Origin of the sequence: Paenibacillus sp. BK033, from assembly GCF_004345425.1 — a bacterium.
Taxonomy (GTDB): Bacteria; Bacillota; Bacilli; order Paenibacillales; family Paenibacillaceae; genus Pristimantibacillus.
This window is the reverse complement of the sequence record NZ_SLVP01000001.1, coordinates 1,095,759-1,153,429: the sequence shown is the minus strand read 5'-3', so window position 1 is coordinate 1,153,429 and position 57,671 is coordinate 1,095,759. Positions and strand designations below refer to the sequence as shown.

Annotated in this window: 54 protein-coding genes and 1 other annotated feature (2 of these 55 cut by a window edge); of the genes, 6 read left to right on the top strand and 48 right to left on the bottom strand. The window is 52.8% G+C overall.

What is annotated here, in order from left to right:
* The 14 genes from EV294_RS05040 to addB all read right to left on the bottom strand — a co-directional run.
* On the bottom strand, positions 1–1,946 hold the 5' portion of the coding sequence (locus EV294_RS05040; protein WP_132304390.1) for an HD family phosphohydrolase. Its footprint begins 295 nt before the window's first position; the window shows 1,946 of its 2,241 coding nt (coding positions 1–1,946); the start codon lies at positions 1,944–1,946; the stop codon falls past the left edge of the window.
* Between the two features lie 17 nt (positions 1,947–1,963).
* Complete coding sequence (locus EV294_RS05035) at positions 1,964–2,944, bottom strand: PhoH family protein (protein ID WP_132304388.1); 981 nt, start codon at positions 2,942–2,944, stop codon at positions 1,964–1,966.
* Positions 2,941–4,134 carry a sporulation protein YqfD gene (gene yqfD, locus EV294_RS05030; RefSeq protein WP_132304386.1) on the bottom strand — a complete coding sequence of 398 codons (1,194 nt, stop codon included), beginning with the start codon at positions 4,132–4,134 and terminating at the stop codon, positions 2,941–2,943. The genes EV294_RS05035 and yqfD overlap by 4 nt, the downstream gene beginning before the upstream one ends.
* 2 nt (positions 4,135–4,136) lie before the next feature.
* On the bottom strand, positions 4,137–4,424 hold the full coding sequence (yqfC, locus tag EV294_RS05025) for a sporulation protein YqfC (protein WP_015843829.1): 288 nt from the start codon (positions 4,422–4,424) through the stop codon (positions 4,137–4,139).
* Positions 4,425–4,596: 172 nt separating this feature from the next.
* Positions 4,597–5,088 carry a hypothetical protein gene (locus EV294_RS05020; RefSeq protein WP_132304384.1) on the bottom strand — a complete coding sequence of 164 codons (492 nt, stop codon included), beginning with the start codon at positions 5,086–5,088 and terminating at the stop codon, positions 4,597–4,599.
* Positions 5,089–5,123: 35 nt separating this feature from the next.
* On the bottom strand, positions 5,124–6,107 hold the full coding sequence (gene floA / locus EV294_RS05015) for a flotillin-like protein FloA (protein ID WP_127496399.1): 984 nt from the start codon (positions 6,105–6,107) through the stop codon (positions 5,124–5,126).
* Positions 6,108–6,143: 36 nt separating this feature from the next.
* Complete coding sequence (locus tag EV294_RS05010) at positions 6,144–7,520, bottom strand: NfeD family protein (RefSeq protein ID WP_132304382.1); 1,377 nt, start codon at positions 7,518–7,520, stop codon at positions 6,144–6,146.
* Between the two features lie 122 nt (positions 7,521–7,642).
* Positions 7,643–8,086 (bottom strand): GatB/YqeY domain-containing protein, encoded by a 444-nt coding sequence (locus tag EV294_RS05005; RefSeq protein ID WP_132304380.1) that lies wholly within the window; start codon positions 8,084–8,086, stop codon positions 7,643–7,645.
* A gap of 15 nt (positions 8,087–8,101) precedes the next feature.
* Complete coding sequence (gene rpsU / locus EV294_RS05000; RefSeq protein ID WP_005547957.1) at positions 8,102–8,275, bottom strand: 30S ribosomal protein S21; 174 nt, start codon at positions 8,273–8,275, stop codon at positions 8,102–8,104.
* A 92-nt stretch (positions 8,276–8,367) separates the two neighbouring features.
* Positions 8,368–8,721, bottom strand: coding sequence for a histidine triad nucleotide-binding protein (locus tag EV294_RS04995; protein WP_132304378.1), 354 nt, complete (start codon positions 8,719–8,721; stop codon positions 8,368–8,370).
* Between the two features lie 123 nt (positions 8,722–8,844).
* Positions 8,845–9,252, bottom strand: coding sequence for a hypothetical protein (locus EV294_RS04990; protein WP_243711566.1), 408 nt, complete (start codon positions 9,250–9,252; stop codon positions 8,845–8,847).
* Positions 9,253–9,302: 50 nt separating this feature from the next.
* Positions 9,303–9,902: a hypothetical protein gene (locus tag EV294_RS04985; RefSeq protein WP_132304376.1), complete on the bottom strand. Its 600-nt coding sequence runs from the start codon at positions 9,900–9,902 to the stop codon at positions 9,303–9,305.
* Positions 9,903–9,999: 97 nt separating this feature from the next.
* On the bottom strand, positions 10,000–13,830 hold the full coding sequence (gene addA, locus EV294_RS04980) for a helicase-exonuclease AddAB subunit AddA (protein ID WP_132304374.1): 3,831 nt from the start codon (positions 13,828–13,830) through the stop codon (positions 10,000–10,002).
* Entirely contained in the window at positions 13,817–17,344 is a 3,528-nt protein-coding gene (addB, locus tag EV294_RS04975; RefSeq protein ID WP_132304372.1) for a helicase-exonuclease AddAB subunit AddB, read from the bottom strand. Before addB ends, addA begins: the two co-directional genes overlap by 14 nt.
* A 181-nt stretch (positions 17,345–17,525) precedes the next feature.
* Between addB and EV294_RS04970 the strand changes: the two genes are divergently transcribed.
* A complete protein-coding gene (locus tag EV294_RS04970; RefSeq protein ID WP_132304370.1) occupies positions 17,526–17,846 on the top strand; it encodes a hypothetical protein in 321 nt (106 codons plus the stop codon).
* 324 nt (positions 17,847–18,170) lie between these two features.
* On the opposite strand, the gene EV294_RS04965 is transcribed toward EV294_RS04970, so the two are convergent.
* Positions 18,171–19,538: a class I SAM-dependent rRNA methyltransferase gene (locus EV294_RS04965; protein ID WP_132304368.1), complete on the bottom strand. Its 1,368-nt coding sequence runs from the start codon at positions 19,536–19,538 to the stop codon at positions 18,171–18,173.
* A gap of 96 nt (positions 19,539–19,634) precedes the next feature.
* Here EV294_RS04965 and EV294_RS04960 point away from each other — a divergent pair, with 96 nt between their 5' ends.
* Positions 19,635–20,603 (top strand): Na/Pi cotransporter family protein, encoded by a 969-nt coding sequence (locus tag EV294_RS04960; protein WP_132304366.1) that lies wholly within the window; start codon positions 19,635–19,637, stop codon positions 20,601–20,603.
* On the opposite strand, the gene EV294_RS04955 is transcribed toward EV294_RS04960, so the two are convergent.
* From EV294_RS04955 to gpr, 18 genes are all read right to left on the bottom strand, one after another.
* Entirely contained in the window at positions 20,600–21,031 is a 432-nt protein-coding gene (locus tag EV294_RS04955; RefSeq protein ID WP_132304364.1) for an NUDIX hydrolase, read from the bottom strand. The genes EV294_RS04960 and EV294_RS04955 overlap by 4 nt on opposite strands.
* A 110-nt stretch (positions 21,032–21,141) precedes the next feature.
* Positions 21,142–22,488 carry a tRNA (N(6)-L-threonylcarbamoyladenosine(37)-C(2))-methylthiotransferase MtaB gene (mtaB, locus tag EV294_RS04950; RefSeq protein WP_132304362.1) on the bottom strand — a complete coding sequence of 449 codons (1,347 nt, stop codon included), beginning with the start codon at positions 22,486–22,488 and terminating at the stop codon, positions 21,142–21,144.
* Between the two features lie 7 nt (positions 22,489–22,495).
* Positions 22,496–23,272, bottom strand: coding sequence for an RsmE family RNA methyltransferase (locus EV294_RS04945; protein WP_132304360.1), 777 nt, complete (start codon positions 23,270–23,272; stop codon positions 22,496–22,498).
* Positions 23,273–23,335: 63 nt separating this feature from the next.
* On the bottom strand, positions 23,336–24,007 hold the full coding sequence (locus EV294_RS04940) for a site-2 protease family protein (protein WP_132304358.1): 672 nt from the start codon (positions 24,005–24,007) through the stop codon (positions 23,336–23,338).
* A complete protein-coding gene (gene prmA, locus EV294_RS04935) occupies positions 24,004–25,005 on the bottom strand; it encodes a 50S ribosomal protein L11 methyltransferase (RefSeq protein WP_132304356.1) in 1,002 nt (333 codons plus the stop codon). Before prmA ends, EV294_RS04940 begins: the two co-directional genes overlap by 4 nt.
* 102 nt (positions 25,006–25,107) lie before the next feature.
* Positions 25,108–25,320, bottom strand: a complete 213-nt coding sequence (locus EV294_RS04930; protein ID WP_015843811.1) for a hypothetical protein — start codon at positions 25,318–25,320, stop codon at positions 25,108–25,110.
* Positions 25,320–25,490: a YfhD family protein gene (locus EV294_RS04925; protein ID WP_132304354.1), complete on the bottom strand. Its 171-nt coding sequence runs from the start codon at positions 25,488–25,490 to the stop codon at positions 25,320–25,322. Before EV294_RS04925 ends, EV294_RS04930 begins: the two co-directional genes overlap by 1 nt.
* 100 nt (positions 25,491–25,590) lie before the next feature.
* The gene (gene dnaJ, locus EV294_RS04920) at positions 25,591–26,730 is read right to left on the bottom strand and encodes a molecular chaperone DnaJ (protein WP_132304352.1); all 1,140 of its coding nucleotides are present in this window, start codon (positions 26,728–26,730) and stop codon (positions 25,591–25,593) included.
* 105 nt (positions 26,731–26,835) lie between these two features.
* Positions 26,836–28,680: a molecular chaperone DnaK gene (gene dnaK / locus EV294_RS04915; protein ID WP_132304350.1), complete on the bottom strand. Its 1,845-nt coding sequence runs from the start codon at positions 28,678–28,680 to the stop codon at positions 26,836–26,838.
* 178 nt (positions 28,681–28,858) lie between these two features.
* Positions 28,859–29,398: a nucleotide exchange factor GrpE gene (gene grpE, locus EV294_RS04910; RefSeq protein WP_132304348.1), complete on the bottom strand. Its 540-nt coding sequence runs from the start codon at positions 29,396–29,398 to the stop codon at positions 28,859–28,861.
* Positions 29,399–29,718: 320 nt separating this feature from the next.
* Positions 29,719–30,744, bottom strand: a complete 1,026-nt coding sequence (hrcA, locus tag EV294_RS04905; protein WP_132304346.1) for a heat-inducible transcriptional repressor HrcA — start codon at positions 30,742–30,744, stop codon at positions 29,719–29,721.
* Positions 30,745–30,925: 181 nt separating this feature from the next.
* The gene (locus EV294_RS04900; protein WP_132304344.1) at positions 30,926–31,405 is read right to left on the bottom strand and encodes an N-acetyltransferase; all 480 of its coding nucleotides are present in this window, start codon (positions 31,403–31,405) and stop codon (positions 30,926–30,928) included.
* Between the two features lie 89 nt (positions 31,406–31,494).
* Positions 31,495–32,673, bottom strand: a complete 1,179-nt coding sequence (gene hemW / locus EV294_RS04895) for a radical SAM family heme chaperone HemW (RefSeq protein ID WP_132304342.1) — start codon at positions 32,671–32,673, stop codon at positions 31,495–31,497.
* Between the two features lie 101 nt (positions 32,674–32,774).
* Entirely contained in the window at positions 32,775–32,915 is a 141-nt protein-coding gene (locus EV294_RS30225) for a hypothetical protein (RefSeq protein WP_165930580.1), read from the bottom strand.
* Positions 32,916–32,982: 67 nt separating this feature from the next.
* Positions 32,983–34,800 carry a translation elongation factor 4 gene (lepA, locus tag EV294_RS04890; RefSeq protein ID WP_132304340.1) on the bottom strand — a complete coding sequence of 606 codons (1,818 nt, stop codon included), beginning with the start codon at positions 34,798–34,800 and terminating at the stop codon, positions 32,983–32,985.
* Between the two features lie 98 nt (positions 34,801–34,898).
* Positions 34,899–35,327 (bottom strand): hypothetical protein, encoded by a 429-nt coding sequence (locus tag EV294_RS04885; protein WP_132304338.1) that lies wholly within the window; start codon positions 35,325–35,327, stop codon positions 34,899–34,901.
* A gap of 60 nt (positions 35,328–35,387) precedes the next feature.
* Positions 35,388–36,644 (bottom strand): stage II sporulation protein P, encoded by a 1,257-nt coding sequence (locus EV294_RS04880; protein WP_132304336.1) that lies wholly within the window; start codon positions 36,642–36,644, stop codon positions 35,388–35,390.
* 205 nt (positions 36,645–36,849) lie between these two features.
* The gene (gene gpr, locus EV294_RS04875; RefSeq protein ID WP_132304334.1) at positions 36,850–37,857 is read right to left on the bottom strand and encodes a GPR endopeptidase; all 1,008 of its coding nucleotides are present in this window, start codon (positions 37,855–37,857) and stop codon (positions 36,850–36,852) included.
* 216 nt (positions 37,858–38,073) lie between these two features.
* Between gpr and rpsT the strand changes: the two genes are divergently transcribed.
* A complete protein-coding gene (rpsT, locus tag EV294_RS04870; protein ID WP_127496425.1) occupies positions 38,074–38,346 on the top strand; it encodes a 30S ribosomal protein S20 in 273 nt (90 codons plus the stop codon).
* 63 nt (positions 38,347–38,409) lie between these two features.
* On the opposite strand, the gene holA is transcribed toward rpsT, so the two are convergent.
* The 7 genes from holA to EV294_RS04835 all read right to left on the bottom strand — a co-directional run bounded on the left by holA (position 38,410) and on the right by EV294_RS04835 (position 46,851).
* Entirely contained in the window at positions 38,410–39,453 is a 1,044-nt protein-coding gene (holA, locus tag EV294_RS04865) for a DNA polymerase III subunit delta (protein WP_132304332.1), read from the bottom strand.
* A gap of 243 nt (positions 39,454–39,696) precedes the next feature.
* Entirely contained in the window at positions 39,697–40,776 is a 1,080-nt protein-coding gene (locus tag EV294_RS04860; protein WP_132304330.1) for an anti-sigma factor family protein, read from the bottom strand.
* Complete coding sequence (locus tag EV294_RS04855; protein ID WP_015843796.1) at positions 40,773–41,321, bottom strand: RNA polymerase sigma factor; 549 nt, start codon at positions 41,319–41,321, stop codon at positions 40,773–40,775. Before EV294_RS04855 ends, EV294_RS04860 begins: the two co-directional genes overlap by 4 nt.
* A gap of 228 nt (positions 41,322–41,549) precedes the next feature.
* Positions 41,550–44,144, bottom strand: coding sequence for a ComEC/Rec2 family competence protein (locus tag EV294_RS04850; RefSeq protein ID WP_165930579.1), 2,595 nt, complete (start codon positions 44,142–44,144; stop codon positions 41,550–41,552).
* An 87-nt stretch (positions 44,145–44,231) separates the two neighbouring features.
* Entirely contained in the window at positions 44,232–44,762 is a 531-nt protein-coding gene (locus EV294_RS04845; RefSeq protein WP_132304326.1) for a deoxycytidylate deaminase, read from the bottom strand.
* Positions 44,763–44,869: 107 nt separating this feature from the next.
* On the bottom strand, positions 44,870–46,171 hold the full coding sequence (locus EV294_RS04840; RefSeq protein ID WP_132304324.1) for a homocysteine synthase: 1,302 nt from the start codon (positions 46,169–46,171) through the stop codon (positions 44,870–44,872).
* A gap of 155 nt (positions 46,172–46,326) precedes the next feature.
* A complete protein-coding gene (locus EV294_RS04835; protein WP_243711565.1) occupies positions 46,327–46,851 on the bottom strand; it encodes a ComEA family DNA-binding protein in 525 nt (174 codons plus the stop codon).
* A 108-nt stretch (positions 46,852–46,959) separates the two neighbouring features.
* On the opposite strand from EV294_RS04835, the gene comER reads away from it, so the two are divergent.
* Positions 46,960–47,799 carry a late competence protein ComER gene (gene comER, locus EV294_RS04830; protein ID WP_132304320.1) on the top strand — a complete coding sequence of 280 codons (840 nt, stop codon included), beginning with the start codon at positions 46,960–46,962 and terminating at the stop codon, positions 47,797–47,799.
* Between the two features lie 47 nt (positions 47,800–47,846).
* Here the strand turns inward: comER and leuS are convergent, their stop codons facing one another.
* From leuS to EV294_RS04810, 4 genes are all read right to left on the bottom strand, one after another.
* Positions 47,847–50,282: a leucine--tRNA ligase gene (gene leuS, locus EV294_RS04825; RefSeq protein ID WP_207918099.1), complete on the bottom strand. Its 2,436-nt coding sequence runs from the start codon at positions 50,280–50,282 to the stop codon at positions 47,847–47,849.
* 75 nt (positions 50,283–50,357) lie between these two features.
* Positions 50,358–50,573, bottom strand: a binding site (T-box leader).
* 75 nt (positions 50,574–50,648) lie between these two features.
* Positions 50,649–51,092, bottom strand: coding sequence for a DUF350 domain-containing protein (locus EV294_RS04820; RefSeq protein ID WP_132304316.1), 444 nt, complete (start codon positions 51,090–51,092; stop codon positions 50,649–50,651).
* Positions 51,093–51,106: 14 nt separating this feature from the next.
* Positions 51,107–52,351: a glutathionylspermidine synthase family protein gene (locus EV294_RS04815; protein WP_132304314.1), complete on the bottom strand. Its 1,245-nt coding sequence runs from the start codon at positions 52,349–52,351 to the stop codon at positions 51,107–51,109.
* A gap of 3 nt (positions 52,352–52,354) precedes the next feature.
* Positions 52,355–52,681, bottom strand: coding sequence for an aminotransferase yhxA (locus tag EV294_RS04810; RefSeq protein WP_132304312.1), 327 nt, complete (start codon positions 52,679–52,681; stop codon positions 52,355–52,357).
* 133 nt (positions 52,682–52,814) lie between these two features.
* On the opposite strand from EV294_RS04810, the gene EV294_RS04805 reads away from it, so the two are divergent.
* Positions 52,815–53,270 (top strand): RNA helicase, encoded by a 456-nt coding sequence (locus EV294_RS04805; protein WP_132304310.1) that lies wholly within the window; start codon positions 52,815–52,817, stop codon positions 53,268–53,270.
* Between the two features lie 51 nt (positions 53,271–53,321).
* Here EV294_RS04805 and arsC read toward each other — a convergent pair whose 3' ends face one another.
* The 4 genes from arsC to EV294_RS04785 form a co-directional block, all read right to left on the bottom strand.
* On the bottom strand, positions 53,322–53,750 hold the full coding sequence (gene arsC / locus EV294_RS04800; protein WP_132304308.1) for an arsenate reductase (thioredoxin): 429 nt from the start codon (positions 53,748–53,750) through the stop codon (positions 53,322–53,324).
* Positions 53,751–53,769: 19 nt separating this feature from the next.
* The gene (locus EV294_RS04795; protein ID WP_132304306.1) at positions 53,770–55,182 is read right to left on the bottom strand and encodes an arsenic transporter; all 1,413 of its coding nucleotides are present in this window, start codon (positions 55,180–55,182) and stop codon (positions 53,770–53,772) included.
* Positions 55,183–55,259: 77 nt separating this feature from the next.
* Entirely contained in the window at positions 55,260–55,718 is a 459-nt protein-coding gene (locus tag EV294_RS04790) for a MarR family winged helix-turn-helix transcriptional regulator (RefSeq protein ID WP_132304304.1), read from the bottom strand.
* A gap of 60 nt (positions 55,719–55,778) precedes the next feature.
* Positions 55,779–56,510 (bottom strand): alpha/beta fold hydrolase, encoded by a 732-nt coding sequence (locus tag EV294_RS04785; RefSeq protein ID WP_132304302.1) that lies wholly within the window; start codon positions 56,508–56,510, stop codon positions 55,779–55,781.
* Positions 56,511–56,657: 147 nt separating this feature from the next.
* Here EV294_RS04785 and EV294_RS04780 point away from each other — a divergent pair, with 147 nt between their 5' ends.
* A protein-coding gene (locus tag EV294_RS04780) for a sensor histidine kinase (RefSeq protein ID WP_132304300.1) crosses the window boundary here: on the top strand, positions 56,658–57,671 show its 5' portion. Its footprint extends 927 nt past the window's final position; only the first 1,014 of its 1,941 coding nucleotides appear in the window; the start codon lies at positions 56,658–56,660; its stop codon lies beyond the right edge, outside the window.

Genomic DNA, 57,671 nt, shown 5'->3' with positions numbered 1-57,671 from the left:
GTGAAATTCACGGTTAACCCCTGCTCCTCCGCTTGTTTCAACGCTTTGAAGTAGAAGAACTTCAAGGAGGTTGTCCCATGATGCTGCTCCGCGATATCCCGGATCGGCTTCGGAATATTTTGCGCCTTCAGCATATCAACCCCGTCGCGGGCATGGGCGACGATAATCGATTTGCTCAGCTTTGGCTCGATGGTATCATGCGGATTTTCCATATTCGTCTGATTCTCGATAAAATAGCTTGGCCGCTTCGTCTTGCCGATATCGTGATAATACGAACCTACGCGGCAAAGAAGTCCGTCCGCTCCGATCGACTCGGCAGCCGCTTCGGCAAGATTGCCGACCATTACGCTGTGATGGTAGGTGCCAGGCGTCTCCGTAAGCAGCTTGCGAAGCAGCGGATGATTCGGATTCGACAGCTCTACGAGCTTCAGCGCCGACAATATGCCAAACGTAATTTCGAAGAACGGCATAAGCCCAATGACAAGAATCGCCGTTAATAGTCCGCTAGCAAACGCGAATGCAAGAGAATAAACGAGCGGCCCTTGCTCAAGCTGCTCCTTCAGGAACATAAGCGACAATACGGCCAGCGAACCAAACAAGCTGACCATAATTCCCGCCTTAAGGATGGTAGACCGCTGGCTTGCCCGGTGAATCGAGAATATCGCCGCCAGGGAAACCACGATAATAACAAACCCGTATTGATAGTCGAAAATTTGACCGGTTTGCGTATTTAGTATAATACTTCCGCAAAGCGCAAACAAAACCGAGCTGATAATCGCCAGATTCACATCCAGCAGCAGCGTAATCAGCATCGTTCCAAGCGCGGCCGGGGCTAAATAACCGGCATAAGGCGCGGAATCGGTCTGCGTAAGGGAAATAACTTGCATCGTGATAATATTGATCAGATAAATGAGCCAGAGCATCAGCAGATGAGTATTGCCGTAGCTTGGCTTGGTCGAGTCGCTGGTCCCGTATTGGTGTATATACGTATACAGGCCAACCACGATCATGATGGACATCAGCAGCAGTCCAAGCTGCGGCCAATAATTGCGCTTGTCCTGCAGAAGCTCGGATTCCTTCAGCAGCTCGTACATCTCGGGCGTAATAATCTCGCCTTTTTTCACGATGAGGTCGCCTTCTTTGATCACAACCTGAGGCGTATTCTGCTTCGCGAGAATTTTGGCTTCGTCCGTTGCCTGCTGATCGAGGAACCGGTTAGGCATAATCGTAAACCGTGCCAGCTCCTGCACAATTTCGCGGCTGGAGCGGTTGGTCAGCGAGCTTGCGTTAACCAGCTCCGCAACCTTCGTGCGCGCCGTTTCCGCATCGCGGAGCTGCTCGCTCATTAGCTTGCGGACGACATCCTGCCCGACGGAGCGCATTTCCTCCAGTTGATCCAGCGTCAGATTCGGAAGCTTGTAGAACGTCTCTTCCGGAATCGTGTACGCCTGCTCCTTGATGACCTTCGACATTTCTTCAAGCAGCGAATCGTTGTACTTGCCGGTGCCCATATTCATTTTTACGAAATTATCGACAAACGCATCATATTTGCCGGGAATCTCATTCCGGTAAATTTCAACCTTGTTTTGCACCGTCACCTGATCATCCAGATTAAGCTGCTCGATCCGGACGAAAATTTGATCGATCAGCTGTTCGTTGCGCAACGCGACATTCGAATAGATCGAATCGATTTTATTCGCTGCCTCTTCCTGCGCTTCCAGCGTTGCCTTGCTGTCGAATATCTGATGCGGAGCAGCGATATCCTTGTCGCTGGGCGCATCCACCTGGATATCGTAGGTTTCCGGTACAAGATGGGGAGCGAGACTGAAATAAAACAGCAGCGCAAACAAAAACAAGAGCAGGACTCGAACAGCCGTGCTCTGCTTCCAGCCAGCCGATTTTGTCTGTTGAAGGTTAATTTGTTTTCCGGCCTGAGTCTGATTCATCGAGCGGACATTCCTCTCTATGCTTTGTTTTCAGCGTCCCAGTTGTATGCCACGATTATTTTCTGAACCAAGGAATGGCGAACGACGTCCTGCTCGGAAAAATGAATAAAACCAATTTCCTCAATATCTCTCAAAATGCGCTGCGCTTCGATTAACCCGGAGTTTTTGCCCCGCGGCAAATCAATCTGCGTCACGTCGCCCGTAATCACCATTTTCGAGCCAAAACCAAGCCTTGTCAGGAACATTTTCATTTGCTCCGGGGTTGTGTTCTGCGCTTCGTCCAAAATAATAAACGAATCATCCAGCGTGCGTCCCCGCATATAAGCAAGAGGAGCGATCTCGATGGTTCCGCGCTCAAACGCCTTTGCCGTCTGGTCCGGACCTAATACGTCATGCAGCGCGTCATAGAGCGGGCGCAGATACGGATCCACCTTTTCTTGCAGGTCGCCAGGCAGGAAGCCCAGATTTTCGCCGGCTTCAACCGCAGGACGGGTCAACATTATTTTTTTAACAGAGCCTTCCTTAAGCGCCGCTACGGCAAGAACAACCGCAAGATAGGTTTTGCCGGTACCGGCGGGGCCAATGCCGAACACGATATCCTGCTTCTTGATTGTCTTCACGTAATGACGCTGACCGATCGTCTTCACGCGGATCGGCTTGCCTCTGTAAGTCGTCGTAATTTCAGCTTTAAGCAAATCGAGCAGTTCTTCCGCTTGCATGTTGCGCGCAAGATCAAGCGCATAAGTAATGTCTCTCTCGGACGGAGTATACCCGCCGCGGACCAGCTGAAGCAGCACGTTATAAAACTGCTCTAGCGACTCCACCTCTTGCGCCGGACCGGAAATAACAATTTCCGCTTCGCGGGAAGACAGAGTAGCCTCCATCTGTTGCTGCACAAGCTTTAGATACTTATCTTGGGGACCAAACACGGCCAAGCCCTCTACTGCATTTTGGAGCGGAATTTTGACTACTTTTGCTTCACTCTGCAACAACCTCATTCTCCTTGCATCTGGACTAGTGGCATCTCTTCTACGATTGATTGCTCCACTTCAAAAAGAACTTTCATATAAACTTTACCATTGTCCGTCTTTTCATGCAAAACAATTTCCTTTAATATAACCGCGTCCTTGCCTGCTTTGAGCATGATATCGGCCTTCGCCTGGAGCATTCCGTTGTTTTTCGCTTCCTCTTCCGTAAGCTCCCTTTCATCGGTGCGGACCTCCATAATCGTTTTCTTGAGCCGCCCGAACGGCAGCTTCAACCCGCGCCATGACGCCTGCTCCTCCACAACAACGTTCTCGGACGAATCAAACGGGTTTTTGCCATAACCGCTTACCTGAAGCGCACGGCTGCCTATTACAGCGTACCACTTTGTTTTCTTCTCTCCCGTATATACTTTAACCTCCTGCGTGAGAGGAGAAGCCACATTGAATTCATACCATACGAGGCCGCGCACCTTCCCCTTTGCCACAACCGACTGCGTGTACGCACCGCCTCCGATCGTTCCCGAGATTAACGTCTGGCCTTTTTTGACTTTCATGTTCTTCTTGACGACGGGGCGGCCCTTCTCGGTATAAATCTCCGTTATGACCGCATCGTTCGAAGCTACCAGATGCCGAGGATTTTGCAGCTCCGCCTTCTCCGCTTCCGTCGATTCAACGACTTGAATAACGATCCTTGTCCCTTTTTTCTCTACGCCAACCCAGGCCGTTCCGGGAAGATCGGTGACCAATTCCTTGGATAACAGATCTTTATCCTTAAGCTTGAACGACCATTGCATCGGAAAGATTCCTTCCTTCTTGGCCGCCGTTAATATCTGTTCCTCGGTAAGCTTTACATTCCCTTTCACCTCAACGGACCAGACAAGCGAAGACAGCAAATATATGCCGACAAAAAACAGGCCGATCCCGATCGCGAAAAATTTTCTTTTCTCGAAACGGACCAGCCAGAAGGGCATCCCTTCCCGTTTAACGACATGCGCCCTGCAGCCTGTCTCTTTCAAGAACGGGCGAAGACGGAAGAAATCGCCTACAGACAGCTCGAATTCCAGCTTCCCACCGCTTGTCCATCGAATGGAAGACAGCTCGAGCCCCCCTTCGAGAGCCCTGTTCACAAGCCGTTCAGGTTGTCCGCCCCTGATATGCACCGTGACGACACCGCGTACCCACTGCAGCCATTGACCCGCCATGCTTATCCCTCCTGATCCCTTACTTCGATACTTTTAATTTGACCCTCTATGAATACCTCTTCCGTCCAGATCGTGCGTATGACAAGCGAGGTTCCCGTCACTTCCAGCTCGCCTTTGCTTAAGGCCAGTCTCAGCTTATCGCTGGAGAAATGAAGCACGCCGCGGTGATTCTCGATATAGAGCTGTCGGTCGCCGATCATCGTCATGCGGGGCAGATCATAGACCACATCCTGGGGCAAATCCAATATATCGGCAGTCCATTTTCGAAATTTTCGGTTTATACGGCCCATAGCTGATCCATTGTCCCCCTCCGCCGCGCGAGTGCACATTATTGTACTGTACCAAAATATGCGACGTCGGAACGATTTATGAGATATATGGGGAAGCGCAGCCGAATAAAAAAATAACAGCCGGGCAACGATGCATGATCGCATCATTGCCCGGCTGTTATGGTTATAAGATCTATTTGCCGAAGGGGCGCTTGGAACGCGGCGGACCCAATATTTCGGCCCATACGACCGCTTTGCGCAGCTCGTCGGCTTTGGGATTCGCAATTTCGCTCTGACTTGCAACTGCAGGAGCCACTGCCGTCTGGGGCTTGGCGGTTGCTGCCAGCCGCGCACGAGGAGGCTCCGCAGGCCGGCTCGGTACCGCCTGAACCGCCCTCTCCAGCGTTTGCGACCTGCCGCCCTCCCCTGTGCCTCCCCCTTCTCCCTGAAGGGAGGAACCAGCCGATACGGGCTTCTGAGACTGATATTCTTCTTCGTCATCCTCTTCCCATACCGGATCTTGACGGTTGACCGGTCTATGCGGCTCACGCTCGTTGCTTCCTCCAAAACTCGGCATCCGGTTCGTGCGCTTCTTCGCGCCCGAACGCCCGAATATCGAGAACAGCACTCCGCCCACCACGATCACCCAATATATATTTTCGAGAAGGAAACTTATTATTTTCACGCCAGCACCTCCTTGCTTGACACGGCTTAAGCGCCTTAGTTGTCTTTATCGTTAGGAGTGTCCGGCTTGCCAATCGTATTTCTCATTTGGGTATCGGCTTCGATATTTTTAAGGTTCATGTAATCCATAACGCCGATTTTACCGGATTTCAGAGCATCCGCCATCGCAAGCGGCACCTGAGATTCGGATTCCACGACCTTCGCGCGCATCTCTACGACGCGGGCCTTCATCTCTTGCTCCTGTGCGACCGCCATCGCGCGGCGCTCTTCGGCCTTCGCCTGCGCAATCCGCTTGTCGGCTTCCGCCTGTTCGGTTTGCAGGTGTGCGCCGATGTTTTTGCCTACGTCTACGTCCGCGATATCGATGGACAGGATCTCAAAGGCCGTGCCTGCATCAAGGCCTTTGCCAAGGACGGTACGGGAGATCATGTCCGGGTTCTCGAGAACGTCTTTATGCGAGTTGGAGGAGCCTACCGTTGTAACGATCCCTTCGCCGACCCGGGCGATAATCGTCTCTTCGCCGGCACCGCCGACAAGGCGTTCGATATTAGCGCGTACCGTAACGCGGGCTTTAACCTTCACTTCAATGCCGTCCTTCGCAACCGCAGCTACGATAGGCGTCTCGATTACGCGGGGATTTACGCTCATTTGCACGGCTTGCAAAACATCGCGGCCAGCAAGGTCAATGGCTGCCGCACGCTCGAAGACGAGCGGAATGTTCGCGCGTTGCGCCGCAATCAAGGCGTTAACGACACGGTCAACATTACCGCCGGCGAGGAAGTGACTCTCAAGCTGATTAATCGTAAGCCCTAGCCCCGCTTTTGTTGCCTTAATCAACGGATTCACGATCCGGCTTGGCGTTACTCGGCGGAGACGCATTGCTACCAGCGTGATAATGCCGATCCGAACGCCGGATGCCAGCGCGGAAATCCACAGCATGATCGGGAAAAAGCTGAGGAATACCGATAGAGCAATAATCGCTACCACTACAATAATTAAAACTGATACCATTCCGTCCATTGGGTATAACCCTCCATGTCATTTTTTTCTATTATCCTACAGGACCTCTCTTACGACAACCCAAGTCCCTTCGGTTTTTATTACCTTTACCGTCTTGCCGGAAGCGATAAATTCGCCGGATGTCACAACGTCTATCCGGTTATCCCCAATTTGAATCGTGCCCGCCGGGCGGAGAGGCGTTATCGCAATCCCCTCCTGGCCAAGAAGCTCCTCTTTGGTTTCCGCGGACAAATATCCTTGCTCGGTTGTCAGCTTCTCGCGCAAAATGAATTTGTTCCAGATTCCTCTGTCCTTGTATTTACGGACAACAAAATACAGGATAACGGCAGCAGCCGCCAGCGCGATAACGAGCGAAATAAATGCCGTCATCGGATTCGAAGCCGCTGTCAACACGCCGGCGATCAGCGAGGCGCTGCCCAGAATGCCGAGAATTCCCCAGCTCGGCACAAATACCTCGATCAACAACAAGGCTATGCCGACAATAAAGAGCACAACGGACTCCATCCCCGCAAATCCCGCAATGTAATGACCGAAGAAATACAAGCCAAACGACAGAATACCTACAATGCCCGGAACGCCAAAGCCCGGGACAAACAGCTCAATCGCAATACCCGCGATGCCCAGGATAAACAACACGGTCATGACGATCGGATTTACGAGCCAGGAAGCAATCTTCTCCGCAATCGAAGGTTTAAGTTCGATCCGATCGCGATTTTCTAGCCCCAGCCATTTGATTGCGTCTTCCAGGGACTCCGCTTTGTATTCGGCATATCCAACCTTAATCGCTTCATCGGCCGTTAAGGTCAGAATCTGGCCGGATTGCTTCACCTGCTTGAGGTCCGGCAGCGGCAATGTCGCACCGGGATCCACCATTGCGGCAGCGATATCCGGGTCACGGCCGTTTAGCTCCGCGGCCTCCCTCATCGTCTTCACCCAGAAGGAAACAACCTTCGGGTTATCGATGAGATCGCCCGAGCCGTTAACGACTGCCGCAGCGCCAATGGTGCTTCCAGGTTCCATGACTATGTTTTGCGCATTAAGCGCAATATAAGTCCCCGCGGATACCGCTTTGCCTTCTACGTATGCCGTAGTAGGAACGCTGCTTTTGCGGATCAATTCGCCAATCTCCTCCGCGCTGGTTACTTCTCCGCCAAACGTATTGATCACCAGCACGACTCTCTCCGCTTTTGCTTCCGCTGCTTCTTGGTATGCCCGCTCCAAAAACGACTTCAATCCGGATTCCACCGTTTGCTTGACCGGCACAACGTAAACCGCGGGACCAAGTGCTGATCCTTCCGCTCCATGCGCGGTTTTACTGCCGGTTGCCAGTCCGCCTGCCGTAACCAGCAGCATAGAAACAAGCATTAGAAGAGGCCAGATGACAGCTGCAATGCGCCATCGTTTCGTTTGCAAAGTGTCGCTCCTCCTTTTCAATCAGTAACCGTTAATACGCACATATGAACATTATGTTTCAAAATTGTCATAAGTAAAGCAAAAACACCCCTCGAAAGGGGTGTTTTCGTCCGAACATATAGTTATTGCAGAAATTGTTGTACATATTGATTTACTAGTTTACCATCAGCGCGCCCTTTTGTTTTTGGCAAAAGCGCACCCATGACTTTTCCCATCTCGGCTTTGGAAGAAGCACCGAGTTCCTGGATGGTCTGCGTTACAATCGCTTTTATCTCTTCTTCGGTCAGCTGTGCGGGAAGGTATTGACTAATAATTTCAATTTCTGCTGAAAGATCTGTAACCAGATCATCTCGGCCGGCTTTGCTAAATTCTTGGAGGGAATCTTTACGTTGTTTGATTTCACGACTAAGTATATCTACCACTTCCGCATCCTCGAGAGGACGCTTCAAATCAATCTCCAAATTTTTAACAGCCGCACGAATCATGCGAATCGTGGTCAGCTTGAACTTGTCCTGATTCTTCATGGCTTGCTTCATATCGTCGTTCAATCTATCGCTCAGGTTCATTATGGAAGGATCCTCCTAAAACTTTCTCTTACGCGCAGCCTCGGACTTCTTCTTGCGCTTTACACTTGGCTTTTCATAATGCTTGCGTTTTTTCACCTCTGCCAAAACACCATCTTTAGCGATGGAACGTTTAAAGCGGCGAAGCGCAGCATCAATAGTTTCGTTTTTGCGAACTTTAGTTTCAGACACCAGTTTTCCCTCCCTCCGAAACAGACCGTCCAGAGCATTAAACATAAACACGGTTTATCACACTTCATTATAAGACAAAACAAAATGAAGTGTCAACTTACACTATTTCCTACTAGCGCTCCTAGCTTCTCCCCGCCCAACAAATGGATGTGGAGATGATAAACAACCTGGCCGCCGTCGCTGTTCACATTGTTAATGAGCCGGTAACCCGACTCAGCAATTCCTTGCTGCTTCGCGATTTCGCGAGCAGCCCCAAACAATTCCGCTATGACCGGACCATCCTCTTCGGTGACTTCGTTCATCGTTGGAATATGTTTTTTTGGAATAATCAATATATGTACAGGAGCCGCGGGCTGAATATCTTTAAACGCAATGACGTTCTCGGATTCGTACACTTTCGTCGAAGGAATGGAGCCTTCGATAATTTTGCAAAAAATACAGTCCAAATATGCCCCTCCCTTCATTCCATACTATGCCAATAATTATAGCAAACAAATGGCATGCTCGTCCAATCGGAGGATGCCGGCCGGAACGCAGACGCGCGACGCGTTGCCGTACCGGATTTGCAATCAGTAAAATGGCAGCAGCGTCAACGCGAGGAGCCCGGCCAGCGGCAGCACCTGACGGTAGAAGCGTCCTCTCGGGTAGTAGGGATACGGATAAAGACCGGGGTACGATACGAAAGCTCTGTTGTCCCAGCTTATGGTTCCGCTGCATGGGACTGCCAGACATAAATATCGGTCATCCACGTACTCGACAATGCCGTCGATACACCATCCGTCATGCGTTTGCGCGAGCACGTAACGGTGAATATGCGCGGAGCAATGATCCTTCAGCGATTGGGTCTGCGGTGCCGTTATTGCTGCCTGCGCGGCCGGTGCCTGGTTCTCCGCCTTTGCAGGAGCTATGGTTGCCGGTTTGGCCGCAGCCGGCTTCACCTCTGTCGGCTTCCCTTTTTCCTTCTTGCTTTTCTCCATACTTGTCAGCCTCCATTCTGCTACTATCGTATGCAGAAATGGGCTTTTGGCTACTGGGCGGACAATTTCATGCTAGCTTGCTCTTCGATAGATTTCTCCAGCTGCTCGGCAATATCGAGCCATCCGATTCCCGCCCCTATCTGAATCGCTCCGCTGCGCGTTTTGTCCGCGTCGAAGTTAAACTGCTTGACGATCTCCAGCTGTTTCGAATAGGCGTCCTGCAGAGCCTTCAAGTATGCGGATTCCTGTTCAGTAAGCGTACCGTCCTGCTCTTTTATGTACGAAAGAGAATTATCAACGTCAATTAAATAGGCATAGATCTTATCGGAATCAAAAGGAGTATCCTCATCAAAGCTGCCCGCTTGCTGCAAAAAATCGTTTACGCCGGCCGCATCGCGGATCACGGTGCCAGCCTCGGACGGTTTCCCTTCCACAATAGCGGCTGCATCATCAAGCACGGCTTGATAATACGAGGCTGCTTTTTTTGCCGCTCCGATTACTTCCAAGCCTTTCTCGTACTTATCATCCTGGCCGCCCTGCAACGATTGCGAGTATAGAAACACGTTGCCCGTAAGGCTGAATACAAGCAGCAATAAAGTAATCGGCAGTGCGTAGGACCGTTTCTTCGATTGTTCCTTATCCTGTTCCATCTCTTGTTCATCCTTCCAAGTCGATAAAAGAAAGTTGTTCCGCGGAAAGGCTGAAATGCTGCCACTCCGCGGAAATGATTGCTATGGCCTAACGTCTTTATAACCGTACAGCGCGACCTCCATCAAAGAAGAACACGTGGCTTTCCGCAATCGGCCGGCCGATAACCGACTCGATTGCCTCCGCATACAGCTCCAATTGGAATCTATGACGCTCTGCCGCCTGTTCCCACTGCTTCATATATATCCGGTCGGTCTTATAATCAAGCAGCACGACGCCATTCTCGTCTTCGAAGAGACAGTCGATGACTCCTTGAATGAGAACCGGTTCACCGGCCATATCGGATGCCAATCCCGGATAAACGCGCTTCGCCGGGAACATGCAGCTGAACGGAACCTCTCTCCTTACCCATGCGGCACGAACCAGTCGCTTGCCGATTTCCGTGTCGAAAAATGCCGCAACAGCCGGAAGATCGATCGACTCCGCTTGTCTTGCGGTCAACAGCTTGCGCGAGACCATATCGCTCAATATCAGCTCCAGGCGGGCCGCATCCACGTCGCCGGTAAGCGGGAGATGCTGCATCAGAAGATGGCTTACCGTTCCTTTCTCGGCAGCCGTAAGCGCGGCTTCCTCCATGAACCGGGGCCGTCTTAACCGGAAGGTGTAACTGCCTCCGCTGCTCTTCCTGCCGTCTGCTTCTTTCGCGTCGGAGAGGACATCAACCGGATATAAAGCCGCGCTGTCGTCCTGCATTTCCACCGCTTCCGAATGCAGCCTCTTCATCTCCGTAACCGACGTTTTGGCCGCGACAAGGGTAGACGCCTTATAGCCGTAACGCCATTCCAAGCGTTTGCGAAGCTCCTCATCCCGTTCCACCTGATCCAGCTGGGCCAGAGATAATACACCCTGCAAGCGGTCTTCCCTCGCCTGATCCTCTTCCGCCCGTTCCTCGGCGCCAACCGCCGCTTCAAGCCCCAGCATAGCAGCATCTACCACGCCTGCGCGCCATTGCAGCAGTCTTGAAGCCTCATGTCCCGGCACCGTTTCATCCGGGAGCCGATTAAACGCCGCGGATGCGAGCGGGCCCAGCCAGTCCAGGAAAGTAGACGCCGAGCTTAACCGGAAATCGGGAATATATCCCTTGGCATGCGCGGCGGACTGCCAGCGGCGCTGTTTGGCCGCGGCATCGGATACGGTGCCGACCAGGAACATTTTCTCCTTGGGACGGGTTAATGCAACGTAGAGAATACGCATTTCCTCGGCGAGCATTTCCATCCGCATACGTCTCCTGATCGAGAGGAACGGCAGAGTCGGATAGCTGACGCGTTTCTCCGGGTCGATAAACTTGGGACCGAAACCAAGCTGCTTGTGCTTCAGAAATGCGCTGCGCAAATCCTGCTGATTGAAGTTCTTGCCTAAGCCTGCCACAAATACGACGGGAAATTCAAGTCCCTTACTCTTATGAATGGACATAATGCGCACGACGTTTTCCTGTTCGCCAAGCGCCCTGGCGGTTCCCAGGTCACCGCCGCTGTCCCGCATCCGTTCAACGAATCGAAGGAAGCGGAACAACCCTCTGAAGGAGGTCGCCTCATATTGGCGGGCACGGTCATGAAGCGCTCTAAGATTCGCTTGACGCTGAACGCCTCCGGGAAGCCCGCCGGCGAAATCGTAATAGCCCGTCTCCCGGTAAATGCTCCAGATCAAATCGGCCAGCGAGCCTTGCCTTGCATCGTTCCGCCATCTGTCCAGCCGGTCGAGAAACAGGGACAGCTTGCGTCTCAGCTCATCCGGCAGCAGCAGATCGCCTGCCGCCTGCAGCACCGCGTCATAGTAGGTTTCATGCATCGCTCCGATCCGGATAAGAGCCAGCTCTTCGGCATTCAAGCCGAAAATCGGCGAACGAAGGGTCCCCGCGAGCGGGATATCCTGATACGGATTATCGATTACCCGCAGCAGGGAAAGGATGGTCTCTACCTCCGTCGCGTCGAAATACCCGCTGCTCAGCTCCGCATAGGCCGGAATGCCCGCACCCTGAAGCTCCTCGATAATGACGGGAGCCCAGGCCTGCGTGGCCCGCAGCAAAATGACGATGTCACGCCATTCCATAGGGCGGCTCTCCCGCTTCTTGCCGTCATAGACCCGAAATCCCTCATCCAGCAGCGAACGGATCTGGCGGGCAATAAGCCTTGCCTCCAGCTGCGCCGTTTGCAGCTCTTCCGCCGATTCGGCAGCCGGTCCTGCGCCTTGCTCGGATTCTTCGTCGGAATCCGCGGCCGATGCCGCTTCATCCACTTCTTCCGAGGAGCCTGCTTTATCAATAACGGCAAGCTCGACGGCAAAACGACCAGGCCTGTCAGGCTCCGGATAAGAAGCCCCGCATACCAATTCGGCGCGCTTGTCGTAATCCATCTCCGCGACCGATTCGCGCATAATAGCGCGGAACACGTCATTTACTCCGTCTACGACTTCAAGACGGCTCCGGAAATTGCGGGCCAGATCGATACGGAGGCCGTCACCGCCGGGCGCGCCGTAATTTTTGTATTTGCTCATGAACAAATTCGGCTCTGCCAGACGGAACCGGTATATGCTCTGTTTCACGTCGCCTACCATAAAACGGTTGCCGGCATGCGGATTGGCAATAAGGGACACGATCGCTTCCTGCACCATGTTGGTATCCTGATACTCGTCAAGCAGAATCTCATCGAACTGGCGCTGATACTCCATAGCCGCAGGCGATGGAGTCGTACGCTCCGGCGAAGATTCCGGCGATCTCAGTATCCTCAAGCAATAATGCTCCAGGTCGCCAAAATCGAGCAGACCCTTAGCCCGCTTCGCGGCCTCGTACCGCTGCCCGAATTCAATGACAAGCTCGGACAGAGCGGACATAAGCGGAGCAAGCTCCCGCAGCTCCCATGCGAATTCCTCCGCCGAACGTCCAAACAATTCGTCCGCCAGGGAGCTGATTAGCTTCTTCGCCTGATCGCGAAGCTCCTTGGCTTGCTCCTGCATCGTTTTATCGTAATCATCCCCGCGCATCGCCTTCAGTTTGCCGAATTGCACGGCCTGGAACGATTCGAACCACATCTCCCAAGGATGCATGCGGACGGTCTCGGCTAGCCCTCCCACAACCGTGAGATCCTCTTCAAAGGTTGCCGCGTAAGGGGCCGGACCCGCCGGCTCCCGCGTCAGCTGCATCGCCTGGTTAAGCAGGGACGCCGCGCCCGACAGCGCCAGCTCCACGTCAGCCCTCAGGCTTGCGACCCAAGGACTGTTGCGCAGCTCTTCCACGTTACCAACCCTAAAGCTGGCCGCGGTCTGGCGGAGCCAATGCTCCGGCCAGGGATGGCTTTGCGCAAAGTCATAAAGCTGTTGAACCAGCCTGTACAACGGCTCGTCGCCCCGTTCGCCGCCGTAGCGGTCGGCCAAGCGCAGAAATGCCCCGCTGTCATCGGCGGAACCTTCGTATTTCTCTTCGAACAGCTGATCCAGCACGTCGATGCGCATCAGTTCGCTCTCTGTTTCATTCGCAATCCGAAAGCCCGGGTCGAGCCCGATTAACGGATAATATCTGCGAATAACGTCGAGACAGAATGAGTGGAGCGTCGTAATCGATGCCCGGTTCATAAGCGCCAGCTGTCTGCGCAGATGCTCGGATTCCGGCTGCCGCTCGAGCTCTTTCTCAAGCGCAATCCGGATTCTGTCTTTCATTTCGGCAGCAGCCGCCTTCGTGAAGGTTGCAACCAGCAGCCGGTCGACGTCGGAGAACGAGGATATTTTCCGGATAATCCGTTCTACCAGTACCGCTGTTTTCCCGGAGCCCGCCGCAGCGGCAACCAGCACATCCGAGCCTTCCGTGACGATCGCGCGCCACTGGTCGTCCGTCCAGGTGCTGTTCTCCGGCTTCTCCGGCATATTAATCGGTTCCATCCGCTGTCTCCTCCTCTCCATGCAGCTGCCGCCAAATCTCGTCTTCCGAGAGCTTGCTCAGCTTCGTGTATTCATTCCCGTCGAACAATGGGTCAAATTGGCAGACCGGCTTGTAATCGCAGTATTGGCACGGCGACTTCGTCCCGAGACGGTATGGCTCGATTGAAACCTTTCCGCAGCCGATTTCCGTGCCTATCTTCCCGATGGTACGTCTGACGGAGCTGCGCAGCACATCCCACTGATCATCCGTCACAACGGACGAGCTGCTGTAAAAGCTTCCGTCCCGCTTCAAAGCTACGGGAAGAATATCCGAGTAGCCGGACTCCAGGTCGCCGTCCATCAGCTTAGCCGTCTCCGCTTCAGCCGTAATCAGCCCCCGGGTTTTGAATTTCTTCAGCATTCTTGCATTTACCTCGGTCACGGATAACCCGTTAGATACCGCAAGCATCGGATTATGAACGTGGAAATAAAGCACGCCCGCGGGCGATGCCGGCTTTCCAAGCCATTCGGAGGCGTGCGTAACCAGCACGTCGAGGTACGTGAGCATCTGCAGGGATAGTCCAAATGCCACTTCCTCCAGCTTGAGCTGCGTTGCGCTGGATTTGTAATCCATGACCCGCAGCAGCAAGCCCTCTTCGGTCTCAGCCGCGTCTACGCGGTCAATCCGGCCGATAATTTCCATCGTGCCCCCGTTCTCTAACGGAATGACTAGGGAAGGCAGCGCGCCGTCCGGGCCAAAATCAACCTCAAGCCCAACCGGCTGAAACTGAGCCCTGCGGGAATGCTCGCTCAAAATAACCGCAGCTTGGGCAACGATTTCCTTCAGCTTGCGGGCAATGTATTGGAACCTGCCGCTGCTAAGCAGGATTTGCGATTGCAGTCTGGGAGCCAGCTCGTCAACGGCCTTCGCCGCCGCTTCGCGGATTTGCCCTTCCGGCATCGAGCCCCAGCGCTGGCCGACGCCTCCGGCCAGGCGGCTGAGCGCCGCATGGAACAGCTGCCCGACATCCGGCGCTTCAAGCCGGTACATCTGGCGCTCGCGCAGCCTCAAGCCGTGAATGGCAAAATGCTGGAACGGACAGGAAACGAATCTCTCCATCCTCGACACGCTAGCCTTCAGCTTCGTCCCGTACAGCTGCTCTGCGGTCGTTGTCGTCAGCACCGTCTCCTGATTGGAGAAGCTTAATGACGCATTCATAAGTTGCAGCTTATCCTGCCACTCGGGGCGAATCGCAAACCAGTTGTAAATATCCCACCAGAACGGCGCAATATCCGCCCCTTGCCGCCAGGCGCGAAGCTCCGTGATCAAATAGGCAAGCGTCCGCTGAGGATGCTCGATATACGATCGCTGATCGCCCGTCTCCATTCCGGGAGTCGGCTCCCCCGCCTTCTGATAGACCGGTATGCCCGGGAATAGCTGTCTCACCTGCCGGATCACTTCCGAAGGCAGCAGCGTTTTTCCTTCCTCATCCGCCTGCGCCCAGCTGATCCACAGATGCCGGCTCGCCGTCGTCAGAGCGTTGTAGATCAAGAAACGCTCGTCGAGGAGCCTGCGTCTTACGCCCGGCGCCATAACAAGACCTTCTTCGGCCAGGCGTTCCCGCTCCTGCTCGGTCAGCACGCCGTCCTCTTGAATACGCATTGGCATAACGCCGTCGTTGGCGCCAAGGACATAACAGATCTTCACATCCCCGGAACGCGTCCTGTCCATGCTGCCGACCAGCGCCTGATCAAGGGCGGGCGGTACCGCCGCAAGCTTCAGGCTTTCGAGTCCCGTCTCCACCATGCCGGCGAACAGCTCCGGAGGCATATCCTCGTCACCGACCATTTCTACCAGCTGATCCAGCAGCTGCATGACGCCATCCCACAGCTGCCGGTGCGATCTGGCACGCTGCGTACGGCCGGCGGCACTGTCCTCGCGGCTCCAGCGTTCAAGGCGGTCAGCGGCATCCGCATGATCCAGCAGCTTGTACAACGCTTCGCACATGTCTTTGACGTTGGAGGCTTTCTTCAAGGATTGCTCGAACCGGCGAAGCGGCGGTACAACGGCCTCTCTCGCCGCCATAACGGCCTGGAATTCCCGTTTGGCTTTTACCGAAGGCTCGTATAAGGTTTCCGGCTCATCTTCGAGGGATTGCTGCATAAGAGGCTTCCACCTGGAGCGGTCAAGCCACTTCCATCCGTCGACGCCGGCTGCCAGCACATAGTTTTCCAAGCGGTCAAACAGCTCGCGGGACATGCTGCCGTCAATCGGGAACAAAAGCTCGGTCTTGATACAGCGGAATACCGCCTCGTAATGCCAGCCGTGAAGCACCGTCTCAAGCGCGGAACGAATAAATTCAACCAGCGGATGATGGACCGTATTATTCTTCTGGTCAAGGAAATAAGGAATCTCGTAGTCGTCGAATATCGTTTGAATATAATCGGTATACTCAGCCGCATTCCGCACCATAACCGCCATATCGCGCCAGCGCAAACCTTCTTCGCGGGCACGCCGAACCATATCGCGGGCTGCCGCTTCCACCTCTGCCCTTCTGTTAGCGGAGGCATGAAGGGATACGCCGCAGGTCGGGCTGTCTGCAGCCAGCATCTTCTTATCCGGAATAAGCATTGGGGTTCTTCCGCCATAGTGCTTCTCCAAATGAGCAAGCATCGGGCTCTCCTTGAACCGATATGGAACTCCTTCATCCAGCAGAACCGTTTCATGCACAGGCACGCCGGCTTGCGCCGCCAATGCGGCCAGCTTGCCATACGTTTCGGCCGTAGGATGGAAAAGCTCAAGCTCATGCGGCACCTCTCCGTTATCGTATGGACGGTCGAGCGTAAGCGCAACGGTCACTTCCGCGGAAGAAGCGATAAGCGTGCCAAGCGCATCATATTCCTTAGGCGTAAAGCCATGGAAGCCGTCAATCCACAGATGGGCTCCCGACATCGCCGGCGCGGCGGCATAGCCGGCAATCAGCTGCGTCAAATAATCTTCCGAATCAATATAAAGGCCGAGCAATTCCTGCTCCAGCTTGCCATAAACAAGCCGAAGATCATGCAGCTTCCGGTTCAGAAGCGATGCGTCTTCTACCGATGCCGTTGTTTCCTTCAGCAGATTGGCATCAATGCCGTATCGCTTCCACTCGGTCAGCAGCTCGCCAAGACGTTCGATAAAACCCGGCTGTTCAGCCCCGCTTTGAAATAGTTCAAGCTGCTTGCCCAGCCGGTGTATAATCTTGAACAGCATCATATGCTTGCCGTTATCGCTGATCGGAATCAAGGCAGTGCCGCCCGTCTCCTGCATGACGCGAAAGGCCAGACGGCGGAAGCTAAGCGCCTGGGCGCGAATCGTCCCGCTAAGCGTTGTGCCTTTCAAAAGCGCATACTCCGTCTGGAAAGTAGCCTGTTCCGGCACCAGCATAATAAGCGGCGCCCCATCCGGCTCGCCTTGCAGCTTGGCGCGGATTGCATCCAGACAATACCTTGTTTTTCCCGTTCCCGAGCGGCCAAGCACAAATCGAAGCCCCATCTAACTCTTCCCCTCTGAATCTATTTCATAATCTATAATTCTATCATATCGCGGGTCTATTTTCACCCGGACGACAAACGTATGTTCTGGAAGAAACGCTATCTTTCAAGAAAATATTGCAATCCCTTAAATGCCGAGTATAATACTAGGTAATAGGCGATCCGGATTGGAGGAACGGGTAATGACCACGGAAGAAACGCAATGGATTAACGATTATCTGGATTTATACAACTATGCCAAGCAAATCGGTGATCTGGAGTGGCAGCAGGAGATTACCCGTTCACTTGCCGCGTGGAAGGAACAAACAAACCAGCACGGTCTGTCGATGAAAGCCGCTGAGTTGTGGAGGAAGTTTGACGTCATCAACCGGAAGATGCTTGATCTTTACCGGCAATTGAGAAATTCCGATGATCCTTCCGATTTGAAAACGTTGCGGGAAGAGGTCTGGCTGCTGAAGCTTCAGCGTGTCGAACTAAGCCGGCAATTCAAAGAATCCTTCTAGCTAGGCGAACCGGCTACCTCCGTCCTTAGCGGAGAGCGTTTCAATCCGAAAAATTCTAAGCCGTGTAAGCCATGTTTGTAAGAAAAACTTATAAATACTTAGAATTAAAATAAAAAATCCCGCATGCGGATTTCCGCTCTGCCGGATTATGGGTTAGCGGACATGCAGTGAACTGCTCTGTCCGTTATGGAACCGCTGGGTGCAGTCGACTGCCTATCAGCGTTACTTTTCTATTATACACTTCTATCAATCGATTGAATATGTCTATTTTTCGAACAAGAAGCCGTATGGTTCCCCCTGGGATCCATACGGCTTCTTTCAGCTTTATTTGCTCCGCACTTCGAACACGGCAAATTTCAAATAATGCCCTTCCGACACGCCAAGCAGCTGCGGATGATCCTTGCCTGCAGCCCGCCACTCCACGAGGCGCAGCAGCTTTCCGGCGTCGGATGCCGCCTCCTGAATCGTCTCGAGGAACAAATCCGGCCGCATATGATACGAGCAGCTGGCCGTTACGAGATAACCGCCCTCGTTCACCAGCTTGAGGCCATGCAGGTTGATGTCCTTATAGCCGCGGCATGCTCCGGCCACTGCGCTCTTCGTCTTGGCAAAAGCAGGAGGATCCAGGATGACAACGTCCCAGGTACGGCCGTTGCCGCTAAGCGGCTTGGAAGTATCCGCGCCGGAGCGACTTCGCTCCGCGCGCTCTTCCACGCCTTTTACCTGCGTGCGCAAATAATCAAAGGCATCGGCCACGACAAATTCTACGCGGTCCGTAAAGCCATTGCGCTCCACGTTGCGGCGCGCCGTGTCGATAGCATGCTCGGATACGTCGAGACAGGTTACTTTTTTCGCCCCGTATTTGCAGGCATGAAGAGTAAAGCTGCCGGTATGGGCAAAGCACTCCAGCACGGTCGCACCGTCCCAATAAGGGAAGGTCACTTCTTTCCCGTTCGGGTTCACCGGTACAAGCCTCGTAACCTCCGTATCCGTATCAGCCGGACGATTCTCGAGGCGAATGCCGCTGCGCGCCCCCCAGCCCTTCATCAGGGGCTCGATAGAAGCGCGATTCTCGCGTTGATCGTAGAAATAGCCCGTCTTTTGACCTTCCACGATATCGACTTCCAGTTTAAGCCCATTCTCCTCAATTTCGAGAATGCGCGGGCACTCCCCATACAGCACTCCGGTGCGCAGCTCCAGCCCTTCCAGCTGTCTAACCCCAACGTCGCTCCGCTCGTAGATCCCTTTCGGCTGGAATACGTCGACAAGAGCCTCTATAATCGCTTCCCTACGGATATCCATTCCAAGCGTCAAAACTTGAATAACCAGCACGTCGGCAAAACGGTCTACCACAAGGCCGGGAAGAAAATCAGCCTCTCCATAGACCAGCCTGCAATCGCGGTCCTGCACGAACCGGATGCGATGCGCTTCGCATAAACGGAACTTTTCTCGGAAGAAGTCGGCGTCCATCTCTTCGAGCGGCTGATAGGAGACGACCCGAACCGTGATCTGGGACTTAGGATTATAATAGCCCGTCGCCAAATATTTGCCGTTTGATCCCACGACATCTACCAGAGCCCCCGGCCCCGCTTCCCCTTCCAGCTTTTCGATTTCATTTGCGTAAATCCACGGGTGGCCTGCTTCAAGACGTTTCCTGCGGCCCTTCTGCAGCCAAACTTTCGCTTTGCTCACTTCGTTAATCTCCCTCTCTGATCCTGGCTTGTCATGCTTGTCTGACCGTTTGCATATGTATCAACGATAACTTTTTATAAAAAGGAGAACCCTGCCATGCTCCATTCGATTCTTTTGCCAATGGCGATCGGCTTCACCATCTTTATTAGCGGGATGAAGCTGATGGAGCTTGCGCTGCACCGGTTGGCCGGCCCGTATCTGCAGCGTATTTTGCACCGTTCAACCGCGACCCCGATCCACGGCCTTGCCGTCGGCACGGCAACTACCGCCTTTCTGCAGAGCAGCACGGCCGTAACCGTAATTGCCATCGGACTCGTCAATGCAGGCCTGCTAACCTTTCCCCGTACGCTTGGCATTATCCTTGGAAGCAACATTGGCACCTGTCTGACGACCGAGCTGATCGGCCTGAGCTTAAATAAACTGTCTATTCCTTTGCTTCTGCTGTCGCTGGCCGGTTGGCTCGCGACCGTAATGCTGAACGAGCTTGGAATATGGCCCCAGGCCCGCTCGATCCGGCTGCTTGAGACGATCCGTTCCTCTGCCGTTGCCTTAGGCGGCTTCAGCCTGCTGCTTGCCGGGATGGCCATGATGCAGGCTATCGGTCCCGCCGTGCAGGAAAGCTCGATGTTCGGCTGGTTCCTGGAAAAATCAACAAGCAGCCTCTGGTGGGGATTAGCCGCCGGCGCGGTGCTGACAGCAATCGTCCACAGCAGTGCTGCTGTAATCGGTATTATTATGGGCTTTGCAGCCATCGGGGCAATGCCTCTCGAGCTAGGCGTAGCCGTTGTGCTCGGCGCGAATATCGGAACTTGCGCCACCGCGCTGCTCGCATCCTTCAGCGGATCAAAGTCCGGCCAATACGTAGCATGGTCCCATACCATCCTAAATGCAGGCGGCGCCGTGCTCTTCATGCCGTTCCTAGGAGAGCTATCGGCTGTATCCGAATGGTTCGCCCATTCCCCGGCCAGCCAAATCGCTCACGCTCAAACGATTTTCAATATTCTTAGCTCGCTGATGGCCTTGCCGTTCTGCTATTTGCCGGCCTTCCGCAAGCTGCCGGTCTAATCAAACTTTACGCCAAGCAAGCTGAGGGCTCCCGCTACAATCCGGTTATTATTCTCATAGCCCGACTGCTTCTGGCGTCTCCAGGCTTCAATCGGGTCAAACCATTCAACGCCGCGGATTTCTTCCACCTGTGCCTGAAGCGATCCGCCAACCGCTTCAACCAAATAATAATGAACCTCCTTATTGACGGTTCCCTTATTCGCATCCTGATATTGATACTTGATTTGGTCAATCGGTTTAACGATAACCCCGATCATGCCCGTTTCCTCGGCAATTTCCCTAAGCGCCGTTTGTTCGACCGTCTCCCCGGGCTCCATCTTGCCTTTCGGGAGCGACACTTTGCCATAACGGTCCTGAATCAGCTGAATTTGCAAAAGGCCAGCCTCGTTCCGGCGATAGACGACGCCTCCTGCCGAAATTTCCACCATTTCCGTTTCCCCCTTTTGCCTGCTTGACATTTGCATGCAACAACGAGGATTTCCCGCTTATTCCGATACTACAGAAATGAGCGAGAAATCCTCGTGCGTTATAGCTATCTCTAAGCTCTCATCGCTTCTGCCGGTACATCTTCAAGTACGCGGACAAGCTGAGCGCGGCATTCATTTACGCCGGCTTCTGTAATTTTCACGCGGCAAAGCTTGCCGACAAGCGCTTCGGTTCCTTCAAACACAACCTGAATATAGTTATCCGAGTAACCCATCACAAGCCCCGTACCGGGAGCGCCTTTGTAGTCACGCTCCGGAATGACGTCGAGTACGGCGCCAATATGCCGCTCGGCATAGGCAAGCTGCATTTTCTCGGACAGGTCAATCAGTTTATGAACGCGTTCGTTTTTCACTTCTTCATCCACTTGATCGTCCATGCGGGCCGCCGGCGTGCCCGTACGCTTCGAATACGGGAAGACGTGCATTTCCGAGAAGCCAACCTCTTCCATGAACTTATAGCCGTTCTCGAACATTTCTTCCGTCTCGCCCGGGAAACCAACGATAACGTCTGTCGTAATCGCTACGCCAGGCATCGCTTCGCGGATCCGTTTGAGCTTGGCTGCAAACTCGTCCGTCGTATATTTGCGGCGCATCCGTTTGAGCACGGAGGAATCGCCGGCTTGAAGCGGAATATGCAGATGGCGGCACATTTTGGTCGAACGGTTCAATACGTCGATCATCGCGTCGTCAATCTGGCTGGCTTCGATCGAGCTGATGCGGATTCGCTCCAGTCCATCGATCTTGTCCAGATCCCACAGGAGGTCAACGAGACGATAGTTCTCCATGTCGTCGCCATACCCGCCCGTATGAATACCGGTAAGGACGATTTCCTTGTAACCGGAAGCTACAAGCTGCTTCGCCTGCTCGAGCACGCTCTTCGGATCGCGGCTCCGCGAAAGACCGCGCGACCACGGAATAATGCAGAAGGTGCAGAAGTTATTGCAGCCCTCCTGAATTTTCAGGAAAGCTCGCGTACGCTCATTGAAATCCGGTACGTCCAGCTCCTCGAATTCGCGGGTCTTCATAATGTTGCGAACCGCGTTAACCGGCTGGCGGTCATCGTGAATCTGATTCACGAACGTCATGATTTTCTCGCGATCCTGCGTGCCGATAACCAGGTCTACCCCCGGAATGGCCATAATCTCTGCCGGAGACGTTTGGGCATAACAGCCCGTAACCGCAATAACCGCATTCGGATTACGGCGTACCGCGCGGCGGATAATCTGGCGGCTCTTCTTGTCGCCCGTATTGGTAACCGTGCATGTGTTGATCAGGTAGACGTCAGCCGTCGATTCGAAATCAACCTGCTCGTATCCTTCGTTTTTGAACAGCTGCCAAATGGCTTCCGTGTCGTAAAAGTTAACTTTGCATCCCAAGGTGTAAAATGCAACCGATGGCATAAATTTCTTACGCTCCTCCCATTTCTCCGGCCTCGTACAGCAAGCAGGTCAGCCCGACGATACCCGCGGTTTCCGTCCGCAGGATCCGCCTGCCAAGGCCTATGATAACGGCTCCAGCCGCCTCTGCCTCATCTGCTTCCCGTTCCGTAAAGCCGCCTTCGGGACCAACGATGAGCAGCACCTTCGGCTCGGCTGGCATTTGGCCAGCCTGCCTCCAGTTCGAAACGGCATCACGGATGCCCGTTCCCGCTGCTGCATCGCCTTCCCGTTCGTAACAAAATAACGCTAAATCAAACGTCGGTATAACTTCCTTCAGCTCGCGCCAGCTGCGCACCGGCTCGATCGCCGGCACGCGGCAGCGGTGCGACTGCTCCGCTGCTTCCTTGGCGATCTTGCCCCAGCGCTCCAGACGCTTCGCTTCCTTCTTGCCGTCATATTGGACGATCATCCGCTCAGACTGGAATGGCGCAAAAGCGTAAGCACCGATCTCGGTCCCCTTCTGGATGACCAGCTCCATCTTATCGCCCTTAGGCAGGCTTTGCGCGATAGTCACCGACCAGCTGGACTCGCTGTCCATGGGCAGCTCCTCCACAATGTCCGCCACAACCTCAGAAGAGGCAGCTTCCCGCACCGAAGCAAGCACTACGCGGGAAATGCCGTCGCTTGCGATAAACTTTTCTTCCGGCTTCATCCGCATCACGCGAACGGCATGGAAGGCATCTTCTCCTATTAAACGCACGCTAGAGCCGTCAAACTGCTCCGCTGCCACAAAATATCGCTGCATTGCGTCAGTCTAACCATCCTTCATAATAGCATGTTTCCGCCTTAAAAATCTATGAAATGCGGCTTAAAACAGCGGTTGGAATAAATTGAAAAAGAAATTGTATAACGGCTCCCACCAGCCGAGAATCGGATCAAGCGTCACCCGGCGAAGCGGCGGAATAAACACGAGCAGCAGGAAGATGTACATGCCCCACTGCACGTTTTGATCCATCTTGATTCTAGTCTTCAGCGGGACCAGATCCTGAATGATCCGGTAACCGTCGAGTGGCGGCAGCGGAATCAGGTTAAAGATAAACAATAGGAAGTTCAAATACATGAAATAAAAGAAAAAATGCTGTAGCGCCAAGTTAACGCCGTTAGAGCCTGCGTACATCAGACCCGTCTTATCCAGTATTAACACAATCAGAACGCCTAAGACGCCAAGCAGCAAATTGCTGATAGGACCAAGGGCCGATACGATAATCCCCATGAGACGCGGGTTTTTGAACCGGCTCGGGTTGATCAGAACAGGCCTCGCCCAACCGAAGCCCGCGATCAGAATAAGAATGGCGCCAAGCAGATCGATATGCACGCGCGGGTTGAGGGTTACTCTTCCCATTTCTTTAGGCGTATTATCGCCAAACTTGTAGGCGCTATAAGCATGCGCAAACTCATGCACCGTAAACGATATGATCAGGACCAGCGCAACAAACGGCAGATCCTCGATTGGATACGCTAAGAAATCATCCCAGCTCATTCATTCACCTGCGGCTTTCTCGCCACGAATGCAATCCAATCCTGATCGCGGCGCTTATCTACGATTTCAAAGCCCGACCGGAGCAGTCCTTCCTCCACGTCTGCTTCTTTGTTCATGTAAATTCCCGATGCGATATAAATGCCGTTAGGCTTAAGCGCCGCGAACACATCGTCGATAAAGAGCAGAATAATTTCCGCCAGAATGTTCGCAACTACCAAATCTACCGGTAGCGATACCGAAGTGGTTAGCGCATCCCGTTCGTTAACCGCGTGAACGACTTTGCCGCCCAGCACGCCCAGCAAATCGCTTTCCAGCACCTCGACATCGTCCTGCAGGCCGTTTAGCCTTACATTCTCCGTCGCGCTTGATACGGCTACCGGATCGAGATCAAGCGCCAATACGCGGCGTGCGCCCAGCCTCATCGCGCCGATTGCGAGAATACCGGAACCGGTACCCACGTCAATCACTTCTTCGTCGCCTTTAATAACGGATTCCAGCGTTTGAAGGCAAAGCGCGGTTGTAGGGTGCGTACCCGTACCAAAGGCCATGCCCGGGTCGAGTTCGATAATGTTCTCTCCGGCAGCCGGCTCGTATTCTTCCCATGTCGGCTTGATCGTCAGCCTTTCGGACACTTTAATAGGCTTGAAGTACTGCTTCCAAGCCGTTGCCCAGTCTTCTTCGTCGACGAGCTTAAACGAAATCTCGTAAGTACCGGGATCAATGCCGAATTCCTTTAACTGTTCAATCCGTGGCACAATCTGCAGCTTAAGCTCATTCATGTCCACGCTTTCCGTGAAGTAGCCCTTGATGACCGCTTGACCTTCCGGAATATCGTTGAGCGGCTTCTCGTACCATTGTCCCAGAGAAGTATCCCGCTCCTTGTTCAAAGTACCCGATTCTTCAATGGATACGCCGCCCGCGTCCATTTCATGCAAAAAGTTAGAGATCATCTCGATTGCCTGTTCCGTTGTCGAGATCGTAATTTCATGCCATTTCATATGTACTATAACCCTCCATTGTGAAAACTACCATCTATTGTACACTATTCATCATTTATGCACAAAAAAAGCGGCAAACACAAGGTTTGCCGCTTTCCGCGGTCAGCCGATCGTTCCGGTCTCGGGGCTGCCGCCAATCTGTTCGATCATATGAATGGCCCGTTCGACAATCTCTTCATCCACCGTCGCGGTGAGCAGACCGCTCTCGAACAACCCGTTCACTTCAAAGGCTCTTAGTGCTTGCAGCTTGCGGAGCGCTTCCTGGGCAGCGGCCGGCTCGCCAAAGTTCGCCCGGATCTCAACCTGCTGAGACATTACACGCCCTGCTCATTCTGAGCCCGAGCATCCGCTGCAGCGGCGCGCTGCTCCGCTTTTTTGTCGGCTTCGTCCGCAAGCTCTTCGGAGAACTCGACATCCTCGTTTTTGGCAACCGGCAAATCGCCAAAGTTTACTTTCTCCATGTAGCCTTTTTTCTCGTTCGTCATTTTTACGCAACTCCTTAAGTATAGTATAGGTCCATTACTTAAGTAGCATGTTGCATGAGATGCCGAACTATGCGCGGGGCGCAGAAAAAAACGTTCCGGGCTACTCGCCGCGGAACGCTTTCTTCATTTTTTCGAAAATCGATTCGTGATGCTCTTGGTTCTCTGCCGGCGACTCGCCGCCGATTCCGCCAAACTGGCGAAGAAGGTCCTTCTGTTCATCGGACAGCTTGGTCGGGGTCACAACCGTCACTTTGACGTGCTGATCGCCTTGGCCGTAGCCGCGAAGCTTCGGCACTCCTTTTCCTTTTAAACGGAAATAAGTACCCGTTTGCGTGCCTGCAGGAATTTTCAGCTTCACTTTCTCGGTCAGCGTAGGGATCTCGATCTCGTCGCCAAGCGCCGCCTGTACGAAGGTTAACGGCACCTCGCAGTAGATGTCGTCGTTCTCGCGCTCGAAGAATTCATGCGCCTTCACGCGGATCACGATGTACAAATCGCCTGCCGGACCTCCGCGGAGTCCGCCTTCGCCTTCGCCGGAGAGACGAATTTGAGCGCCGTCATCCACGCCCGCAGGGATGCGGACATTAATTTTACGCTGCTTTTTCACTCTGCCCGCGCCATGACAAGTTCCGCATTTCTCTTTAATCACTTTGCCCGAGCCGCCGCAATGCGAGCATGCCCGGCGATTGACCATACGGCCAAACGGCGTATTCTGGACAACCTCCTGCTGGCCGGAGCCATGACATACGGTACAGGTTTCCGGCTTGGTTCCCGGCTTTGCGCCGGAGCCTGCGCAAGTATCGCAAGATTCCGTGCGAGGAATCGTGATTTCCGTCTCTTTGCCAAACACCGCTTCCTTGAACTCGATCGTCATCGAATATTGCAGGTCATTGCCGCGCTGCGGCGCATTCGGGTCGCGGCGCCCGCCGCCACCGCCAAAGAACATGTCAAAGATATCGCCAAAGCCGCCAAAGTCACCATTTCCGGAGAATCCGCCAGCTCCGCCCATGCCTTGATTAGGATCAACGTGACCGAACTGGTCGTATCTCGCTCGTTGCCCGTCATCGCTCAGAACATCATAAGCTTCCTTTACTTCTTTAAACTTCGTTTCCGCGTCCGCTTCTTTATTGACGTCAGGATGGTACTTGCGCGCCAGCTGCCGGTACGCCTTCTTGATCTCGTCACCGGAAGCGCCTTTGCTTACGCCAAGCACCTCGTAATAATCGCGTTTATCTGCCAACTCATCTCACCTCCACCCATGTTTGCTGCAAAAACAGTCTATTCGCACAAGGAGGCCAAAGACAGGAAGACCCCGTCTTTGACCTCTCCCATTACAAGTTAAGTCTTATTTCTTGTTTTCGTCAACTACTTCATAGTCGGCGTCAACAACATTGTCTTTGCCGCGAGCGCCCGCGTCGGCTGCTTCAGCACCCGGTTCCGCGCCGCCTTGAGCAGCTTGAGCTTGCTCATAAAGCTTCACGGACAGCTGTTGAACGATTTCTGTCAGCTCGTCAGACGCTTGCTTGATTTGCTCGAGATCGTCAGTTGCAATCGCGTTTGTTACTTTCTCTTTCGCCGCGTTTGCTTTCTCGATTTCGGAAGCATCTACTTTATCGCCCAGATCCTTCAGCGTTTTGTCAACCGAGTAAACGAGTTGGTCTGCGCTGTTCTTCGCTTCAACAAGCTCGCGGCGTTTGCGATCCTCTTCCGCGTTCAGCTCGGCATCCTTCATCATTTTCTCGATTTCTTCATCGCTTAGGCCGCTCGAGGAAGTGATCGTGATTTTTTGGCTTTTGCCAGTGCCTTTATCCATTGCCGATACGTTAACGATACCGTTCGCGTCGATGTCGAAAGTAACTTCGATTTGCGGTACGCCGCGCGGAGCAAGAGGAATATCGTTCAGCGTGAAGCGGCCCAGCGTTTTGTTGCCGGCAGCCATTTGACGCTCGCCTTGCAGAACGTGAATCTCAACACCCGGCTGGTTGTCAGCGTAAGTGGAGAAGATTTGCGATTTGCTTGTAGGAATCGTTGTATTGCGGTCGATCATCTTCGTAAAGACGCCGCCTGCAGTCTCGATACCGAGGGACAATGGCGTAACGTCGAGCAAGACAACGTCTTTAACGTCGCCAGTCAATACGCCCGCTTGAACAGCTGCGCCAAGGGCAACCACTTCGTCCGGGTTAACGCCTTTGTGAGGCTCTTTGCCGATCAGCTTTTTAACCGCTTCCTGCACGGCAGGAATACGAGTCGAACCGCCTACAAGGACAACTTTATCGATTTCGCTCACGGACAGACCGGAATCGCTCAATGCTTGACGCGTAGGAGCCAGGGAACGCTCAACCAGGTGCGCGGACAATTCTTCGAATTTCGCGCGAGTCAGGTTCAGCTCCAAGTGCTGCGGTACGCCGTCAGCCATCGTGATGAACGGCAGGGAAATCGTTGTCGTCAGAACGCCGGAAAGCTCTTTTTTCGCTTTTTCGGCAGCGTCTTTCAAACGTTGCACAGCCGCCTTGTCTTTGGAGAGGTCAACGCCTTGCTCCTTCTTGAATTCGGACACCAGGTAATCGATAATCACTTGGTCGAAGTCGTCGCCGCCCAGCTTGTTGTCGCCGCTCGTTGCTTTAACTTCGAAGAAGCCGTCGCCAAGCTCGAGGATCGAAACGTCGAACGTACCGCCGCCAAGGTCGTATACGAGGATCGTTTGATCTTCGGATTTCTCGAGGCCGTAAGCCAGTGCCGCAGCCGTCGGCTCGTTGACGATACGGAGAACTTCCAGTCCCGCGATTTTGCCGGCGTCTTTCGTTGCCTGGCGCTGGCTGTCATTGAAGTAAGCCGGAACCGTAATAACCGCTTGCGTTACCGGTTGGCCCAGGTAAGCTTCAGCGTCGGATTTAAGCTTTTGCAGGATGATGGCCGAAATTTCTTGCGGCGTATATTCTTTGCCGTCGATCACTTCTTTATGATTGGTACCCATATGGCGTTTGATCGAGATTACCGTACGGTCAGGGTTTGTGATGGCTTGACGTTTCGCAGTTTCGCCTACGATACGCTCGCCGTCTTTTTTGAAGCCGACAACAGAAGGTGTTGTACGGTTGCCTTCGGGATTCGGAATAACGACGGCTTCGCCCCCTTCCATTACCGCAACGCAAGAGTTTGTTGTACCAAGGTCAATACCGATAACTTTACTCATCGTAAGTTTCCTCCTAAAGAAAATTGTGAAGCAATTTTCACTTCGTAAGCATCTACTTAGAAAATTGTGAAGCCATTTTCACTTCGTAAGCATCTACTTAGAAATTGTGAAGCCATTTTCACTTCGTAAGCATCTGCCTAGAACAATCTTATTTAAATTCCAGTAATCGGAATAATAATTAGCCGCTTACTTTAACCATAGCCGGACGCAGAACGCGATCCTTCAGGATGTAGCCCTTTTGCACTTCCTCTACGATGATGCCTTCTTCATGCTCATCCGATTCCACGGTCATAATCGCCTGGTGGTATTCAGGGTTGAACGGCTCGCCAACGGCATCCATCGCTTTCAGACCTTCCTGCTGCAACGTTTGTTCCAGCTGGCGGAAGATCATATCCACGCCTTTGGCAAGAGCTTCAAAATCCTGATTCGCTGTAGCCGCAGCAACAGCGCGCTCGAAATTATCGACAACCGGAAGCAGCTGGCCGATCAGCTTCATCGAAGCGTATTGCGCAAGATCTTCCTTTTCCTTTTGCGTACGACGGCGGAAGTTGTCGAAATCCGCTTGCGCGCGTAAGTATCGTTGCTGATTCTCTTCAGCCAGCTTTGTCAGTTCTTCAATGCGCGGATCTTCTTGCGCTTCGCTTGCTTCCTGCTGATCTGTTTGTTGTTCTTCTATAACCTCGTCAATTGTTTCGTTATGTTGGTCGTTACTCACCATATTCACCTCCTTAAAAGAATTGCGAAGCAATTCTTACTTCGTAAGCATAATCCTTAAAAGAATTGCAACTGGCGGTTCAGCGCCAGTTGTTTACGCGCCCCAAGCGCGTAAAATATGTTGCCTTTGCTCTTTCGCTGCGGTGCTGCGCGCCGGGCGCGGGAGAGCGGGGTATTGCCTGAAGAGCGCGAGCGCTCGCCTTTGAAAACGGGAATATTCCGCAGGAATCTAATCCACATTCCCGTTTTCAACAGCGACGGAAGGCAATACCCTGCTCGTACGCGCACAAGCCCCACAGCACCCGCCCAAACAGCAACAGAAGCCTATTTATAGAAGCGTCCCAATATATGTGCCATATCCTTCGAAATCACATCAAGAAGCGTGATCACTTTCCCGTATTCCATCCGTGTCGGTCCAAGAATGCCGATTGTGCCAAGCGATTGGCCGTCAATCTGATACGTAGCCGTAATCAAGCTGCAATTCGCGATTGCCTCATGGTCATTTTCTGTTCCAATCCGAACTTGTATACCCGACGGCGCGGCGGAAATCATTTTCATCACGGTTGGCGTTTCATCCAGCAAATCAAGAATCGTCTTCACCTTGTCGACGTCTTTGAATTCCGGCTGCGTAAGCATGTTTGTTGTCCCGCTGAGGAACACCCTCTGCTCCGAGTCGTTAGATAGCGCGCTGTCGAGAATGCCAAGCACTTCCTCGCAATGGTCAACGTAACGCTCAAGCTCCTGGCCTACCTCGGCGTAAAGCTTCGACTTCAGCCGTACGAGCGGAATACCGACCAGCTTGGCGTTTAAGATGTTTACGATCTTCTCCATCTCATCCATGCGGATGCCCGGCGGAACCGTAATGGTCCGGTTTTCCACATGGCCGGTATTGGTTACGATAATCGCAACCGCCGTCGACTCGTCCAGAGGCACCAGGTTAAAGTGCTTCAGCGAATTGCTGAACATTTCCGGTCCCAGCAGAATGGAGGTGTAATTCGTCAAATTGGACAAAATCATCGCGGCATGCTGGATAACCTGCTCCATTTGAATCATCTTCTCCGAGAAGAAGGAATGGGCCTGCTTCAAATCATTTTCGTTAATTTCATTCAGTTTCACGAGATGATCGACGTAATAACGATAACCTTTGGTTGATGGAATACGGCCCGCCGATGTATGAGGCTGCTCGAGGAAGCCTAACTCCTCCAGGTCAGCCATTTCATTACGGATCGTTGCAGGACTAAAGGCGACATCGCCGCGCTTCGATATGCTCCTGGAACCAACAGGCTCAGCCGAACGGATATAGTCGTCTACAATTGCATTCAGTATCATTCGCTGCCGTTCAGTCAACATTCGCATCCCTCCAAAACGATTATCGGATCTTCTCGTTAGCACTCATTAGGGCCGAGTGCTAATCATTAATACAAAAATACCAAACCCGCTTAAGCATTGTCAAGTCGGTTCCCTCTTTTCAGGCCTATGTCCTTCGATAAAAAATAAAAAAGGCCAGGCGATCAGCCCGGCCTTCGGAATATTAGTTTAACATTTTGAGCACGGCGATCTCGTCGCACGCATGCTGCTTCGGACAGTTCACGCAGTCTTTCCATACTTTCTCCGGAAAAATCTCTTTCTCCACAACGGTGAATCCGTTACGCAAAAAGAAATTCACGGCGTACGTAAGCGCCATAATCTTGGGAATCTGCTGTTCTCTTGCCTGCTCGACCAGGAAATCAACCAATTTATTTCCTATCTTTAGGCCTCTATATTCCTGGGACATGCCGAGGGAACGAATCTCTACAAGATCCTGACCAAGCCGCAGCAAGGAGCCGCAGCCAACGATCTTATCCCCGATCTCCGCAACGACAAACGTATCAATCTGACGCAATAACGACTCCCGGGTGCGCGGCAGCATGATTCCCTGTTCCGCATAGCCTTTAATGAGTTCGTACAAAGTTTCCACATCTTCCGGCGCTGCTTTTCTGCAAACTACCGTTAACTGTTCCGTTGCCTCCATGCTGCTTCGCCTCCACCCGGTGCATATAAATTCTATTGAATAAATATACAGCATGTCGCATGTTTTCTCAAGAACTATTTTTCCGAATTTTAGCCAGCCGCTTCTTCCTCTAAACCGATAAACGAGCCAAATACATCGTTGCCGAAAAGAACGCCTTTATCGGTCAATTTGTATATCGTGTCGCCATCCTCCCGGACCTTCTCCAGCAGGCCGTCTTTTAGAAGCTTCTCAATGATTGGACCGAATTTATCCTCCAGCTTCCGCCCCCCGAATTGAGCGGCGTAATCGGAAGCGCGCACGCCCTTGAGCAGCCGCAGCCCCACCATCATGAAGTCCTCCATCGCCTCGTACTCCGGAACAACGTTTTCTTCGAGGCGCGGCAGCTTGGTTTTTGTATAGTCGATAAAAGGCTGCACGCCCTTCACGTTTACATGGCGAAGTCCCCGGGCATAACCATGGGCGCCGGCTCCAAGCCCGTAATAAGGCTCGTTGCGCCAATACGTCGAGTTATGCCTGCTCTCGTACCCCGGCTTGGCGAAATTGCTGATCTCGTAATGAACGTAACCCGCCTGCTTCAGCCGGTCCATAAGCAAGGTATACATATTAAACTCTTCGTCTTCCGGAGGAAGAGGCAGCTCATCGCGTTGATACAGCTTGTGGAAGAGCGTATTTTCCTCCACCTTCAGGCTGTAAAGCGAATAGTGCGGCAGGTCAAGCGCCAATGCCTTATTAACGCTGTCCTCCAGCATCTCAACCGTTTGCTTTGGCAGTCCGAACATCAGGTCGATCGACAGATTCGTAAAGCCTGCGGCACGGGCATTTTCCAAGCTGCGGTATACATCGTCTACATTATGAATGCGTCCAATGCGCTCCAGCAGCCCGTTATCAAACGATTGCACGCCAAAGCTGATCCGGTTCACTCCTCCGGCAAACATGGCCGCCAGCTTCTCCGGGTCGGTCGTGCCAGGGTTTGCTTCCATCGTAAATTCCGCATCGTCGGCAAGGGGGAAATATTTCTTCACCGAAGCGAGAAACCGCTCCATTTGTGGCGGCGTCAGTACCGTAGGCGTGCCTCCTCCCACAAATACCGTATCGATTCTCTCCGGCGGTATTTGAGCAACCGTGAGCGCCATTTCCCTCTCCAAAGCGTCGAGATATTCGTCCACAGGCTGTCCCTTTAGTACATACGACGTAAAATCGCAATAATGACACTTGTTCGTGCAAAACGGGATATGAATATAAAGCGCCTTCGGCGCGTAATTAATCATTTCAATTTCCTCCTATAAAGAATCGCGAAACAATTCTTACATCGTAAGCGATCACTATTTCCCCTAATAAAAAATCGACAGGACCAAGGAGAGCAAGCTCCTTAGTCCTGTCTTTCGTTGACCGTGAGTTTCGGCGGCGGGGTAAAGGGTATCTCCTGGAGGAGCGAAGCGCCCGCCTTTGCCGCATTTTTTTCAATCGAATCAAATTGTTCAAAGAAAAAAATCGGCAACAGCGGCTGCAAGGAGATACCCTGTCCCCTTCCGCCCAACTCACGACTACGCGGGCAGTGGCTAAGGAGCAGCCCGCTCTTAGTCCTCGTCGATTTTCAGCACCGCCATGAAGGCCTCCTGAGGCACCTCTACGCTGCCGACCTGCTTCATCCGCTTCTTGCCTTCCTTCTGCTTGTCGAGAAGCTTCCGTTTACGGCTGATGTCGCCGCCGTAACACTTGGCAAGGACGTTTTTGCGCATCGCTTTAACGGTCTCGCGCGCAATAACCTTTGTCCCGATGGAGGCCTGTACCGGCACCTCGAACATTTGGCGCGGGATCAGCTCTTTCATCTTCTGGCAAATACCGCGTCCGCGATGGTAAGCGCGGTCGCGGTGAACGATAACGGACAGGGCATCGACCTGCTCGCCGTTCAGCATAATATCCATCTTCACCAGATTCGATCTGCGGTAGCCCGACAGCTCGTAATCAAACGAAGCGTAACCTTTGGTGCTTGATTTCAGCTGGTCGAAAAAGTCGTAAACAATCTCCGAGAGCGGAATTTCGTAAGTAAGCGTAACCCGGTTCGTATCCAGGTACTCCATGTTCACGAACTCGCCGCGTTTGCTTTGGCATAGCTCCATGATCGCGCCTACGAAATCATTAGGGACGATAATCGATGCTTTTACATACGGCTCTTCCACATATTCCAGCTTGCCCGCTTCCGGGTAATTGGATGGATTGTCGATATCGAGAACCGTTCCGTTCGTCAGCGTTACGCGGTAGATAACGCTTGGAGCCGTTGTAATAAGCGGAATATTGAACTCGCGTTCAATGCGCTCCTGGATGATCTCCATATGCAGGAGGCCAAGGAAGCCGCAGCGGAAGCCAAAGCCGAGCGCCGTCGATGTTTCCGGCTCGTATCGGAGCGACGCATCGTTAAGCTCAAGCTTCTCGAGCGCTTCGCGCAGATCGTTATAGTCCTGCGTCTCGATCGGATACAGACCGCAATAAACCATCGGGTTGATCTTGCGGTAACCAGGCAAAGCTTCCTGAGCCGGACGTTTCGCTTCCGTTACCGTATCGCCGACGCGCGTATCCTTTACGTTCTTGATGCCGGCAACGATAAAGCCTACATCGCCAACGGCAAGCTCGTCCACGATACCCATCCGAGGCTTGAATGCGCCAACCTCGATCACTTCAAACTCGGCGCCGGTTGCCATAAAGCGAATTTTCTTGCCGGCCTGGATGCTGCCGTCGATAACGCGCACATACACGATAACGCCTTTGTACGGATCGTAATGCGAGTCGAAAATAAGCGCTTTAAGCGGCTCATCCGGATCACCGGTCGGAGCAGGCACCTTCTGTACCACTTGCTCCAAAATTTCTTTAATGCCAATCCCCGCTTTGGCGGAAGCCAGAACCGCGTCGCTCGCGTCAAGACCGATAACATCCTCGATCTCTTGTTTCACGCGCTCGGGCTCGGCGCTTGGCAGGTCGATTTTATTAATAACCGGAAGAATCTCCAGGTTGTTGTCAAGCGCCAGATACACGTTGGCAAGCGTTTGCGCTTCAATGCCTTGCGCCGCATCGACTACAAGCAGAGCGCCTTCGCAAGCGGCCATACTGCGGGATACTTCATACGTGAAATCGACATGCCCCGGCGTATCGATCAGGTTAAGCAAATATTCTTCGCCGTCGTCCGCCTTATAAGTAAGGCGCACAGCCTGCAGCTTAATGGTGATGCCGCGTTCCCGCTCAAGATCCATCTGGTCGAGAACCTGATCTTGCATCTCGCGCGAACTTAACGCTCCGGTAAATTCAAGAATACGGTCAGCGAGCGTCGACTTCCCGTGGTCAATATGTGCAATAATCGAGAAATTCCTAATTTTCTTTTGCCGGTCACGAACGTCAGTCATGCCTAACCCCCACACAATCCAATATAGCTAATCATTCTTTCCATTATATCAGCTATATGGTATACCAGCAATGAGGATACGGCAAGATGCCCGGCTGTCTATCCGGTAACCGAACCAAATAAAGAAGCGATAAACCGAATCCCGCTATTGGAGACGGACTGCAGAAGGCCAGCCGTACCGTCGGCTACCTTGTTCACCGTTGGTTCCCCGGAGTCCGACGATAGGCCGGGAAGCCGCTCATGCCGCGCGTTTTGCTCCGCGATTTTCCGGACTTCCTTCAATTCCTTCTCGAGCTCGGCGATTTTCCGGTCGGCTTCCGTGGACAATCCGCCGCTCTTCACGGTTGGCGATTCCTCATCGGAAGCAGCCAGATTGTACCGGTCGTCCTCCGATACAATCGAGGAAGAATTGTTCTTCTCGATTGGTCCGTATATGCGTTCAATGCCTGACGAAGACATTTCGATGCCATACAGCGCAATAAATACTAGCACGCCTCCAAGCAATATCCATTTGAATGCGCCTTTCATCTCTTCCAGCCCCTTTTTAGCCAGGCGAGGCTGCCGCAGCAGCCCTCGCCAGAAGCTTGATTATTTCGATGCGGATACCCTCTCCGCATCCCAGTAAATATCCGCAATGACTTTCGCCAATACATTCGCTGTCCGGTAGCTCTCGGCCAAGGTGTTGTCCACCCCGCCGATCTCGATCAATACGCTGTCTTCGGCTAGCGATTGGTTGTACTCGCCGTTGCCGGTTGCCGTGGTCTTGCCCAAGATCCCTCGGGAAAGCCCGGGATATCGCTTCTCCAGAACGTCGTGAATTTGGGTTGCGAATTCGGCGTTCTTTTTCCAGTTCGGGTTCTTGTGACCGATAATAAAATAGACTTGAGCGTAGCTTTTGCCGTTTATATCCACGGTAGTTGTTTTGCGTCTGCCCGAATCGCGGTGGATGTCGAAGAAAAATTTCAGCTTTTTATTGCTTGCGATAGCTTCCTGCACGGTTTTTTTCGAGTATTTGTATGAATAATTCCAATCGTAGCCCGGCACCGTCGTCGGGTAATCCTCATCCGAATGCGTAGTGCCCACGCCCAAATCCTCCAGCTTCTCGGCCAGACGTTCGCCTACCAGCGTAATATTTTTGGAAGCCGAGTTGGCATCCCCGTTCTTGTCCGCAATCTCCGGATACCAGGATTCCCGGCTATGCGAGTGATAGATAAAGACCACCTTGTCTTTCCCCGTCGTATGCGATCCCGCATCATCCGGCGATTGCGTGGGTGTCGGTTTCTCCGTGGGAGTTGGCGTTGCCGCCGGCGGCTCCGGAGTATCCGCAGGCTCGTTGCCCCCGCCCGTATTGTCCGGACCATGGTCGTCGCCATTGGCTGAGCCCGTATCATCACCCGGAATCGGGATATTATCTTCCGGCCACACATTCGGATCCGTACCGACTCCTCCTGCGATTAGGAATGGCGAATCCGCATCCATACCCGGAATTTCACCGGCGACAAGGCTTCTTGGATCTCCAGGATTAACGTTCGTCATCAAACGGAGGATAAAGCTGCTAATCTGCGTGCCAGACAACTCCTCGCCCGATTTGGTGCTCTTGAACTGAGGCATCTCCATCTCTAGCATATCCCCAAAAAAACCGCTTGAAACAGATGCCGCGAAACCGGACATGGAAGATACCGGCGCGGCAAGCGAATGCTGCTGGGCCATCCCCGCTATCCCTATCGCCACGAAAAACAGCATGGAGCTTATCGATAACACCGCGAAGGTTTTTCCGGTTACAAGCAGCCGGCGAATCCGTTTGCTCCCGCGTGTCAGATCAAACAACATGATGGTTCTTTTCATTTCGAGTTCTACCTCCCGCTTCTTCGTTGCTCATCTGTTACTAATCTATGAGACAAGAAGGTTTGATAGAACCGAATCGAATTAATAGATTCGCGAGTTTTGATAGATTAAGAGATTCAGGCACACGTACATGGCTGCGCCGATCTTAGGAGGAATTAAAAAAAGCCCTTGAGGCCGCTTTCGCCCCAAGGACTTTGGATGAAGCTCAATGCGTATAAGCGGCAACGTTATCGGTGTCGACGGCCTCATGAAGGGAAGCGTTCAAGCCGCTTGCGATAATGTTGGCGATATCTTCAATAAACTCGTCGATTTCCTTCGGAGTCACAAGCAGATCATGACCAACCGGATTAAGCACTTCTTTGACAAGCTGCAGACGCTCCGCTTCGCCCATCTGGTTCATTAGACCAAAAATCTGATCGTTATTGGCGTTGTTCGCGGCCATATGGTTCCTCATCAGTTCAATCGTATGGTTCACGATCGTAGAGGCATATACAACCGTCGGAACGCCGATTGCAATAACCGGAATGCCCAAAATCTCCTTTGTCAGGCCTTTCCGTTTATTGCCGATCCCCGAGCCCGGATGAATGCCGATGTCCGCGATCTGAATCGTCGTGTTCACGCGGTCCAGGGATTTGGAAGCCAAAGCGTCAATCGCGATAATAACGTCGGGACGCGTTTTCTCCGCGATGCCCTGCACAATCTCGCTGGACTCGATGCCGGTAATCCCGAGTACGCCTGGAGCGACCGCGCTAACGGCACGGTATCCCGGCGCAACCTGATCCGGCATCAGCTCGAAGAAATGACGCGTAACCATTACGTTCTCTACGACTAGAGGGCCCAGCGCATCCGGCGTCACGTTCCAGTTGCCAAGTCCAACGATAAGCACCTTTGCCGTCTTGCCTATGCCAATCCGCTCCAGGAACGTCTCGAAATGCTTGGCGAAATGCGTAGCGACCCGGTCCTGGAGCTCGGTATCCTGCTTGCGGAGTCCTGGAACCTCAATCGTAACGTAGCGGCCCAACACTTTGCCGATCGCGCGGGAGCCCTGCTCATTCTGCACATGCAGATGAGTAATCGTGATGCCGTCATCTTCGGTCGTTTCCGAATGAATGCCCGGGATCGGGCCGCCCCCGCCAAGCTGCTCCGCGATTTCTTTTGCCTCAAGCGCCAGGTCGGTTCGAATGTTATACTGCTGCAAATCAAGTTCGGTCATCTATCCATTCTCCCTTCAAAGCCATGCCATTCTCTCCAGCTTATTGTTCGCAAGGGAGACAATTTCATACTTTTGCCCTGATGAGCAAAAATGGCAGGACAGGCTCGCTATTGCTTTTCATGAGAGTGCATGGTAATATATTTTAAGTTGTGTTACCTAGACTTACCGCGTACGCTTTTTGTTTGCTTACGCAAACTTTGTAGGAGGTGAAACTCGATGCCAAACATTAAATCCGCAATTAAACGCGTTAAAACGAGCGAAAAACGCCGCGCTTTGAACGCTTCCCAAAAATCCGCGCTTCGTACGGCTGTTAAATCTGCTGACCAAGCTATCGCTGGCACTGATGTAGAAGCAGCTAAAGCTGCTCTGGTCGCTGCAACGAAAAAATTGGACAAAGCGGTTACTAAAGGCCTGATTCATAAAAATGCGGCTTCCCGCAAAAAATCTCGTCTTGCTAAAAAGCTGAACGCTCTGTCGGCTCAAGCTTAATAAACCGCAAACAAATGAACGGCTTCGCTTAGGCGAAGCCGTTTTTGATTGGTCATTATTCGTTTATCTGACGCCTTGTCCTTGCTGAACGCCTAAGGACAGCAGGAATAGCTCCAGTCCCAGCGTCTTATCGATAGCGCCTGTTTTCATTTTATAATCCAGATCCGCTATATCGCTAAGCAGGGCGCCAAGCCGTGCGACTTTAAACTTCTGGCTTTTCTCGGCGGCAAGCTTAACCGCGTACGGGTGAAGTCCGATCTGCCCCGCCATTTGCTGCGGCGAATACCGATTCTGCTCGAGTTCCTTGATTTGAAGCATAATTCGAAGCTGCCTTGCGATTAACGCGGCAATCTTGATCGGTTCTTCCCTTCTGACGAGCAAGGCCCGGTACAGCTTGAGCGAGCGGTCAACCTGCAGGCTCGCGATGGCATCCACCAGCGCAAATACATCCTCCTCGACGGTAGAGGCCGTCAGCAGCTCCGTTTCTTGAACGCCTATAACCCCGCCTTCGCCGGCATGCAGGCATAGCTTGTCCACTTCAATAGCGAGCTGCTGCATGTTCGCTCCGGTTCGCACAAGCAATAGATCCGCCGCATCGGCCGTCATGGTCCGCTTCTGTTCCTCCGCGCGCTTGACTACCCAGCGTCTCAGCTCGGCTGCATCGAGCTCCTGAAAAGCGATAAGCGCATCGCGGTCCTTCAGCATCTTCACCAGCTTGCGCCGCTCGTCCAGCTTTTCCGCATTAATAATGAACAACATAACCGTTGTCTCGGACGGGATGTCCAAATAATGCTGCAGCCGGTCCGTCTTATGATCCAGCTTGCCGCCTTCTTTGCCCCCGGCAGCGAATACAACCGAATCGCGGACAATAACCAGCTTGCGCTCCACAAAGAAAGGCAATGTCTCCGCTTCCAGCGCCGCCTCTTCGATCAACGTCTCCGACGTATCGAACTTGACTACGCCAAGCTCACGCTCATCCGGCGTAAACATCGCTTCCGTTAACGTCTCCGTAAACTGGCCGATCCGGTAGCGGTCCTTGCCGTATATCACATATGCGGGACGGAACTTCCCCGCTTTAATCTCCTTCAACGCCTCTTTCGCTTCCATGCTTCACCTCTCCCTGTCCTTCACTGCATCCTGCGGCATTCGCTGAACAGCAACAAAGGGATGGGCTTCTTAGGCCTCATCCCTTTGTCCCTGAACATCTATATAAACATCTGCAGGCAGGCCCATGGTACCGCCCTGTAGATGGTCATACTTTTGATCAAGGCTCACGTTAACTTTTCATTTGTATATCATACGCAAATGAAGAATAAAGTGTGCGAATAGCAGCGGTAAAAATGTCTCGAATTAATGTGCCGCCTTCGATTCGGTCTTTGTTGCCAAATCAATGACATAACGTTCCATGCCGCCGGATTCCAATTGAATCTCGTAGGTAAGCTGCTTGCTGTCGGCCGACCATTCAAGATTGGCGATCTGGCCGTTTCTTCGTTCGGAATCGTAAACGGACTCGCCACCCTCTTCCCCGGTCTTGTAAATATGAATCAGGTATCCGACGGCCTTAGCGGTATAGCTGCCATCCGGCGATGCCGCTTCAAGCGGCGCAGGCACAAATCCTGCTATGCCCTGATTCGGCTCACCGCCTTCCTTGCTGTCTGGGTTAGGCAAGCTCACGGAAGGAGCTTCGCTGGTCGAGGCCCCTTTGTTGCCGGATGCGGGCTCGTTGCCGCCCCCCGAGCTGTCCCCTTGATTAGCAGCAGCTCCGCCGGCATTCGAATCGGAAATCCCGAGGTCCTTTTCCGTCGTCACGTGGTAATCTTCGTTGCCCGATGGGTCTGCCGCAGATGCAGATTGATCATTCGGATCAATAGATTCCGTGTTTACATGAGCTTTTCCAGTGTCGTTGGCATTGTTGGCATAAGGCTGAACGTCTTTGAACTGTCTTTGCACGTCAAACGAACTGGATGACGTGTCGGCAGCAGCCGTTTCCGCCTTATCCGAATCAAAGCTATTCGAAGATGACGGGAATAAACCCGCATTATAAGATACAAGGAATAAACCGGCAGCTACGCTAGCCGCGATAATTCCCGTTATCGCCCGGAAGCGCAGCTGATGCCGTTCCTTGGCGCGGCGCTTCGTTTGCTGCGTTTGCGCAGGGACGGCAGCCGGAGCCATCTCCACCGCAGCCGCCTCCGGCTGCCGGAATGGCCCGATTTCTTCAAGCTGGGGCAAAATAGCGTCTACCAGACTGTACTTTGGCATGACATGAGGCAGATTTCCCAGCTCATCGGACAGTTTTTTCAGCCGCTCAAACATTGCTGCACAGTCCGGACAATGTCTCGTATGATTCATCAAGATCTCATTTTCATGTTCATCCAAATCGCCGTCTAGCTGACGGTTCATGTATTCGATCACCTCTTGACAAGTCATCCCCGGACACCACCTTTCTGATAATCATGTAGTAAAGTTTGAAGCTGCTGCCTAGCTCGGAATAAGTAGGATTTGACCGTATTTAATGGCAGATCAAGCGAGTCAGCGATTTCGTTATAAGAGAAATCCTGCAAATACCGCAGTACAACTACCGCCCGGTGATGCTCCGGCAACTTGTCTATTGCCTTGCGGATGTCTTGAACGGCGTAAGCCGACATAACCTCGTCCTCGACATTCTGTTTCTCCCGGAATACCATCTCATGCTCGTCTATCGATACGGTTGGCTTGCTTCTTCTAAACTTATCTATACAAATATTCGTTACAATTCGTTGAATCCACGTTTTGAACTGGGCCTTCTCTTCGTAGGAGCCGATTTTCGTATATATGCGGATTAACGCTTCCTGCGCCGCATCCATCGCATCCTGTTCGTTATTCAATATATAATAGGCTGTCCGGTAAACATGGGTTTCAATCTCTCGCAACAGAGTTATTAAAGCATCCCGATCTCCTGACTGAGCGGCTCTAATAAGGCCAGGCTCTACCACGAAGGATCCCCCTCTCTTGCAACCTCTCTGACGAGCGCGTTGCATAAATTGTTGCACATCTAAAATGAAAAACCTCTAATTTTTTAATTGAAAAAGTAGAAAACTCCAACCTAAAGGATAACAAAAAAATGGAACCCCGTATATAGGTAGTTCCTAGTGAGTTAGGTTGAAAGAAGCATTTTGGCAGGATGCAAGATCAGGAATAAAGGCACTTTCGGTCTAGTCTTCCTAATTCTTCCTGATCGTTTGTTCATATATTCCAGACCTATCCACTTTATAGCGGATTTCACCGTCCCGGTCCGTTCGAAAGGTGGTAACGTCTTGCTCCTGCAAACGCTTCAGCACATCCGGGTGCGGATGCCCGTACGTATTGGCTGCTCCGACGGAAATAGCGGCCTGAAGCGGCTTCCAAAAGCGCAGCCATTCCTCCGAGGTGGAATACTTGCTGCCGTGATGCGCGATCTTCAGGACATCAACCCGGCTTGCCATGGAGGAGACGGATGGCGATAAAACCGCATTTTGATCCCGCATACGCGCTATTATAGCAGATTCGGCCGTGCTGCTAATATCCCCCGACAGCAAAAAGGCAGATTGATAGATCTTCATCCACAACACAACGCTGTCGTCGTTCTGATCCTCAATAACCGGAACTCCTTCACCGGCAGCCGGGGGCCATAAAACGGTTAGTTCCGTGTCGGCATCCAGCTTCCACTGTTTCCCGGTTTCGGCGCGGTAGAGCGGAATCCCCTTGCGCACGGCTGTCCGAAGGATGCCTTCCGCATCCTCGGCATGCTTTACGCTTCCGTTCCATATGATCGCACGCACGGGAATCGCATCCAGCACCGCCTGCAAACCGCGGATATGGTCGCTGTCCAGATGAGACAGCACAAGGAGATCGAGGGAATGAACGCCGCGCTTCATTAATAATGGAACAACAACTTTGCTCCCCACCTCGAACGGGTCGCTTCGTTCCTTCCATTCCTCGCCGGCTTTCCGAAAGCTTAACGTTCCCCCGCCATCAATTAGAATCCTCTTTCCATGAGCCGTACGGATGTAAATCGAATCGCCTTGTCCAACGTCAAGCACATCAACTTCGGCCGCGCTTTTCAGCAAGTCCGGAGAATAGGCGTAGAACAATAAGCCTGCACCAGCTAAAAGGGCAAGACTTAATCCGGTTGACCGCCTCCTCCAGACCGGCAGCTTCCGCCCCTCCAGCAGCTCCCAAATTGGAGCGGCATCCAGCCCACCGGCTGCCGCTGTCTCTTGCAAGGGCAATGTCTCGTCTTGATGCGCCGAGTCAGCCGCTGGCGCCGCCGGGAGCAGCCTGCATAGGACGGCAAGCGCCAAATACCAGGCCGCAATCCACCATAACGGAGGCGTTGCCCAGACGGTGCGGACGGCTTCCGCATCCCCTAGCCAGCTAACGAGGAGGAACGTCCACTCGTTTGCGTACACGCTGACAGCCGCCAGCAGTTGACCGCCAAGCGGCCATAGCAGGCCAAGGATCAGCGCAACCGCCCCTATCGGCATCACGATAAAACTAATGAACGGCACCAGGACCAGATTGGCGGGAATCGAGAGCAAGTGAAATTGGTTAAAGTAGTAGACCGTCAACGGGAAGGATACCGCCTGCGCCACAACCGTCACGACGAGCAAATCAAGGAGAGACTTCCCTTTGCGCCAATCCGGCATCGCCCGCCTCACCGGCGGCACGAACAGAATCAGCCCTGCCGTGACGGCAAAGGACAATTGGAAGCCTACGTCCTCAATAAAGGAAGGATTCCAGATCAGCATTCCAACCGCTGCGGCAGCAAGCAGATGCAAACCGTCCTTGAGCTTATCCATCCGTGCGGCAAGAAGGGCCAGCATCGTCATGAGCCCTGCCCTTACGACGGAAGGCGACGAGCCGGAGAGAAGCACATAAAAAGGGACGGCCGCAATCAAGGTAACCAGCAGCCGTTCCCGGGTCAAACGCAGCAGCCGCAGAATTGCTCCAAGCGCGTAAACGAATACGGCCACGTGAAGGCCCGAAATGGCCAATATATGAGTAAGTCCCAGCCGGGAAAACTGCTGGAACTGCTCCGGGTCCAGGTCCTCGCGAATGCCGAGGACCAGCCCCTTCATGTACCCGGACTGGTCGGCCGGGTACAATTGCTCCATCCGCGCGCCAAGCCAGTCGCGCGCGGCATCGACGCGGCCGAGCACGGCGGCCGCGGTCCAGCCCGGGCCCGGCGCCGCCTGGACGGCGCCGATGCCCTTGACCTTGAGCAGCCAGTGGATATGCTGGCTGCTTTCCAGATAGCGGCGGTAATCGAAGCCGCCGCTGTTGGATGCGCCAGCCGGCCGCGCAAGCTCGCCGGCGAGGCGCACCTTGTCGCCGCGGTGCCACGCGGCGGCGACCTCTTGGTGCGGCCGCTCCGCAAGCCGCACCTGAACAAGCAGGCGCTCGCGGATCTTGCGCGGCGCCGCTTCGCCACTCACGCGGACGGCATCGGCCGTCACGCGGAACATCGCGCGGTCGCCGTCGACCTCTACCGCGGACACAATCGTGCCGGTCACTTCCGCTTCATGGGAATCGCCCGGCAAATCCAGCGCGCTGGCGTTGCGGACATCGGCCCACATCCGCTCGCCGGCCGCAAGCATGCAGCCGATCAGGCACACCACGGCAAGCCGCCTTGTCGATTGCCCAAGCAACGCAAGCGCAAGAAGTAGGACCGCGGCTGAACATAGCGCCAGCGCTGTTCCAACGCTGCTAAGATGAGCGGCCATGCCGCTTCCCGCAATCCAGAATACGGCAAACCATACTAAAGGCCGTCTATTCACGGCCATCCCTCCTTCAAACAAAAAAAGAACCTCCGGACGCATCAAAATCAGATGCATGCAGAGGTTCTTCCCCATTCGCTTATTTAATTAGGATATGACCTTCATACTCGCCTGCGGCGGCGGCTCGTAATCCGTCAGCGTACGGAATACAATGCCTTTCTGGCTCATAAGCAGGCTTACCTTGTCGCTATCCTTCGGATAACCGCGATGGAACACGATTTCCTTCACGCCGCTGTTCGCCAGCATGTTCGCGCAGGTCCAGCAAGGCTGGTCGGTTACGTATACCGTGGAGCCTTCCCGGTCGGCACGGTCCGTAAAGAGCAGCAGATTCTGCTCCGCGTGAATCGTGCGGATGCAGCGCTGTTTTTTGACCATTTGCTCCTGACCGTCGTCGCCGATTCTAGTCTCCCACTCCTCCGTAATCATGCAGCCTGCTTCCGAGCAGTCCTGCACGCCCATCGGAGCGCCGTTATAGGCGGTTCCCAGCAGCTTCTTGCCCTGCACAAGCACCGATCCGACATGACGTCGGGGACAACGCGAGCGTGTAGACACCATATAGGCGATATCCATAAAATACGTATCCCAGTCTTTGCGTGAAGCATCCTGTGCTTCTGACATGTCTTCCACTCCTTTTTCTTTTGCCCGGACAGCTTCCGTCAGACCCCTCAAGAAGGGAATCCGACGGATCTGCCTCTATCTAGATGTATATAGACGATAAAGATGAATTAGTTCGATTGACTTGCGCGCAAGGCTTGATCCAGATCGGCCAAAATATCTCTGATGCCTTCCGTTCCGATCGACAAACGGATCAGCCCGGCCGTTACGCCAGCCGCTTCCTGCTCGGCAGCCGACAGCTGCTGGTGGGTTGTGCTTGCAGGATGAATGATTAGCGACTTCGAGTCGCCGACATTCGCCAAATGCGAGAACAGCTTCACGGAATTGATCACCTTTTTGCCGGCATCCACGCCGCCTTTAATGCCAAAGGTCAGAATCGCGCCTTGACCGTCCGGCAAGTATTTCTTAGCCAGCTCGTACGATGGATGGCTCTCGAGCCCCGGATAGCTTACCCATTCCACCGCCTCATGCGATTCAAGAAACCGCGCAACCTTCAAGGCGTTCGAGCTATGGCGCTCCATCCGCAGATGCAGGGTTTCGAGACCTTGCAGCAGCAGGAACGAGTTGAACGGCGACAGGGCAGCGCCCATGTCACGCAATAATTGTACCCTAGCTTTAATAATATAAGCAATTGGACCAACCGCATCCGTGTATACAACGCCGTGATAGCTAGGATCCGGAGTAGTCAAACCCGGGAATTTGCCGCTTGCTTTCCAGTCGAAGCGGCCGCCGTCCACAATAACGCCGCCAATCGACGTACCGTGACCGCCAATGAATTTGGTTGCGGAATGAACCACGATATCCGCGCCATGCTCAATCGGACGGAGAAGATAAGGGCTTGGGAACGTATTGTCCACGATAAGCGGAATGCCGTTTTCGTGAGCAATCGCCGCTACCGCTTCGATATCAAGAATATCGCCCTTCGGATTGCCTACCGTTTCCGCATACAAAGCTTTCGTGCGTTCCGTAATCGCCGCGCGGAAATTTTCGGGATTCGACGGATCCACGAACTTGACTTGAATGCCAAGCTTAGGCAAGGTTGTCGAGAACAGATTGTATGTACCCCCGTACAGGCTGGTTGCGGATACGATTTCGTCTCCCGCTCCCGCGATATTCATAATCGAATACGTAATCGCAGCTTGTCCGGACGCAACGGCGAGCGCAGCGGGCGCTCCTTCCAGCTCGGCGACGCGCTTCTCGAAAACATCCGTTGTCGGATTCATCAAACGGGTATAAATGTTGCCGAATTCCTGAAGCGAGAACAGGTTGGCTGCATGATCCGTGTCACGGAAGCCGTAAGAGGTCGTCTGGTAAATCGGAACCGCCCGGGAAAACGTGGTCGGGTCGATCTCCTGCCCGCCGTGGACAGCCAATGTGTCGAGCGAACGTTTGTTTTGTTCTTGATTCGTCATGTGCAACAACTCCTTGATTTATGGGGTGGACATGCTTCAACCACTTCAAAGCAAACGGCTCGGTTTTGGTTGTCCAATCAAATCGAACTTCATGCCCGAATATGGTCATATAGGCCTGGGAAAACCTCCCTGCGCCTTGTCCCATTCTCTCATAATCAAGGCGATGCGACAATGCTATCTTTTATTCCGGCAAGCAGCTTGCTGCCTATTCCTTTCACCCGGAGAAGATCTTCCGCCGATGAAAAAGGACCGTTCTGTTCCCTGTCGGCGATAATGGCCTGCGCTTTGGCCGGACCAATTCCTTTCAGCGTATCCAGCTGCTCGGCTGTTGCCCGGTTAATGTCAAGCTTGCCTGACGACGGGAGTTCTTCGTCCCCTCCCGCTTCTCCTGCGCGAACCTCCGCTTGAACACTCCCCGGCGGGGTACTCGGCATCCCCGAACTGCTGTCCTTTGGTTTATCGGTCAGTTCCGCCTTTTGCGCTCCCGCTTCCGGTTCCCCCTGCATTTGCAGAGCAGCGCCAACCTCCCGGTTCAACTGCACCCATTCATCGGGCGCTTTCTCCTTTGGCTGCGCAAAGGCTGCAGCCAGCAGCACGACTGCGGAAGCCATGAGTATTAGAGGGATGATTAATTTGCTTCTATTCGAATTCGTTCGACGACCTTGGGGGAGACGGGCCATTAACAACACTCCTTTCATCAAAAAAAGGGGATTTTTAGCATTTTCCTGTCATATAAGGCAAGTCTTGAGGAATAGGTTAAAAGAGCAAATCTGTTAGGAGGGCTGAGCATGAATGTCGGATTCATTGGGACGGGCGCGATGGGTAGCCTGCTGATCGAAGCCTTCGTCGCATCTGGAGCACTCGACCCGTGTCAGATCGTAATCAGCAACCGCACCTACGCCAAGGCCCAGGCGCTTGCTGAACGATATCCCGGAATGAGAGCCGAGCGTTCGAATGCAAGCACCGCAAGCGTTAGCGACATTTTGTTTTTATGCGTCAAACCGCTTGAATATAAGAAAGTGATCGACGATCTTCTGCCGGTCCTGCGGCCGGATCAGCTTCTTATATCCATTACGAGTCCGGTTCTGATCGGGCATCTGGAAGAGCTTTTGCCCTGTAAAATCGCAAAAGTGATTCCAAGCGTCACCAACCTCGTCTGGAGCGGAGCTACCTTATGCATCTACGGCTCCCGTATTACGGAAGAGGATCAGGCTCTTATCGAAGATATGCTTGCCTTCATCAGCGAGCCGCTCCCCATCGAGGAGCCCTATACCCGAATCGTATCCGACCTTTCCAGCTGCGGACCCGCCTTTTTCGCTTATCTGGTCGAGCAGTTCGTTGATGCGGCCGTATGCGAAACGGGAATCAGCCGCGAGGATGCGGTCAGCGTTGCAAGCAACATGCTGCTTGGCACGGGACTTCTGCTGACGGAAGGCGGGTTATCCCCGGAAGATATCCAGAAGAGAGTAGCGGTTCCGGGAGGTATTACGGCACAGGCCCTGCAGCTGCTGAATCGCGAGCTTGACGGCACCTTCAACCGGCTGATCCGGACGACGCATAAAAAATTCGACGAAGACGTCGCCAAAATAAATACCGCTTTCTACGGCGAAGAGGTGAACGGACAGTAGCACAATATGTGCTGCTGGCCCGCTCACCTCTTCTTTTTATCTGCTATTTAGTTCGCTACGATGTTAACGAGCTTGCCCTTTACAACGACCACTTTGCGGATCGTTTTGCCTTCTATCAGTTCCTTCACTTTATCCATGTCTTTGGCGAGGCCTTCCATCTCTGCTTCCGCCGTATCGGCTGCAATGGAAACGCGCTCGATAATTTTACCGTTCACCTGCACGACGATTTCCACTTCATCGTCCACGGTCAATGCTTCTTCGTAAGAAGGCCATTGCTCGTAAGTGATGGAGCCCGTTCCGCCCAGCTTCTCCCACAGCTCTTCCGCGATATGCGGAGCCAGCGGGGACAGCATTTGCAGGAAGTTCTTCATCGCTTCAACCGGCAGAACATCCGTTTTGTAGGCTTCGTTAACGAAAATCATCAACTGGCTGATCGCGGTGTTAAAGCGCAGGTTCTCGAAATCATCGGTCACCTTCTTGATGGAACGGTGCCAGGTTTGCTTGAACGCTTTTGTTGTTTCGCCGTCGCTTGTGATCTTCGCGTTTACGCTGCCGTCCTCGCTGACGAACAAGCGCCATACGCGGCTCAAGAAGCGGTAAGTGCCTTCTACGCCGTTCGTGTTCCAAGGCTTCGTCGCTTCCAAAGGTCCCATGAACATTTCGTACATGCGGAGCGTATCCGCACCGAATTCGTTCACGATATCATCCGGGTTAATGACGTTGCCGCGCGATTTGGACATTTTCTCGTTATTCGTGCCCAGAATCATGCCTTGGTTAACCAGCTTGTGGAACGGCTCTTTCGTATTTACGACGCCAAGATCGTAGAGCACTTTGTGCCAGAAGCGCGCATAGAGCAAGTGAAGCACCGCATGCTCCGCGCCTCCGATGTACAGGTCAACCGGCAGCCATTCCTTCTGCTTCTCCGGCGAGCAGATCTCGTTCTCGTTCTTCGGATCGATAAAGCGCAGATAGTACCAGCAGCTTCCCGCCCATTGCGGCATGGTGTTTGTCTCGCGCCGCGCTTTCATGCCTGTTTCCGGATCAATGGTGTTTACCCACTCCGTAACGTTCGCAAGCGGGGATTCACCGGTGCCGGATGGCTTGATCGCATCCACTTCCGGCAATACAAGCGGCAGCTGATCAACGGGAACCGGCTTCATGGTGCCGTCTTCCAAGTGCAGTATCGGAATCGGCTCGCCCCAGTAGCGCTGGCGGCTGAACAGCCAGTCGCGCAGACGGTAAGTGACCTTGCCGTGCCCTTTGCCCGAGCCTTCCAAATGCTCGATCATCGTTTTGATCGCGTCTTCGTTGTTCAAACCGTTCAGGAAGTCGGAATTGACGTGTGGGCCGTCGCCTGCATAAGCCTCTTTCGTTACATCGCCGCCTTGAACCACTTCAAGGATTGGCAGATCGAACTGCTTCGCAAACTCCCAGTCGCGGGTATCGTGGCCCGGTACCGCCATGATTGCGCCCGTTCCGTAACCGGCGAGCACGTAGTCGGCAATCCAGATTGGCGTCTTCGCGCCATTAACCGGATTGATCGCGTAAGCGCCCGTAAATACGCCTGTTTTGTCCTTCGCAAGGTCGGTACGCTCCAGATCGCTCTTGCGAGCGGCTGCTTCCTTGTACGCCTCGACCGCTTCGGCTTGGTCAGCCGTCGTGATTTTTGCAACCAGCTCATGCTCGGGAGCCAGTACGCAGTAGGTTGCGCCAAACAGCGTATCCGGACGTGTTGTGAATACAACAAGCGATGCGTCGTGACCGTCAATGGAGAAGGTTACTTCGGCGCCGGTCGATTTGCCGATCCAGTTGCGCTGCATGTCTTTGATGCTCTCCGACCAGTCGAGCTCTTCCAGATCCTCGAGCAAGCGCTCGGCGTATTCCGTAATCTTCAGCATCCATTGGCGCATCGGCTTGCGGATAACCGGATGGCCGCCGCGTTCGCTAAGGCCGTCGATGACTTCTTCGTTCGCCAGAACGGTACCCAGCGCAGGACACCAGTTAACCGGTACTTCCGCCACATAAGCAAGGCCTTTGTTATACAATTGGATAAAGATCCATTGCGTCCATTTATAGTAATCCGGATCCGTCGTGCTGAATTCGCGGTCCCAGTCGTACGAGAAGCCCAGCGATTTAATCTGGCGGCGGAAATTGTTGATGTTCTCCACCGTAATCTCGCGCGGGTGGCGACCCGTCTGCAAAGCGTATTGCTCCGCCGGCAGGCCGAACGCGTCCCAGCCCATCGGATGAAGGACGTTGTAGCCGCGCATCCGTTTGTAACGGGATACGATGTCCGTAGCCGTGTAACCTTCCGGATGACCTACGTGCAGGCCCGCGCCGGACGGATAAGGGAACATGTCAAGGGCGTAAAATTTTTTCTTGCCCGGATCTTCCGTTGTTGCGAACGTTTTGTTCTCATCCCAGTACTTCTGCCATTTCGGCTCTACCACGAGCGGGTTGTAGCCTTGAAATTCCTGACTCATCATCATTTCCTCCTAAAAAGTGTGCACGCGAGCGCATCACCGACATAAAAAAACTCCCGCCCCTAGCGTATTATCGCTAGGGACGAGAGATTATTCCCGTGGTACCACCCTAGTTAACGTCCGGCATGCTTTGCCTTCCGTTCACTCATTGCCTTTAACGCCGGCTAATCGTTGCGCGATTACGCAAAAGCTCCAAGGCGAGATTCACATCGCTGCAGGTCCGGCTTGCACCATCCGCCGGCTCTCTTAGCCTTGCTCCGCGATATTACTGCTCCTCTTCAACGCCGTTAAGTATAGAAAAACATGGTTAGACCCGATTATAACGCCAGGGACTCAACTTGTCAAGATATGAGGTTATTTGTCAAGCTACCCGAGCAGCTCCGGATTATAAGTAAGGCATCCGGCAATAACCATGCCGACGCTGCACGAAATAAGCAAGATAAGAATGCCTACCGCGATGTTGTTTTGCTCAATCGATTTGAAGATGGTCACATTTACTTTGAGCCCTTTGCCGAATAAATAAGTAATCAGCTCCGTCAAGTAGTAGAGGATTACTAGCGCAACGATCCCGATTGCGCCCCATAGCAGCATATCGGAGAGCGACACCGAGTTTTCCGCAGCCGCCCGTATGACGATGGCGAGACCTGCCAGCCTGCCGCCAAGCGACAAGGCCGCCGAAGCATTCCCTTTGAATATAAGGGCGAATTCCTTATTTTTGGTGGTCAATTCGAACAAGAGAAGCCCTGCTATCATAATCGCAAAGCCCGTCAATGAATAAAGCAAGAAATCCACGTATAAATTAGTGTCCATTGCACATTAGCTCCTCACTCTGATTTAGTAATGCCAACCGGCATGAAATAAGATAAATTATCCGTAATCGGGCTGCCAATCCGAATGCCTATGGCACCGGCTTTTCCCCCGACCAGAAAACTTCCGTACATGTATGAGCCCTCACGTTCTCCCTTTTCCGTCCGGAATGCAGCTGTGGGCAGCTCTACGTATTCCTGATAGACCGGAAGGTAATGTGCGTAAGAATTATGTTTATCCTCTGCCGCTAACGTCCCGTCGCCATCGAAAATTTTCACCGTATCCCCTTCGCGCCCAAACGCCGGTTTCATTACGTATTTCGTCCGCTCTTTAAGAAAGCGGTCCGGCTCCAGATAGGTCGGCAGAAAATACTCTCCGATCCAACGCTGCTCCTCTTCCGTAAAGAATGGACTCCTTTCTTCATGCAAGCCCCAAATAATAGCCTGGACCGCCTTGGATTGGAGAAGGAACGCAGACGGCGGGTTAATGACCGCGAGCTTCTTCCGTTCGATAAGCTCCAGCAGCCACAGTCCGATCGGATTTCCTTCTTCGTCTTCATCCTCAATAAAATTCTCCACCGGGAAGGTCTGGCGGTACAGAACGTGAATGCGATTTCCCTCCCCATCGTACAACCCGATATGCCGGATAATTTGAAGCTGGTCAAGCGGAACAAAGGTCGAAGGCAACGGCAATAAGCTCTGTAAGTAAAGAGCCGTGCTCGCGTCTTCCACGTTATCTCCATGCGCCGTAAACGCAACATGAGGAGCAATCGGATCGTCCCCGAGGTATTCCAGACTTTCGATAACCGCTTTCTCGACCGCAAACGCAAGCTGCGTCTCATAGCCCTTATTCGGGTTATGGCGGTCAAAGGCTTCGCATACCAGGCCGTTCACATGGTGGAGCTCCTTGATAAAAGTAGGAGTATCCGAATTGATCTCCATGCATTTGTACGTATCTCCTGCCTTCACCAAATCCAGCCTGGCGATCACGCTTTCGACCGATAAGCTTCTCATTCTTAGGTAAGACAAGGTTGCGCGCGGAAAACCAAGCATCAGCAAAGTCTCGTCATCCACGGTGCGAAGCAATTGGGCGGCCTTGCAAAAAATATGGCCGATCCGGTTCGTCGATTCGCGAATCTTATGAACCTCTTCCTTCGTTACATCGTATAGGTCATAGAGGGAATACTCCTCGCCGTACAAATCTGCCCAATACCCCTCAATCCCGGAATAAAACGCGCTTCTCTCTTCGGCGAAATCCTTCACGGCTTAGCCTCCGCTAATGGAGCTGCCTTTGCCAAAGCCGGAGCTCGTTTTGCCGGATACGCTGGATTTATAAGCAGAATAGGCACTGCTTTTTTGCAGGGCGGACCGGGACGAATAATAACTGTTGCCATAGTAATAATTCCGGTAGTAAGAGGAGCTGGAATCGTCGCAGCGGTATATGCCGTTTTTGCTGTCCCACTCCCAGTCCCTGCATTGGCTGTCCGTTGGCTGAGCGGTTCTCGGATAAGTCGTCGATTGACCGCAGCCTGCCAGGGCGGCAGCCATTGCAACGGCAGAGACGCCAAGCATTGCTTTTTGAGTTAAATTCATAGACTAGCATCCTCCAAGCTTCATAGTTCCTATAAAGTTATATCATATTTTGATAGGAATGCAGCAGGAAAAGTTAATGTTTCCATAAAATGATGGTATGATATTGAAATCATTTTGATTCGGAGTGAATGAGATGAATAAATTAACGTATTTTGTGGACAAAGGATTTAATGAATACGAGCCGTTGATGGAGTACCCTTCCGCTAATGTCGGGATCGATGAGATGTATGCCCGTCAATTGTGCACCTACCTGATTGCAAACGGAGTTCAATACGAATTAACCTCAAACGAAATGCAGGAAAAAGAAGAGATGCTGATCGTCAAGCGAATCGGGCCGAACGAAAATTACGGAGACGAATCGAACTACCGGGGACGCGGCATTTATATCGAATTCAGAAAGCCGAGCGAACGGGGACGCAAGCTGACCGAGATCCGCAGCGCCAGCCATTACGAGGTCATCCGCTACTTGCTGAAGGATATCGTAGACGTTCCGGGCTATGGTCCGATGTTTACGACATCAACCGAAATTGACGAGGACCGGGGCTGTTACGTGGTTTACGTCCGCGGCATGAACGAGCCGGAGGATTAGGTGAAACGGCTGTCGCCGTCCTTGGCGGAGCTCCAATTAAAAAAAGCTGCCTTAACGGCAGCTTTCATCTACAAATTGTTTGATCCGGTAATGAATGGCATCCCTCACGGCACGGAACTGAGCCATGATTTCCTCCTCGGTGCCGGCAGCTTTTGCCGGATCGTCAAATCCCCAATGCCGCTTGATGACATTTTCGTTCGAGATAACCGGGCAATGCTCGTCCGCATGGCCGCATAAAGTAATGACGTAATTGGCCCGATTTAATAATTCGGCGTTAATCACGTCTGAAGTATTGGCCGAAATGTCCACTCCGGCCTCCTTCATCGCTTGTATCGCTCTCGGATTTAGTCCGTGCGCTTCCAAACCGGCGCTGTACACCTCAAATTGGCCACCGCCCAACAACTTCAGAAATCCGTCAGCCATCTGGCTTCTGCACGAATTGCCCGTGCATAAGAAATATACGATAGGTTTTGCCGCCATCCTTATCCTCCTGTCATGGCTACGCCATTTGTTTTTCCGTTTCTTGTTTTTTGCCGGATTTCAACCTGAAGAAGAAGGCGAAGGCAACGCCCGCTGCCACCAGGAAACCCGCCACTGCAAAGCCAACATACACGCTAAACGAATGAATAATCTGAAGCCAAATATATAATCCGGCCAGCGTAATAAACAGGGTTGGTACGGTTAATACGAAGCCTGCTTTCATATAGGAGCCCCATGAAATCTTTACGCCCTTTTTCGCCAGAACATGAAGCCATAACAGAGTGGCCAGCGAGCCGATTGGCGTCAGCTTCGGCCCAAGATTGCATCCGATCACGTTCGCATAGACCAGCGCTTCGCGAATCGCGCCTGCCGTAGCCGTCCCTTTAATCGCCAAGGCGTCAATCATAACCGTTGGCATGTTGTTCATTACGGAGGATAAAATGGCCGACAAGAAGCCCATCCCCATCGTAGCGGCAAAAAGCCCACGATCGGCAAACGCTTGAATAACCTCTCCAAGCGCATCCGTCAGTCCCGCGTTTCGCAGCCCGTAGACCACGACGTACATTCCGATTGAAAAAACGACAACGGTCCATGGCGCTTCCCTCATCACCTGCTTGGTCCGAATCGCCGGACTGCGGCGGGCGAACAGCAGGAATACCACTGACACTGCGCCGGTAATAATGGATACCGGCAGGTGAATAAATTCGCTGGCCAGATAGGCTGCCAGCAGAATCGCCAACAGAATCCAGGACAAGCGGAACAGCTTATGATCTTTAATCGCTTCCCTTGGTTCTTTCACTTCGCGGACATCGTAGTCCGCAGGAATGCTTTTCCGGTAAAAGAGATAAAGCACAAGAAGACTTGCCCCAAGCGAGAAGAAATTCGGGATGATCATCCGGCTGGCGTATTCCACAAAACCCGCTCCGAAATAATCGGCCGAAACGATATTGACCAGATTGCTTATTATTAGAGGCAATGACGTCGTGTCCGATATAAATCCGCCTGCCATAATAAACGGCAGGATCATTTTGTTGTCGAACTTAAGCGCCCGAACCATGGCAAGCACAATTGGCGTAAGGATAAGCGCTGCCCCGTCATTGGCGAAAAAGGCCGATACGGCTGCGCCAAGCACAACGACGTATACAAACATTCTTCTGCCGTTTCCTTTGGCAAGACGGGCCATATGCAGGGCTGCCCACTCAAAGAAACCAATTGCGTCAAGGATCAGCGAGTTCAGGATAATGGCGATAAAAGCAATGGTTGCATTCCATACAATACCGGTTACGGTTCCTACATCCGCAAAGCTTACAACGCCAAAAAGCAACGCCAGCACAGCACCGCCTGCGGCTGACCAGCCAATGCCAAGCCCTTTCGGCTGCCAGATCACAAACGTTAACGTAATCAAAAAAAGAATAACTGCTATAAATGCCACTTGTCGTTCCCCGCTTTAGTTCATATCGATAAGGTTAATAATTGCAAATTGCAACTAATTCCCAAAAATAAACTCCTCTATAGAGGAGGTAAACAGCAATGGGGACTTTGACCCATCGCGTCATTTAAAATTTGAAGGCTTTCGAGCACCTGACTTTTTTTATCCGCGGGCACATACTGAAAAATGCTTAAGATATAATCTTCCATTGCTTCCGCAACAGCCATCTGCTGCTCATGTCCTTTAGACGTCAGGGACAGCGTTACGTATCGACGGTCCTTCGGATCCGGTTCCCGGCTGAGCAGTTCATGCTCAACCAATTGCTGCACCTGCCTGCTTAACGTGCTTGCTTCCACGCACAGCGCATCAGCCAGTTCATTTAACGATAGATTCGGGCGCTTATGAAGCTCGTACAGAATATGGCTTTGAATAACGGAAATTCCGGACCCCTGCGCCCCATCCTTCTGCTGCAGCCCAAATCTTCTAACGACGTTTTGCAGTATTTCGCGTACATCCACGTATTGCGGCAATTGTTCCATTCCTACATCACCCGACAATAGTTATAACACACAATAGTTGCAATCCGCAATTACTTTTTCTTACTCCGTACCTCCGTCCTGTTCATTAACAAAACGGATAATATCCCCATAAAACTGCGCCTTGTCTTCACCCTTCAGCGCATGTCCCGATCGTGCGTATTCTTTTACGCGTACAGCATTGCTCATCCGCTGATACCTGGCAAGATCCTCTTCCGCAATCAGAGAGCCCTCCAACAGTCCTCTTGCCACCATTATTGGCGCCTTCAAGGACTGGTCCAGCCGGAGTTGAACCGATTCCCGCTGTATTCCCCATACCGCGGTTGTCCGTATGTTCGAGGTCCGGTTATACGGAATCAGATAATGATGTATGTAGTCCTCCGCCCAGCCGTCAGGCATCGCCCGATGTTCGGGAGGATAATCGCCGACGGTAATCGAGCATACCTTGCCCGGGTAGGAATGGGCATATTGCAGCGCATAAGATACTCCTCTCGAATAAGCAAACAGATGAAAGCTCTCCACGCCGGCATCTCCCGCGACGGCTTCCAGATCGGACAGATGGTCTTGCAGATTGTAGCCGCCTTCGGGCGTGTCACTCTTCCCTCTTCCTCGGAAAGACAACAATATACATCTTCTTGGTGCCGCCGCCTCCATAAAATCCAGATATTCCTCCGCCGTTTCCGATAATCCCGGGCAGACTACAATCGGAACTAACCTTTCATCCGCATCGTCTCTTGAATCGTAATAATGAATGCCGACCTTGCCATTGCGTGCATAATGCTCGCTTACCGCCATGCTCAACACCGCCTCTGCCCGATTTAAATGGCTTCATTATAGCACTCCTATATCAAGGAGATGTATACTTTGTTGGATCATATTGATTTTTGTCGAATTAGCAAGTATGGTAAAAGATGACAGAAATATCAACTGTAGGTGACGGTTATGAGATCAACCATTCTTCTGATTGCAGGCATTATCGTGCTGGTTCTATGCTCGGTCTATCAGATTCAACATGTCTCTTCCATAGAAAAAGAAAAGCCCAAACAAAATGATCTCGTCGTTAAGGAATGGGATTACCAGTGGCTGTACAAGCCCGATGAGTCCTACCAACCGGCATGGATCGCGGAGGGAGACCCGAAAAAATGGCTGCATGCCGACACGGATCAGCCCATGCAGAAGCGCGCAGCCGGCGCCGATGCCCTGCTTCTGCGCGTCACGCTCCCGTCCCTGGATTGGAATACGCCGGGAATATGGATGAAGCGCCTTTACGGCACGGCTGTCAGCGTAGCTCTTGAACATCGGGACGGTCTTCTCTACAACATGGAAAGATCGTATCCTTATGACGTAAACTATACGCTTCTTCCCCTTTCAAGCGCGGCCAAAGGCAATAACTTGCTTATTCTGCTTCATTTGTCCGACGAAAGACAATCGCTGGAGCCCGAGATGGTCATCGGCGATTACAATCAGATGCTGCCCGGTTATGAGCGTTACGGTTTGATTGAATTGGTCTATGGCGGCTCGTTTATGTTTATCGCCTTGATCATGATGACTTGCTTGTTCTTTCTTAAACGCGAGCAGATTGTGCTGTGGATGTCTTTATGCCTGATTATCTTATGCCTGGGCGAAATTACGTTAGCCTACTCTCCCGCCTTGTACCATCATTATTACGCTTACGGAAGACCGTTTCTGGACTTGTTCGATTTAGCCTTGTTTTTGCTTACACCCGCTCTCGCGGTCTTTTTCGAACAGACGCTTGGACCGGGGATTTACGGCATTATAAAAAAATTCAGAATCGTTCTCATTCCGGTTACGGTTATCGTTATCGTGTTATGGGCGCTAGGCAAAACCATCGCTCCGGGCATAAGCCTTAGCCTGCTGCAAGTTGTGCCGCTTACCGTAATCGCCGCCATGCAATTCCTCATTCTGACTGTTCACGCGATTGGTTACGCATGGAAG

Excerpts from the sequence above, each read along its gene's own strand:
- EV294_RS05035 (WP_132304388.1), bottom strand. The coding sequence starts at position 2,944 with ATGAGGTTGTTGCAGAGTGAAGCAAAAGTAGTCAAAATTCCGCTCCAA.
- yqfD (WP_132304386.1), bottom strand. The coding sequence starts at position 4,134 with ATGGCGGGTCAATGGCTGCAGTGGGTACGCGGTGTCGTCACGGTGCAT.
- yqfC (WP_015843829.1), bottom strand. The coding sequence starts at position 4,424 with ATGGGCCGTATAAACCGAAAATTTCGAAAATGGACTGCCGATATATTG.
- floA (WP_127496399.1), bottom strand. The coding sequence starts at position 6,107 with ATGGACGGAATGGTATCAGTTTTAATTATTGTAGTGGTAGCGATTATT.
- EV294_RS05005 (WP_132304380.1), bottom strand. The coding sequence starts at position 8,086 with ATGAACCTGAGCGATAGATTGAACGACGATATGAAGCAAGCCATGAAG.
- EV294_RS04990 (WP_243711566.1), bottom strand. The coding sequence starts at position 9,252 with ATGGAGAAAAGCAAGAAGGAAAAAGGGAAGCCGACAGAGGTGAAGCCG.
- EV294_RS04985 (WP_132304376.1), bottom strand. The coding sequence starts at position 9,902 with ATGGAACAGGATAAGGAACAATCGAAGAAACGGTCCTACGCACTGCCG.
- addA (WP_132304374.1), bottom strand. The coding sequence starts at position 13,830 with ATGGAACCGATTAATATGCCGGAGAAGCCGGAGAACAGCACCTGGACG.
- addB (WP_132304372.1), bottom strand. The coding sequence starts at position 17,344 with ATGGGGCTTCGATTTGTGCTTGGCCGCTCGGGAACGGGAAAAACAAGG.
- EV294_RS04970 (WP_132304370.1), top strand. The coding sequence starts at position 17,526 with ATGACCACGGAAGAAACGCAATGGATTAACGATTATCTGGATTTATAC.
- EV294_RS04960 (WP_132304366.1), top strand. The coding sequence starts at position 19,635 with ATGCTCCATTCGATTCTTTTGCCAATGGCGATCGGCTTCACCATCTTT.
- EV294_RS04955 (WP_132304364.1), bottom strand. The coding sequence starts at position 21,031 with ATGGTGGAAATTTCGGCAGGAGGCGTCGTCTATCGCCGGAACGAGGCT.
- mtaB (WP_132304362.1), bottom strand. The coding sequence starts at position 22,488 with ATGCCATCGGTTGCATTTTACACCTTGGGATGCAAAGTTAACTTTTAC.
- EV294_RS04945 (WP_132304360.1), bottom strand. The coding sequence starts at position 23,272 with ATGCAGCGATATTTTGTGGCAGCGGAGCAGTTTGACGGCTCTAGCGTG.
- EV294_RS04940 (WP_132304358.1), bottom strand. The coding sequence starts at position 24,007 with ATGAGCTGGGATGATTTCTTAGCGTATCCAATCGAGGATCTGCCGTTT.
- prmA (WP_132304356.1), bottom strand. The coding sequence starts at position 25,005 with ATGAAATGGCATGAAATTACGATCTCGACAACGGAACAGGCAATCGAG.
- EV294_RS04930 (WP_015843811.1), bottom strand. The coding sequence starts at position 25,320 with ATGTCTCAGCAGGTTGAGATCCGGGCGAACTTTGGCGAGCCGGCCGCT.
- EV294_RS04925 (WP_132304354.1), bottom strand. The coding sequence starts at position 25,490 with ATGACGAACGAGAAAAAAGGCTACATGGAGAAAGTAAACTTTGGCGAT.
- dnaK (WP_132304350.1), bottom strand. The coding sequence starts at position 28,680 with ATGAGTAAAGTTATCGGTATTGACCTTGGTACAACAAACTCTTGCGTT.
- grpE (WP_132304348.1), bottom strand. The coding sequence starts at position 29,398 with ATGGTGAGTAACGACCAACATAACGAAACAATTGACGAGGTTATAGAA.
- hrcA (WP_132304346.1), bottom strand. The coding sequence starts at position 30,744 with ATGTTGACTGAACGGCAGCGAATGATACTGAATGCAATTGTAGACGAC.
- EV294_RS04900 (WP_132304344.1), bottom strand. The coding sequence starts at position 31,405 with ATGGAGGCAACGGAACAGTTAACGGTAGTTTGCAGAAAAGCAGCGCCG.
- hemW (WP_132304342.1), bottom strand. The coding sequence starts at position 32,673 with ATGATTAATTACGCGCCGAAGGCGCTTTATATTCATATCCCGTTTTGC.
- lepA (WP_132304340.1), bottom strand. The coding sequence starts at position 34,800 with ATGACTGACGTTCGTGACCGGCAAAAGAAAATTAGGAATTTCTCGATT.
- EV294_RS04885 (WP_132304338.1), bottom strand. The coding sequence starts at position 35,327 with ATGAAAGGCGCATTCAAATGGATATTGCTTGGAGGCGTGCTAGTATTT.
- EV294_RS04880 (WP_132304336.1), bottom strand. The coding sequence starts at position 36,644 with ATGAAAAGAACCATCATGTTGTTTGATCTGACACGCGGGAGCAAACGG.
- gpr (WP_132304334.1), bottom strand. The coding sequence starts at position 37,857 with ATGACCGAACTTGATTTGCAGCAGTATAACATTCGAACCGACCTGGCG.
- rpsT (WP_127496425.1), top strand. The coding sequence starts at position 38,074 with ATGCCAAACATTAAATCCGCAATTAAACGCGTTAAAACGAGCGAAAAA.
- holA (WP_132304332.1), bottom strand. The coding sequence starts at position 39,453 with ATGGAAGCGAAAGAGGCGTTGAAGGAGATTAAAGCGGGGAAGTTCCGT.
- EV294_RS04860 (WP_132304330.1), bottom strand. The coding sequence starts at position 40,776 with ATGACTTGTCAAGAGGTGATCGAATACATGAACCGTCAGCTAGACGGC.
- EV294_RS04845 (WP_132304326.1), bottom strand. The coding sequence starts at position 44,762 with ATGTCAGAAGCACAGGATGCTTCACGCAAAGACTGGGATACGTATTTT.
- EV294_RS04840 (WP_132304324.1), bottom strand. The coding sequence starts at position 46,171 with ATGACGAATCAAGAACAAAACAAACGTTCGCTCGACACATTGGCTGTC.
- EV294_RS04835 (WP_243711565.1), bottom strand. The coding sequence starts at position 46,851 with ATGGCCCGTCTCCCCCAAGGTCGTCGAACGAATTCGAATAGAAGCAAA.
- comER (WP_132304320.1), top strand. The coding sequence starts at position 46,960 with ATGAATGTCGGATTCATTGGGACGGGCGCGATGGGTAGCCTGCTGATC.
- leuS (WP_207918099.1), bottom strand. The coding sequence starts at position 50,282 with ATGAGTCAGGAATTTCAAGGCTACAACCCGCTCGTGGTAGAGCCGAAA.
- EV294_RS04820 (WP_132304316.1), bottom strand. The coding sequence starts at position 51,092 with ATGGACACTAATTTATACGTGGATTTCTTGCTTTATTCATTGACGGGC.
- EV294_RS04810 (WP_132304312.1), bottom strand. The coding sequence starts at position 52,681 with ATGAATTTAACTCAAAAAGCAATGCTTGGCGTCTCTGCCGTTGCAATG.
- EV294_RS04805 (WP_132304310.1), top strand. The coding sequence starts at position 52,815 with ATGAATAAATTAACGTATTTTGTGGACAAAGGATTTAATGAATACGAG.
- arsC (WP_132304308.1), bottom strand. The coding sequence starts at position 53,750 with ATGGCGGCAAAACCTATCGTATATTTCTTATGCACGGGCAATTCGTGC.
- EV294_RS04790 (WP_132304304.1), bottom strand. The coding sequence starts at position 55,718 with ATGGAACAATTGCCGCAATACGTGGATGTACGCGAAATACTGCAAAAC.
- EV294_RS04785 (WP_132304302.1), bottom strand. The coding sequence starts at position 56,510 with ATGGCGGTAAGCGAGCATTATGCACGCAATGGCAAGGTCGGCATTCAT.